General features: G+C 60.8%; 53 protein-coding genes and 1 pseudogene (2 of these 54 only partly in view). 25 read left to right on the top strand and 29 right to left on the bottom strand.

Features of this window, described 5'->3' with window-relative positions; all coding sequences use genetic code 11:
• Positions 1-668: the 5' portion of an MlaA family lipoprotein gene (locus tag ACXADQ_RS07875; protein ID WP_475318282.1), read on the bottom strand. Its footprint begins 52 nt before the window's first position; the window shows 668 of its 720 coding nt (coding positions 1-668); it begins with the start codon at positions 666-668; the stop codon falls past the left edge of the window.
• A gap of 247 nt (positions 669-915) precedes the next feature.
• Between ACXADQ_RS07875 and ACXADQ_RS07870 the strand changes: the two genes are divergently transcribed.
• The 7 genes from ACXADQ_RS07870 (at position 916) to ACXADQ_RS07840 (ending at position 7612) form a co-directional block, all read left to right on the top strand.
• Positions 916-2649, top strand: a complete 1734-nt coding sequence (locus ACXADQ_RS07870) for a type I secretion system permease/ATPase (RefSeq protein ID WP_475318277.1) — start codon at positions 916-918, stop codon at positions 2647-2649.
• A complete protein-coding gene (locus ACXADQ_RS07865) occupies positions 2646-3953 on the top strand; it encodes an HlyD family type I secretion periplasmic adaptor subunit (RefSeq protein ID WP_475318271.1) in 1308 nt (435 codons plus the stop codon). Before ACXADQ_RS07870 ends, ACXADQ_RS07865 begins: the two co-directional genes overlap by 4 nt.
• Positions 3954-4016: 63 nt before the next feature.
• Complete coding sequence (locus ACXADQ_RS07860) at positions 4017-4481, top strand: RidA family protein (RefSeq protein ID WP_475318268.1); 465 nt, start codon at positions 4017-4019, stop codon at positions 4479-4481.
• Positions 4478-5245, top strand: coding sequence for a glycerophosphodiester phosphodiesterase family protein (locus tag ACXADQ_RS07855; protein WP_475318262.1), 768 nt, complete (start codon positions 4478-4480; stop codon positions 5243-5245). The genes ACXADQ_RS07860 and ACXADQ_RS07855 overlap by 4 nt, the downstream gene beginning before the upstream one ends.
• A gap of 50 nt (positions 5246-5295) precedes the next feature.
• Positions 5296-6474, top strand: a complete 1179-nt coding sequence (locus tag ACXADQ_RS07850; protein WP_475318258.1) for a GNAT family N-acetyltransferase — start codon at positions 5296-5298, stop codon at positions 6472-6474.
• Positions 6471-6767 carry a 4a-hydroxytetrahydrobiopterin dehydratase gene (locus ACXADQ_RS07845; RefSeq protein WP_475318254.1) on the top strand — a complete coding sequence of 99 codons (297 nt, stop codon included), beginning with the start codon at positions 6471-6473 and terminating at the stop codon, positions 6765-6767. The genes ACXADQ_RS07850 and ACXADQ_RS07845 overlap by 4 nt, the downstream gene beginning before the upstream one ends.
• Entirely contained in the window at positions 6764-7612 is an 849-nt protein-coding gene (locus tag ACXADQ_RS07840; protein WP_475318250.1) for a mechanosensitive ion channel family protein, read from the top strand. The genes ACXADQ_RS07845 and ACXADQ_RS07840 overlap by 4 nt, the downstream gene beginning before the upstream one ends.
• A 97-nt stretch (positions 7613-7709) precedes the next feature.
• Here ACXADQ_RS07840 and ACXADQ_RS07835 read toward each other — a convergent pair whose 3' ends face one another.
• Entirely contained in the window at positions 7710-8195 is a 486-nt protein-coding gene (locus ACXADQ_RS07835) for a redoxin family protein (protein ID WP_475318244.1), read from the bottom strand.
• A 91-nt stretch (positions 8196-8286) separates the two neighbouring features.
• Here ACXADQ_RS07835 and ACXADQ_RS07830 point away from each other — a divergent pair, with 91 nt between their 5' ends.
• Positions 8287-9495 carry an NAD(P)/FAD-dependent oxidoreductase gene (locus tag ACXADQ_RS07830; RefSeq protein ID WP_475318239.1) on the top strand — a complete coding sequence of 403 codons (1209 nt, stop codon included), beginning with the start codon at positions 8287-8289 and terminating at the stop codon, positions 9493-9495.
• Complete coding sequence (gene rsmD, locus ACXADQ_RS07825; RefSeq protein ID WP_475318234.1) at positions 9492-10049, top strand: 16S rRNA (guanine(966)-N(2))-methyltransferase RsmD; 558 nt, start codon at positions 9492-9494, stop codon at positions 10047-10049. The genes ACXADQ_RS07830 and rsmD overlap by 4 nt, the downstream gene beginning before the upstream one ends.
• A 65-nt stretch (positions 10050-10114) precedes the next feature.
• On the opposite strand, the gene ACXADQ_RS07820 is transcribed toward rsmD, so the two are convergent.
• The 4 genes from ACXADQ_RS07820 to sfsA form a co-directional block, all read right to left on the bottom strand.
• Positions 10115-10966: a universal stress protein gene (locus ACXADQ_RS07820; protein ID WP_475318231.1), complete on the bottom strand. Its 852-nt coding sequence runs from the start codon at positions 10964-10966 to the stop codon at positions 10115-10117.
• A 10-nt stretch (positions 10967-10976) separates the two neighbouring features.
• Positions 10977-12461, bottom strand: a complete 1485-nt coding sequence (locus ACXADQ_RS07815) for a SulP family inorganic anion transporter (protein WP_475326050.1) — start codon at positions 12459-12461, stop codon at positions 10977-10979.
• Positions 12462-12677: 216 nt separating this feature from the next.
• Positions 12678-13493 carry a type I methionyl aminopeptidase gene (gene map, locus ACXADQ_RS07810; protein ID WP_475318226.1) on the bottom strand — a complete coding sequence of 272 codons (816 nt, stop codon included), beginning with the start codon at positions 13491-13493 and terminating at the stop codon, positions 12678-12680.
• A gap of 68 nt (positions 13494-13561) precedes the next feature.
• Positions 13562-14263 (bottom strand): DNA/RNA nuclease SfsA, encoded by a 702-nt coding sequence (sfsA, locus tag ACXADQ_RS07805; RefSeq protein WP_475318223.1) that lies wholly within the window; start codon positions 14261-14263, stop codon positions 13562-13564.
• Between the two features lie 52 nt (positions 14264-14315).
• On the opposite strand from sfsA, the gene ACXADQ_RS07800 reads away from it, so the two are divergent.
• Genes ACXADQ_RS07800 through ACXADQ_RS07785 form a run of 4 tightly spaced genes read left to right on the top strand, consistent with a single transcriptional unit; the run spans position 14316 to position 17272 of the window.
• Positions 14316-15035, top strand: coding sequence for a competence/damage-inducible protein A (locus ACXADQ_RS07800; protein WP_475318220.1), 720 nt, complete (start codon positions 14316-14318; stop codon positions 15033-15035).
• Entirely contained in the window at positions 15032-15763 is a 732-nt protein-coding gene (locus tag ACXADQ_RS07795) for a GNAT family N-acetyltransferase (protein WP_475318215.1), read from the top strand. Before ACXADQ_RS07800 ends, ACXADQ_RS07795 begins: the two co-directional genes overlap by 4 nt.
• 1 nt (position 15764) lies before the next feature.
• Positions 15765-16337 (top strand): peroxidase-related enzyme, encoded by a 573-nt coding sequence (locus ACXADQ_RS07790; RefSeq protein WP_475318210.1) that lies wholly within the window; start codon positions 15765-15767, stop codon positions 16335-16337.
• On the top strand, positions 16337-17272 hold the full coding sequence (locus ACXADQ_RS07785) for an OmpA family protein (protein WP_475318205.1): 936 nt from the start codon (positions 16337-16339) through the stop codon (positions 17270-17272). Before ACXADQ_RS07790 ends, ACXADQ_RS07785 begins: the two co-directional genes overlap by 1 nt.
• A 9-nt stretch (positions 17273-17281) precedes the next feature.
• Here ACXADQ_RS07785 and ACXADQ_RS07780 read toward each other — a convergent pair whose 3' ends face one another.
• Complete coding sequence (locus tag ACXADQ_RS07780; protein WP_475318202.1) at positions 17282-18550, bottom strand: glycerate kinase type-2 family protein; 1269 nt, start codon at positions 18548-18550, stop codon at positions 17282-17284.
• A 296-nt stretch (positions 18551-18846) separates the two neighbouring features.
• Here ACXADQ_RS07780 and ACXADQ_RS07775 point away from each other — a divergent pair, with 296 nt between their 5' ends.
• The gene (locus ACXADQ_RS07775) at positions 18847-20244 is read left to right on the top strand and encodes an aminotransferase family protein (protein WP_475326049.1); all 1398 of its coding nucleotides are present in this window, start codon (positions 18847-18849) and stop codon (positions 20242-20244) included.
• 56 nt (positions 20245-20300) lie between these two features.
• Here the strand turns inward: ACXADQ_RS07775 and ACXADQ_RS07770 are convergent, their stop codons facing one another.
• From ACXADQ_RS07770 to ACXADQ_RS07760, 3 genes are all read right to left on the bottom strand, one after another.
• Positions 20301-21335: a permease gene (locus ACXADQ_RS07770; protein ID WP_475318197.1), complete on the bottom strand. Its 1035-nt coding sequence runs from the start codon at positions 21333-21335 to the stop codon at positions 20301-20303.
• Positions 21328-21639 carry an ArsR/SmtB family transcription factor gene (locus ACXADQ_RS07765; protein WP_475318193.1) on the bottom strand — a complete coding sequence of 104 codons (312 nt, stop codon included), beginning with the start codon at positions 21637-21639 and terminating at the stop codon, positions 21328-21330. The genes ACXADQ_RS07770 and ACXADQ_RS07765 overlap by 8 nt, the downstream gene beginning before the upstream one ends.
• A 76-nt stretch (positions 21640-21715) precedes the next feature.
• Positions 21716-22603, bottom strand: coding sequence for a ketopantoate reductase family protein (locus ACXADQ_RS07760; RefSeq protein ID WP_475318188.1), 888 nt, complete (start codon positions 22601-22603; stop codon positions 21716-21718).
• 96 nt (positions 22604-22699) lie between these two features.
• On the opposite strand from ACXADQ_RS07760, the pseudogene pdxR reads away from it, so the two are divergent.
• The 3 genes and pseudogenes from pdxR to ACXADQ_RS07745 all read left to right on the top strand — a co-directional run bounded on the left by pdxR (position 22700) and on the right by ACXADQ_RS07745 (position 26270).
• A pseudogene (pdxR, locus tag ACXADQ_RS07755) lies at positions 22700-24159 on the top strand (MocR-like pyridoxine biosynthesis transcription factor PdxR).
• A 150-nt stretch (positions 24160-24309) separates the two neighbouring features.
• Positions 24310-25209 carry a phosphate acyltransferase gene (locus ACXADQ_RS07750; protein ID WP_475318183.1) on the top strand — a complete coding sequence of 300 codons (900 nt, stop codon included), beginning with the start codon at positions 24310-24312 and terminating at the stop codon, positions 25207-25209.
• Entirely contained in the window at positions 25206-26270 is a 1065-nt protein-coding gene (locus tag ACXADQ_RS07745) for an acetate/propionate family kinase (protein WP_475318180.1), read from the top strand. The genes ACXADQ_RS07750 and ACXADQ_RS07745 overlap by 4 nt, the downstream gene beginning before the upstream one ends.
• Positions 26271-26297: 27 nt before the next feature.
• On the opposite strand, the gene ACXADQ_RS07740 is transcribed toward ACXADQ_RS07745, so the two are convergent.
• The 8 genes from ACXADQ_RS07740 to ACXADQ_RS07705 form a co-directional block, all read right to left on the bottom strand.
• Positions 26298-26945: a DUF1523 family protein gene (locus tag ACXADQ_RS07740; protein ID WP_475318179.1), complete on the bottom strand. Its 648-nt coding sequence runs from the start codon at positions 26943-26945 to the stop codon at positions 26298-26300.
• A gap of 13 nt (positions 26946-26958) precedes the next feature.
• Positions 26959-27225, bottom strand: a complete 267-nt coding sequence (locus ACXADQ_RS07735; protein WP_475318176.1) for a hypothetical protein — start codon at positions 27223-27225, stop codon at positions 26959-26961.
• 18 nt (positions 27226-27243) lie between these two features.
• On the bottom strand, positions 27244-28671 hold the full coding sequence (locus ACXADQ_RS07730) for a DUF6638 family protein (protein ID WP_475318170.1): 1428 nt from the start codon (positions 28669-28671) through the stop codon (positions 27244-27246).
• Positions 28668-29294 (bottom strand): hypothetical protein, encoded by a 627-nt coding sequence (locus tag ACXADQ_RS07725; protein ID WP_475318165.1) that lies wholly within the window; start codon positions 29292-29294, stop codon positions 28668-28670. The genes ACXADQ_RS07730 and ACXADQ_RS07725 overlap by 4 nt, the downstream gene beginning before the upstream one ends.
• Positions 29295-29401: 107 nt before the next feature.
• On the bottom strand, positions 29402-31339 hold the full coding sequence (locus ACXADQ_RS07720; RefSeq protein ID WP_475318159.1) for an AAA family ATPase: 1938 nt from the start codon (positions 31337-31339) through the stop codon (positions 29402-29404).
• 88 nt (positions 31340-31427) lie between these two features.
• Entirely contained in the window at positions 31428-32555 is a 1128-nt protein-coding gene (locus ACXADQ_RS07715) for a hypothetical protein (protein ID WP_475318154.1), read from the bottom strand.
• Complete coding sequence (locus ACXADQ_RS07710) at positions 32555-33631, bottom strand: hypothetical protein (RefSeq protein WP_475318147.1); 1077 nt, start codon at positions 33629-33631, stop codon at positions 32555-32557. The genes ACXADQ_RS07715 and ACXADQ_RS07710 overlap by 1 nt, the downstream gene beginning before the upstream one ends.
• Before the next feature lie 240 nt (positions 33632-33871).
• The gene (locus ACXADQ_RS07705) at positions 33872-35080 is read right to left on the bottom strand and encodes an aminopeptidase P family protein (protein ID WP_475318142.1); all 1209 of its coding nucleotides are present in this window, start codon (positions 35078-35080) and stop codon (positions 33872-33874) included.
• A 172-nt stretch (positions 35081-35252) separates the two neighbouring features.
• Here ACXADQ_RS07705 and ACXADQ_RS07700 point away from each other — a divergent pair, with 172 nt between their 5' ends.
• From ACXADQ_RS07700 to ACXADQ_RS07690, 3 genes are read left to right on the top strand one after another with little or no spacing between them, the layout of a single operon-like run.
• Entirely contained in the window at positions 35253-36254 is a 1002-nt protein-coding gene (locus ACXADQ_RS07700; RefSeq protein ID WP_475318137.1) for a P1 family peptidase, read from the top strand.
• A 51-nt stretch (positions 36255-36305) separates the two neighbouring features.
• Entirely contained in the window at positions 36306-36770 is a 465-nt protein-coding gene (locus ACXADQ_RS07695; protein ID WP_475318131.1) for a thiol-disulfide oxidoreductase DCC family protein, read from the top strand.
• Positions 36767-37303 carry a DUF4166 domain-containing protein gene (locus ACXADQ_RS07690; protein WP_475318128.1) on the top strand — a complete coding sequence of 179 codons (537 nt, stop codon included), beginning with the start codon at positions 36767-36769 and terminating at the stop codon, positions 37301-37303. Before ACXADQ_RS07695 ends, ACXADQ_RS07690 begins: the two co-directional genes overlap by 4 nt.
• A gap of 164 nt (positions 37304-37467) precedes the next feature.
• Here ACXADQ_RS07690 and ACXADQ_RS07685 read toward each other — a convergent pair whose 3' ends face one another.
• The gene (locus ACXADQ_RS07685) at positions 37468-38166 is read right to left on the bottom strand and encodes an alpha/beta hydrolase (RefSeq protein WP_475318123.1); all 699 of its coding nucleotides are present in this window, start codon (positions 38164-38166) and stop codon (positions 37468-37470) included.
• A gap of 206 nt (positions 38167-38372) precedes the next feature.
• Here ACXADQ_RS07685 and ACXADQ_RS07680 point away from each other — a divergent pair, with 206 nt between their 5' ends.
• Positions 38373-39854 carry an NAD-dependent succinate-semialdehyde dehydrogenase gene (locus ACXADQ_RS07680; protein ID WP_475318119.1) on the top strand — a complete coding sequence of 494 codons (1482 nt, stop codon included), beginning with the start codon at positions 38373-38375 and terminating at the stop codon, positions 39852-39854.
• A gap of 9 nt (positions 39855-39863) precedes the next feature.
• On the opposite strand, the gene ACXADQ_RS07675 is transcribed toward ACXADQ_RS07680, so the two are convergent.
• A complete protein-coding gene (locus ACXADQ_RS07675) occupies positions 39864-40271 on the bottom strand; it encodes a globin domain-containing protein (protein WP_475318114.1) in 408 nt (135 codons plus the stop codon).
• Between the two features lie 155 nt (positions 40272-40426).
• Here ACXADQ_RS07675 and ACXADQ_RS07670 point away from each other — a divergent pair, with 155 nt between their 5' ends.
• A complete protein-coding gene (locus ACXADQ_RS07670) occupies positions 40427-42607 on the top strand; it encodes an esterase-like activity of phytase family protein (protein WP_475318112.1) in 2181 nt (726 codons plus the stop codon).
• 53 nt (positions 42608-42660) lie between these two features.
• On the opposite strand, the gene ACXADQ_RS07665 is transcribed toward ACXADQ_RS07670, so the two are convergent.
• The 6 genes from ACXADQ_RS07665 to ACXADQ_RS07640 form a co-directional block, all read right to left on the bottom strand.
• Complete coding sequence (locus ACXADQ_RS07665) at positions 42661-43872, bottom strand: aminotransferase-like domain-containing protein (RefSeq protein ID WP_475318109.1); 1212 nt, start codon at positions 43870-43872, stop codon at positions 42661-42663.
• Positions 43873-44012: 140 nt separating this feature from the next.
• On the bottom strand, positions 44013-44480 hold the full coding sequence (locus tag ACXADQ_RS07660; protein ID WP_475318107.1) for an Hsp20 family protein: 468 nt from the start codon (positions 44478-44480) through the stop codon (positions 44013-44015).
• 130 nt (positions 44481-44610) lie between these two features.
• Entirely contained in the window at positions 44611-45441 is an 831-nt protein-coding gene (locus ACXADQ_RS07655) for a trypsin-like serine peptidase (RefSeq protein ID WP_475318103.1), read from the bottom strand.
• Between the two features lie 66 nt (positions 45442-45507).
• The gene (glcF, locus tag ACXADQ_RS07650) at positions 45508-46830 is read right to left on the bottom strand and encodes a glycolate oxidase subunit GlcF (RefSeq protein ID WP_475318101.1); all 1323 of its coding nucleotides are present in this window, start codon (positions 46828-46830) and stop codon (positions 45508-45510) included.
• On the bottom strand, positions 46830-47966 hold the full coding sequence (gene glcE, locus ACXADQ_RS07645; RefSeq protein ID WP_475326048.1) for a glycolate oxidase subunit GlcE: 1137 nt from the start codon (positions 47964-47966) through the stop codon (positions 46830-46832). The genes glcF and glcE overlap by 1 nt, the downstream gene beginning before the upstream one ends.
• Before the next feature lie 64 nt (positions 47967-48030).
• Positions 48031-49464, bottom strand: a complete 1434-nt coding sequence (locus ACXADQ_RS07640) for an FAD-linked oxidase C-terminal domain-containing protein (protein WP_475318098.1) — start codon at positions 49462-49464, stop codon at positions 48031-48033.
• A 119-nt stretch (positions 49465-49583) separates the two neighbouring features.
• Between ACXADQ_RS07640 and ACXADQ_RS07635 the strand changes: the two genes are divergently transcribed.
• The 3 genes from ACXADQ_RS07635 to ACXADQ_RS07625 are packed head-to-tail and all read left to right on the top strand — an operon-like array spanning position 49584 to position 51128.
• Positions 49584-49994, top strand: a complete 411-nt coding sequence (locus ACXADQ_RS07635) for a CopD family protein (protein WP_475318094.1) — start codon at positions 49584-49586, stop codon at positions 49992-49994.
• An 18-nt stretch (positions 49995-50012) separates the two neighbouring features.
• On the top strand, positions 50013-50756 hold the full coding sequence (locus tag ACXADQ_RS07630) for a DUF599 domain-containing protein (protein WP_475318089.1): 744 nt from the start codon (positions 50013-50015) through the stop codon (positions 50754-50756).
• 12 nt (positions 50757-50768) lie between these two features.
• Entirely contained in the window at positions 50769-51128 is a 360-nt protein-coding gene (locus ACXADQ_RS07625; protein WP_475318083.1) for a hypothetical protein, read from the top strand.
• Here ACXADQ_RS07625 and ACXADQ_RS07620 read toward each other — a convergent pair.
• The 3 genes in view from ACXADQ_RS07620 to ACXADQ_RS07610 are tightly spaced (each overlapping or abutting the next) and all read right to left on the bottom strand, a layout consistent with a single transcriptional unit that may run on beyond the window.
• Positions 51125-53167 (bottom strand): hypothetical protein, encoded by a 2043-nt coding sequence (locus tag ACXADQ_RS07620; protein WP_475318079.1) that lies wholly within the window; start codon positions 53165-53167, stop codon positions 51125-51127. The two genes, ACXADQ_RS07625 and ACXADQ_RS07620, sit on opposite strands and share 4 nt — an antisense overlap.
• Positions 53164-55911, bottom strand: coding sequence for a DUF4159 domain-containing protein (locus ACXADQ_RS07615; RefSeq protein ID WP_475318073.1), 2748 nt, complete (start codon positions 55909-55911; stop codon positions 53164-53166). Before ACXADQ_RS07615 ends, ACXADQ_RS07620 begins: the two co-directional genes overlap by 4 nt.
• On the bottom strand, positions 55908-56279 hold the 3' end of the coding sequence (locus ACXADQ_RS07610) for a DUF58 domain-containing protein (protein ID WP_475318066.1). It continues 504 nt past the right edge of the window; 372 of the gene's 876 nt are visible here — the last part of the coding sequence; its start codon lies off the right edge, out of view — the gene reads right to left on this strand; its stop codon occupies positions 55908-55910. Before ACXADQ_RS07610 ends, ACXADQ_RS07615 begins: the two co-directional genes overlap by 4 nt.

Raw genomic sequence — 56279 nt, 5'->3', positions numbered from 1 at the left:
TGGATTCCCAGTTCGTGACGCCGGTTTTGCGTGCCCAGCAATCGGCCCTGGGCATAGCTGTCAGCACTGTCATACAATAGGGAATTGACCGTATCGGCATAGCGCCCGCGATTGCCGACCTGTTTCAACACCTTGGTCGAGCGGGCGACATTTTTCTGCCGGACCGTCAGCACCGAATCCAACGGATCGGTGAAGAAGCCGACGACTTTGCCGACGGTGTCGCGTTCGTTCGAAGGGCCCAGCAAGGGCAGCTCGACATAGGCGCCTTCTGGGGCGCCCCAGACATGCAGCGTTTCACCAAAATCAGACTCGTCCGGGTACACGCCCAGATCTGCGGCTGCATCGAACAGGCCGCCAAATCCAAGCGTCGAGTTCACCACGAACCGGGTCACGTTGCGGGTCACGCCGCGCAAATCGCCTTGCAGCAGGTGGTTCACGGCGCTGGACGGCTCCCCAAGGTTATCGGCGAAATTACCGACCGAGATCACCGCCTCTTCGGGCAGAACGGCGACATAGGCCTTGGACACCGGGCGCAGAACCGCCTTGTCGATGGCCTTGTTCAGGGCATGGGTGTTGCGGTTGGCCTCTTCATAGGGGTCGTATACCTCGGAGGCCGGAAAATCCGGGCCTGGTGTTGAACATGCCGATAGGGCGAAAATTGTCGCCAAGGTACACGCCGCCATTGAAGGCCGAATGAAAGACCTGTATCGCTCTATCATCACAACTTTGTTCCACAAAATTAATTTCGGTGTTTTATTTAGACGAAGACTGAGCGAAACCCAGTCACACATAGCGGCATGAACCCCATCTGTGGCAATATAGCGACAGATCATTCAGCCTCAAAGGTAACCAAGCGGATGAATGAGAAAATTTTCGCGCATCCGGGACGAGACGATTAATGGCAGCACGTTTCCCATGAAAAACCCCCGAGTAGAAGCAGGGTTGGACGAGCTTCGCTCTGTCCGCAAAGAAAGCCGCGCGTTGTTCTGGGCCGCCGGGGTCTTTAGCTTTTTCGTGAATATGCTGATGCTGACCGGGCCTCTCTATATGTTGCAGGTCTATGACAGGGTGCTTGGCAGCCGGTCCTTTGAAACCTTGTTCGGGCTGACGTTGATCGTGGCCTTTCTGTACGGAATGATGGGGCTTTTGGATTTTGTGCGCGCCCGGATCATGGCCCGCATCGGGTCGCGATTCCAGGCACGCCTGGACAAACGCGTGTTCGACGCCGTTATCCGCAAATCGGCCATCGCGCCCGATGACAACAGCGCGACGGGTCTGCGCGATCTGGAATCCATACAACGCTTGCTGATCTCGCCCGCGTTCATGGCGCTGTTTGATATTCCGTGGACTCCGTTCTTTCTGGCCGGGATTTTGCTGTTCCATCCCTGGCTTGGCTATCTGGCCCTGTCTGGTGGGCTGTTTCTGATCGTGCTGGCCATTCTGAACCAGATGACCACGCGACGCCCGACGGCCCATGCCAATATGGCCATTGTCCAATCCGAGCAGATCTCGGGTCAGATGCTGTCCGAGGCTGAAATGGTGCAGTCGATGGGGATGCGAGACGCCTCGTTCCAGCGCTGGCAAAAAGCCCGCAACACGGCACTGACGCAAGCGCTTGCTGCCTCGGACGCGGGTGGATTGTTCAGCACATTGACCAAGACCTTCCGTCTGTTCCTGCAATCCGCAATGCTGGGCCTTGGGGCCTATCTGGTTCTGATCGGCGAACTAACCCCCGGCGCGATGATTGCGGGTTCGATCCTGATGGGGCGCGCGCTGGCCCCGATTGAACTGGCCATCGGGCAATGGCCGGTTTTCCAGCGGGCGATGAAGGGTTGGGACAACCTGGCGCTGCTGCTTGGATCTGTCTCACAAGAGCCGCCGCGCACCGCCCTGCCCAAGCCACAGGCCAAGCTTGACGTGCAACAGCTGACCATTGTCCCACCCGGTCAATCTCAGGCAACGTTGCGAATGGTGAATTTTGCGCTGGCCCCCGGCCAGGCGGTTGGGGTCATTGGTGTTTCGGGGGCCGGGAAATCCACTCTGGCGCGCGCACTGACAGGTTTGTGGCGCCCGGCCGGAGGAAAAATCCGACTGGATGGCGCTGCTTTGGATCAATATGACCCCAATATTCTGGGCCAATTGATCGGGTATTTGCCTCAACGGGTCGAGCTGTTTGACGGTACGATCGCAGAAAATATTGCGCGTCTATCCCCTGAACCCGATGCGGAAAAGATCGTCGCGGCGGCAAAAAAGGCAGATGCCCACGCCATGATCCTGCAAATGCCAGAGGGCTATGATACCCAGGTCGCAGCCGCTGGCGGGCGGCTGTCGGGTGGACAGATTCAACGCATCGGCCTGGCCCGTGCCATGTACTCGGATCCGGTGATTTTGGTGCTGGACGAGCCGAACTCAAATCTCGACAACGAGGGTAGCCAAGCACTGAACCGCGCCATTCGCGCCATGAAATCCGAGGGCAAATCAGTGCTGATCATGGCGCACCGCCCCGCGGCCATTCAGGAATGTGATCTGCTGCTGATGCTGGAAAGCGGCCAGGTGAAAGCCTTTGGCCCCAAGGATGATGTGCTGAAAAAGATGGTTCAAAACCACCAACAGATCGCGCGCGAGCCCAACAAAGGAAGCGTCCAATGAGCAGCGAGGTCCAGAAACGCTTCCCTGTTTCACGCCATATGACGGTTGGCTTGGTGGCTTTGCTGCTGCTGGTGGGCGGCTTTGGCGGATGGGCCGCGTTCACGAATATTTCGGGCGCTGTTGTTGCCTCGGGGCAGGTCGAGGTCGACCAGAACCGGCAAGTCGTGCAACACCCGGATGGCGGCGTCATCTCTGATATTCTGGTGGACGAGGGCGATTTCGTCGACGCGGATCAAATGCTGGTCCGGCTGGACCCGTCCACGCTGGACTCTGAACTGAAGATCGTCGAGGGTCAGCTATTCGAATTGATGGCGCGCCGCGGGCGGCTGGAAGCAGAGCGTGACGGCCGTGCAACCGCTGAATTCGATCCCTTGCTGCTAGAAATCGCGGCAAAGGATCCGAACATCGCGGCACAGGTAGAAGGCCAAAGACAGCTGTTGGCGGCTCGGGGGGCTTCGATAGCAAAGGAAATAGAGCAGCTGCAAAAGCGCCGCGCACAGATTCTGAACCAAATTGAAGGTGTCGATGCACAGCGAACTGCCCTGCAAAATCAATTGGACTTGATCAGCCAGGAACTGGCCAGCCAGCAGGAACTGCTCGACAAGGGTCTGGCGCAGGCGTCTCGGGTTTTGGCGCTGCAACGCGAAAGCGCTCGGCTAAGCGGTCAGGTTGGTGAACTGACGGCCAGCCGCGCCCAAGCCGAAGGCCGCATCACCGAAATCGAAATCGAAATCCTAAAACTGGATACGCGCCGCCGCGAAGAAGCGATCTCGACGCTTCGGGACTTGGAATACCGCGAACTGGAATTGGCTGAGAAGCGTCGAGCCATTCTGCAACGACTGGACCGCCTGGATATCCGCGCGCCAGTTTCGGGTATCGTCTATGGGCTGCAATTCTATACCCCGCGCTCTGTGATCCGCCCGGCCGATCCGGTGTTGTTCCTTGTTCCCCAAGACCGCCCACTGGTGATCGCGGCGCAGGTTTCCCCGATCCACGTGGATCAGATTTTCGTGGGCCAAGAGGTCACTTTACGGTTTTCGACATTTGACCAACGCACCACACCGGAGTTGTTCGGCAAAGTCGCGCAGGTCTCACCCGATGCGTTCACGGACGAGGCTAGCCGCTCGAGCTTTTATCGCGTTGAAATCGACCTGAACGAAGGTGAGCTATCTCGCTTACCGGAAGGCAGCACCTTGTTGCCCGGCATGCCCGTTGAAACCTTTATTCGTACGCTGGACCGCACACCGCTAGCCTATCTTGTGAAACCGCTGACGGATTATTTCACCAAGGCCTTCCGGGAATAGCGCGCTTGCATTCAGCGGGGTGCGCGCTAGCCTGCCCGGTATATCAAACGCAAGGATACGGACATGACCGGAACCATTGAAACCCGCCTGGCCCAGCTGGGTGTTACTCTGCCCGACGCCCCGGCCCCGGCCGCCAATTATGTGCCCTATGTGATTGTCGGCGACATGGTTTATGTGTCCGGTCAGGTGTCTTCGGATGCAGATGGGTTCATCACCGGAAAATTGGGGGATGACCTGATGACCGAGGACGGCGCAGCCGCCGCAAAATCCTGTGCGATCAGCCTGTTGGCGCAGCTTAAGGCCGCCTGTGACGGGGATCTGGACCGACTGGAACGCGTGGTAAAACTGGTTGGTTTCGTGAACTCGACCCCGGACTATGTGGAGCAGCCCAAGGTGATCAACGGTGCCTCGGATTTCCTGGTCGAGGCATTGGGGGACAAGGGGCGCCACGCGCGTTCAGCCGTGTCCGCTGCTGCCCTGCCGCTGGGCGTGGCTGTGGAAATCGAAGCCATATTCCAGATCAAATGACCGCCCTGCCGCAGGGGTTTCTGAAGGCCCCGATCGCGCACCGCGCCTATCATGACATCTCAGCCGGTCGGGTGGAAAACTCGACCAGCGCCATTCAGGCCGCGATCGATGCCGGCTATGGGATCGAGATCGACCTGCAACTGTCCAAGGATGGGCAGGCCATGGTGTTTCACGACTATGATCTGGGGCGGTTGACCGGCGAAACAGGCCCGATCCGGGGGCGGACAGCCGCAGAGCTGGCCCAGATCGTCCTGACGGGCGGCTCCGACACCATCCGCACCTTCCCCGAGGTGCTGAGCCTGATCAACGGCCGCGTCCCCCTGCTGGTCGAGCTCAAGGATCAGGACGGCGCGATGGGCGCGAATGTCGGCATTCTGGAACGCGCCACGGCCGAGGCCCTGGAGCGCTATTCCGGCGATGTGGCGGTGATGTCGTTTAACCCCAACGCGATGCTGCAAATGCAAATTCATGCGCCGGACGTGCCGCGCGGTCTGACCACCAGCGCCTATACCCGCGAAGACTGGCAATTGCTGCCCGCCCGCACCCGTGATCGGCTGCGCGACATCCCCGATTACGACACGGTCGGCGCCTGTTTCATCAGCCACGAGGCCGCCGATTTGGCTCGCCCGCGTGTGTCCGAGCTGAAAAACCGGGGCGCGCATGTGCTGTGCTGGACCATCCGCTCGGCGCAAGCCGAGGCAGAAGCCCGCAAGATCGCCGAAAATGTGACCTTTGAAGGCTACGCCGCCGCGATCCCCGCTTGATCCGGGGCGCCATTGGCTCAGATACTGCCAAAAGGGACGCAAAGGACACTATGGCAGAACAGACCATTGAAATTCAGGTGCTTGGTAGCCTGAGCCAACTGGACCCGTCCGCATGGGACGCCTGTGCACGTGCGGGCGACGGCCGCGCCCCCGATCCCTTTACCACCTACAGGTTTCTGTCGGCGCTCGAAGACAGTGGCTCGGTCGGGGCGGGCACCGGCTGGCAACCGCAATACCTGGCTGCCAAACGCGGTGACGAGCTGATCGCCTGCGCGCCGCTCTATGCCAAATCCCACAGCCAGGGCGAATATGTCTTTGATCACTCCTGGGCCCACGCTTACGAGCGCGCGGGCGGGCGGTACTACCCCAAACTACAACTGGCCGTGCCCTTTACCCCGGTGACCGGCCCACGTTTCCTGACCTTGCCAGGCGAAGAAGTCACCGGCATGTCCGCGCTGATCCAAGGGGCCGTGCATCTGGCCAGCGAACACCAGGTCTCGTCGCTGCACGTCACGTTCTGCACCGAGGCGGAATTGCTGGCCGGTCAACAAATGGGCCTGATGCACCGCACCGGGCAGCAATTTCACTGGCTGAACGACAGCTACGCCGATTTTGAAGGCTTTCTGGCTGCGCTGTCCTCGCGCAAACGCAAAACCATCCGCAAGGAACGCCGCACGGCCCAGGGGTTTGGTGGCACGATCCGGCAATTGACCGGCGAAGACATCAAGGCCCACCACTGGGATGCCTTTTGGCAGTTCTATCAGGACACCGGCGCGCGCAAATGGGGCTCGCCCTACCTGACCCGCGAATTCTTCGAGATTGCCCATGCCACGATGCGCGATGACATCCTGCTGGTCATCGCCGAAGCCGACGGGCTCCCTATTGCGGGCGCGCTGAATTTCATCGGGCAGGACACGCTGTTCGGGCGCTATTGGGGCTGCGTTCAGGATCACCCCTGCCTGCACTTCGAACTGTGCTATTATCAGGCCATCGACTATGCCATCACGCACGGCCTGCAAAAGGTCGAGGCCGGGGCCCAGGGCGAACACAAGCTGGCGCGCGGCTATCTGCCAGTGGAAACGCATTCGCTGCACTGGATCGCCGATGCCGGTTTTGCCCGCGCCGTGGAACAATTCCTGGATGGCGAACGCCGCGCCGTGGCCGAAGAAATCGAAATCCTGACCGACTATGGCCCCTTCAAAAAGTCCCAGACGGAGGACCACCAATGACCGAGAAACTCAGCGACACCGGTCGCAAAACCATGCTGGACCCGCTGCTGGCCGCCGGTTGGAAACAGCTGGACGGGCGCGACGCGATCACCAAAACTTACGAGTTTGCTGACTTTACGGAAGCCTTTGCCTTCATGACCCGCGCGGCTATGTGGGCGGAAAAATGGAACCACCACCCCGAATGGACCAACGTCTGGAACCGCGTGACGGTGACGCTGACCACCCATGATGTCGGCGGCCTCAGCGCTCAGGACGTGAAACTGGCCCGAAAAATGGATCAACTGACACAATGACCTTCTCCGACTTGCTTGCCATCGAGATCACCAATGGCATCACCCTGGGCGACACGCTGACGGCCGAGTTTCTGACCACAATTCTGGGCAGCATACTGGGCGCCATCGTGATCCTGATCCTAGGCTTCCTGATCGCAGGATGGGCCCGGCGCCGCGTGATCAAGCTGGGCCTGAAATACGAAGCGCTGGATGATACGCTGTTCATTTTCCTGGGCAATATCACGCGATATGCGATCCTGATCTTCACCGCACTGTTCGTCCTGAACACATTCGGCGTCCAAACAACCTCGTTCGTGGCGGTGATCGGCGCGGCGGGCCTGGCCATCGGCCTGGCCCTGCAAGGCACCCTGTCCAACGTCGCCGCTGGCGTGATGATCATCGTTTTCCGCCCCATCAAGCTGGGCGATTTCGTCCAGGTCGGCGGGGAAACGGGCGCGGTCAAATCCATCTCGCTGAACTATACCGAGCTCGCCAGCGCCGCCAATGTCCAGATCATCATCCCGAACGCACAGGTTTGGGGCAACACGATCACCAATTTCTCGATCTACCCGACACGCCGCGCCGAATGGGTGTTTGGCGTAGGCTACGGCGCCGACCTGAAACTGGCCGAACAGGTCATCCGCGAAACGATCATGGCCGATCCGCGCGCCAAATCCGATCCCGCCCCCTTTGTGCAAGTCAACAATCTGGGCGACTTCTCGGTCGATTTCCTGGTTCGGGTCTGGGTCAACTCCAGCGATTTTTTTGCCTTCCAGGCCGATATGAAACGCGCCGTCAAAGAAGCCCTGGATAAGGCCCAGATCGATATCCCCTTCCCCACGCAAACGCTGATCCAGTCCAGCTAAACCCAACGCAAAGGGGCCAGGCAAAACCCGGCCCCTTCTTTGCTCTGAAAACACTCATTCCCCGGCCGGCAACTAAAACGCGCCCGGTGTGGGTCAATCAGATCTCGGCCAACAGCGCCTCTCCGCTGGAAATCTCGCAGCCGCCGGTCGTTTCAGGATGGAACACCTTCACCACACCGTCCTCGACATACATCGCATAGCGCTTCGAGCGGCCATAGAATCCCACAACTTCGGCGTCGAAATCCTGACCCAACGCCTTGGCATAGGCCCCGTCAGCATCAGACAGGCAGGTGATGCCCGCCTCATCCGCGCCGGTTGCCTCGGCCCACATCTTCATCACAAAAGGATCGTTCACCGCCACGCAGATGATTTCGTCCACGCCTTTTTCAGCAAAGGCATCCTTGGTGCGAATAAAGCTGGGCATATGAGCTACGTGACAGGTGGTCGAAAACGCGCCCGGCACCGCAAAAATAATCACTTTGCGCCCCTTCAGCTTGTCGCTCAGCGTCACGGTTTGCGGCCCTTCTGCCGTCATTTGCAGAAATTTTGCCTCTGGCAGCGGTTCACCCTGTGAAATTCCCATGATTGTCTCGTGTCCTTCGTTGCGTTTTCCTTTGGCAAGCATATAGGCTGCGCCGAACCAGAAACCAGTGGTTTCACCAAGGGAGAGAATAATGAAAAACATCGTGGTCGTCGGCGCCGGTCAGGCGGGCTCGGCAGCGGTCGCGCAGCTGCGCAAATCGGGCTTCGAGGGAACCATCACCCTCATAGGCGAGGAAAGCGCCCCACCCTACCAGCGTCCGCCCTTGTCCAAGAAATACCTGCTGGGCGAGATGGAGGTCGAACGGCTGTACCTGCGCCCCGAAAGCTTCTACGCCGAAAACGGCATCACCCTGACGCTGAACACCCGCGTTGAGGCGATCGACACTGCTGCGAAAACGGTCAGTGCGGGCGGTCAGCACCTGCCCTATGACGCGCTGATCCTGACGACAGGCTCCATCCCCAACCGCCTGCCTGCCAAGATCGGCGGAGCGCTGGATGGTGTTTTTGTGGTGCGCGGGCTGGATGATGTGGATGCCATGGCCCCCGAATTCAAAGACGGCGCCAAGGTACTGATCGTCGGCGGTGGCTATATCGGGCTCGAGGCCGCAGCGGTTGCCGCCTCCAAGGGGCTGAAAGTGACGCTGGTGGAGATGGCAGATCGCATCCTGCAACGCGTCGCCGCGCCGGAAACCAGCACCTATTTTCGCGACCTGCACACACAGAACGGCGTCGACATTCGCGAAGGTGTCGGGCTGGACACCCTGCTGGGCGAGGGCCGCGTGTCCGGTGCGCGCCTGACCGATGGCTCGGAACTCGACGTGGATTTCGTGATCGTCGGCGTCGGCATCACCCCCGCCACCACCCTGGCCGAAGCCGCGGGCCTCGACCTTGAAAACGGCATCAAGACCGATGAACAGGGCCGCACCAGCGACCCGTCGATCTGGGCGGCGGGCGATTGCGCCTCGTTCCCCTATCGCGGCGACCGCATCCGGCTGGAATCCGTCCCTAACGCCATCGATCAATCCGAATGCGTGGCCGAAAACATCCTGGGCGCCGAAAAAACCTATGTGCCCAAACCGTGGTTCTGGTCGGATCAATACGACGTCAAACTGCAAATCGCAGGCCTGAATACGGGCTACGACAAGGTGATCACCCGCACGGGTGACAAGCCCGGCTCTGTCTCCTTCTGGTACTACAAGGGCGACACGCTGCTGGCCGTTGATGCCGCCAACGATCCGCGCGCCTATATGATCGGCAAACGCCTGATCGACAGCGGCAAATCCCCCGACGCAGCGGCCGTGGCCAACCCAGAAACTGAACTGAAATCGCTGATGAAATGAGAATTGTCGCCGGAGCCTTCAAAGGGCGCGCCCTTGCCGCAGTCGGCAAGGGTGACCCGGGCGCGCATCTGCGCCCAACCACCGACCGTACGCGCGAAAGCCTGTTCAACATGCTGGGAGGCGGGCGCTTTGGCGATCCCATCACTGATGCCCGTGTGCTGGACCTGTTCGCCGGCACCGGTGCGCTGGGGCTCGAGGCGCTGTCGCGGGGCGCAGCGCACGTCACCTTTGTGGATGACGGCGCCAAATCCAACGCGCTTCTGCGCCAGAACATCCAGATCTGCGAGGCCAAGGCCCAAACGAAAATCATCCGCCGCGATGCCCGCAAACTGCCGCAAAACCCGGACGCGCCCTATAATCTGATCTTTCTCGATCCCCCCTATGGCAAAGGCTTGGGCGAACGCGCCCTCCAAACCGCTCTGGATCAGGGGTGGATTGGCGCAAACGCCCTGATCGTCTGGGAGGAAAACACCTCCATCACCCCACCCGCCACGCTGACCCAACTGGACGCGCGCCGGTATGGCGATACAACGATCACCCTGCTCGAAGCCTGATCGGCTTTTTCTTGGCCCAAATACCCCGGGGTGAATGCGCCGCAGGCGCAGAGGGGCAGCGCCCCTTATTTCACCAGCACCACCGGCACCTTGCAGGTCCGGATCATCTGCGTCGTGGTCGATCCGATGATCATCGAGCGGATGCGCGAATGCCCATAGGCCCCCATCACCAGCAGGTCATAGCCCTCGGCATCCACCAGCTCGCCCAACGCGGTTTCGGGTGCGCCGTCCACCACCTTCACCGCAGCCTCGTGCCCACCAGCCGACAGGGTTGCGCGCGCGTCTTCCAGCCCGCGTTTCACACTGTCATTCGGCTTGCCCACGGTCACCAGCGTACAGGCCAGCCCGGCAAACAACGGATCACGCGCCACGTAATCCACCGCCTTCATCGCCGAGACACCGCCGTCATAAGCGATCAGTACGGTCTCGATCGGCTTGAACGCACGGTTGGCGACGAAAACAGGGGCCTTGGTCGCCCGTGCTACGCGCTCCAGGTTGGATCCCAGGTGCATCTTGGCGAAATCCGCGGCCTCGCCACGTTTGCCGATCACGATCAACGACGCGCCTTCTTCCTGCTCGGCCACGGTTTCCACCATGTCTCCGTTGCGCAGGCGCAAAGCCACGTCTGAAACGCCATCGCCCTCGATGATTTCCTTCGCATCGTCAAGAATGGCACGTCCCTGAGCCTGCGCCAGCTTGGCACGTTGGGCGTCAAGCTCGGCCAGCTCGCCCATGATTTTCGTCCGAGCACCCAGCCGCAGGTTCCCGCTCAGATCGCCCGAGCCCCCTTCACGGCGGCCCAGAATGTGGAACAGTTCCACTGGCGCGCCAGTGCGACCCGCGATCCAGGATACGTGATGGCAAACGCTCTCGGAATAGGCCGAGCCGTCCACCAATGCGATGATCTTTCCGGTCATGGCTCTCTCCTTAATGTGCCAACAGCTTGTCCATCGCGCCGGGCTTGTCATGCTCGCCCAGACGATCAACGATGGTCTCGGATGCCTTGTTCATGCCGATGATCTCGACCTCGGCCCCTTCCCGGCGGAACTTGAGCACAGCCATGTCCAGCGCAGCAACCGAAGAAATGTCCCAGATATGCGCGCGGCTGACATCGATGGTGACTTTCTCCAGTGCTTCACGGAAATCAAAGGCCTTCATAAAGTCCTCGGACGAGGCAAAGAACAGCTGACCTTCGACGATATAGCGCCGTTCACGGCCGTCATCCGACAGCTCGGAGCGCACACCGAACAGCTGCGCAATTTTCCACGCAAAGAAGATCCCCGACAGCAGCACGCCCACCAGAACACCAATCGCCAGGTTATGGGTAAAGACCACGAAGACCACGGTCGCCACCATCACGATCGAGCTGCTGGGCGGATGATCCCGCAGCGATTTCAACGACGACCAGCTGAACGTGCCCACGGACACCATGATCATGATCGCCACCAGCGCGGCCATCGGAATACGCGCCACCAGATCGCCCAGGAATACCACCAGGATCAGCAGCACAGCCCCCGCGATAAAGGTCGACAAACGCCCGCGCCCGCCGGATTTCACGTTGATCATCGACTGGCCGATCATGGCACAGCCTGCCATCCCGCCAATAAACCCGGTGCAGAAGTTCGCAACACCCTGGCCCACACATTCCTGGTTCTTGCTGGAGGTCGTATCGGTCAGCTCGTCCACCAGGTTCTGGGTCATCAGGCTTTCCAGCAGGCCAACAGCCGCCACCGCCGCCGAGTATGGCAGAATGATCATCAGCGTCTCAAAGGTCAGCGGAATATCGGGCAGCAGGAAGATCGGCAAGGTATCGGGCAGCTCGCCCATGTCGCCAACGGTGCGCAGATCCAGCCCCAAAGACAGCGAAACCGTGGTCAGGATGATGATACACACCAACGGCGAGGGCACCGCCTTGGTCAGCAAAGGAAACAGGTAGATGATCCCCAGCCCGGCCGCGACCATCACATATGTCAAAGGCGGCACGTTGATCAGCTCGGGCAGCTGCGCCATGAAAATCAAGATCGCCAAAGCATTCACGAACCCCGTCATGACCGAGCGCGACACGAACCGCATCACATAGCCCAGCCGCAATATCCCGGCCACCACCTGCAAGACCCCGGCCAGAATGGTCGCCGCCAGCAGATATTGCAGCCCGTGCTCTTTCACCAGCGTCACCATCAGCACCGCCGTCGCCGCCGTCGCCGCCGAGATCATCCCCGGACGCCCACCGACAATCGCCGTAATCACCGCGATCGAGAACGAGGCATACAACCCCACCTTGGGGTCCACCCCCGCGATGATGGAAAACGCAATCGCCTCGGGGATCAGCGCCAGGGCCACAACCAGCCCTGACAGCAAGTCACCCTTCACGTTCCGGGTCCATTCCCGACCATAAGAAGAAACAGAAATCATCGGCCACCAGCCTCCGTCCACGGGCCCGAGCGCAACCTGTGCCGCAGGCCGGACCGCTTCATGCATTCAATCGACCTGGCCCAACAGCCAGCCCGCGCGTTTGCTCCGCGCTTATACGCCCACCCGGTTTTCCGCAACAGCTTGCACCCCAAGCACCACGCTTTAACCGCGATTGCGCTTTCTTTGCTCTGCAAATACTCAGGCGCGGCGGATCAATCAGACACCATAGGTCGGATGAAACGTCCCAGCCGGAGACAAGGTGAAAATCTCGAACCCATCCGCCGTGACGCCGATCGAGTGCTCGAACTGCGCGCTCAGGGATTTGTCGCGGGTTACCGCAGTCCAATCATCGGCCAGCACCTTGGTTTCCGGCCGGCCCAGATTCACCATGGGCTCGATGGTGAAGAACATGCCTTCTTCTAACACCGGCCCGGTGCCCGGACGGCCATAGTGCAGCACGTTCGGCGGCGCGTGGAACACCGTGCCCAGCCCGTGCCCGCAGAAATCCCGCACGACGCTCATCCGGTGCGCTTCGACATAGGCCTGGATCGCGTGGCCGATATCGCCGAAAGTGTTGCCCGGCTTGACCATCTCGATCCCTTTGAACAAAGCGTCATGGGTCACCTGGATCAAGCGCTCCGACTTGCGCGACAGTTTTCCCGCTACGAACATCCGCGAGGTATCGCCGTACCAGCCATCTGCAATCACGGTGACGTCGATATTCAGGATATCGCCATCTTTCAGCTTCTTGTCACCGGGGATGCCGTGACAGACCACATGGTTGATGCTGATACAGCTGGCATGTTTGTACCCTTTGTACCCAATCGTGGCCGAGGTCGTGCCTTTTGCGATCACCTTTTCTTCGATGATCTTGTCGATTGCAGCCGTTGTCTGGCCGGGAAAGACGTGTTCCGCGATCTCGTCCAGAATCTCGGCCGCGACCCGTCCAGCCTTGTGCATGCCTGCGAAATCAGCCTGTTCGTGGATGCGAATGCCTTCACGCGTTACGCGGCCGTCGTGCTTGGTTTGCAAAGGTCTTCTCCGTGGCGCAATAGGGTTTTGTCAGGTTCTAACGCGATTTTCTGGCAAGGGCCAGTGGGCTAGGGCGCGATCGGGATCGGCGCGCCCAATGTGATCTGCTCGGGGGTGATATCGGTCCCTAGGACCAGGACTTCGACACCGGCGTTGCGGGCCAGATCGAACGCCTTGGCATAGGTCGGGTCGATATCCGCAGCCAGTGCGAACCGGTCGGCATCGGTGCGCTGCACCAGGTACAGCATCACGGCGCGGTGCCCCTGCGCCACCATCGTGGACAGCTCGCCCAGATGCTTGGTCCCGCGGGCGGTGACACTGTCCGGGAATTCAGCCAAACCGGGCTGGCGCGACAAGGTCACGGATTTGACCTCGACATAGGTGTCCGGACCGTCCCCCGTCAGCAGGAAATCGATACGGCTTTTCTGGCCGTATTTCACCTCGGCGCGGACAGCGTCATAGCCTGTCAATCCGGGCACGTCGTGTGCCTCGAATGCGGCACGCAGGGCCCGGTTGGGCACCGAGGTATCCACTCCTGTGAAATGCCCGTCTGAATGCTCGACCAGACGCCAGCCGAATTTCAGCTTTTTCTTAGGGTCATCATTGGGTTCCAGCCAAATTCGCGTGCCTGGCTCTGCCAGTCCCATCATCGAGCCGGGATTGGCACAATGAGCGGTGACTTCTCGCCCATCCTCCAGCCGACAATCGGCCAGAAACCGCTTATATCGTTTGATCAGCGTGGCGGGCACAAGAGGGGTAGGAAAGCGCATATCCAGCGCCTATACCGATGGGGGTGATTTCGCAAGATAACGGAGGGATATCATGACCAATCCAAAGGCAGCCATGCTAGTGATCGGGGATGAAATCCTGTCCGGCCGCACCCGCGACAGCAACATGCATTACCTGGCCAAGGAACTGACGCGCGCGGGTATCGATCTGGCCGAAGCCCGGGTGGTTTCCGACGATGCCGAAGCGATCAAAAGCGCCGTCAAGGCGCTGTCTGAGGCCTATGACCATGTCTTTACCTCGGGGGGCATTGGCCCGACCCATGATGACATCACCGCCGAATGCGTGGCAGCGGCGTTCGACACGCCTATCAGCATCCGAGACGACGCCCGTGCCTTGCTGGAGGCGCATTACAAACGCTCGGGCAGCGAGCTGAACGAAGCCCGCCTGCGCATGGCGCGCATCCCCGATGGCGCGACCCTGATCGATAACCCCGTGTCCACCGCTCCGGGCTTTACCATTGGCAACGTGCATGTGATGGCCGGGGTGCCAGCCGTATTCGAAACCATGGTGGCCAGCGTTTTGCCCACCCTGTCGGGCGGCGATCCCTTGTTGTCGCAATCGATGCGGATCGAACGTGGCGAGGGCGAAATCGCCGGCCCCCTATCCGATCTGGCCGATGCGTTTCCGGACCTGTCCATTGGGTCTTATCCCTTTGTTCACAATGGCATTTATGGATCCAATATCGTCATTCGCGGTCATGATGGCGGCCAGGTTGACGCGGCCATGACTCGTTTGGCGGAACTGTTTGCATGACACTGCCAGACGACACCGCCCTGTACGAAGTGATTGATGCCACCTGGCCCGCCGCCGCGACCCGGGCTGTTGGCCCCTGGCTGATCCGAGAGGGCTTGGGCGGTGGTCAGCGGGTCTCGGCCACAATCGCGACCGAGCCTGTAACGCCCGCCGACCTGCCCCAGGCCGAGGCCGCGATGCAGGCCTTGGATCAGCCCCGTCTGTTTCAGGTGCGCAAAGGCGACGAGGCCCTGGATTCCCTGCTGGCCGAACGCGGGTATCAGATCGTTGATCCGGTCAATCTGTGGGTCGCTCCGGCCGATGTTCTGGCCACAGATTTCCCCCCGCCCGTGACCGCCTTTCACCTGTGGGAGCCCCTGGCCATCCAGATCGATATGTGGGCAGACGGGGATATCGGCCCCGGCCGGATCGCCGTGATGCACCGCGCGCCTTCGCCCAAAACTGCGTTGCTGGGGCGGCTTAAGGATTCGCCCGCTGGCACCGCCTTTGTTGGGGTTCACAAGGGCGTTGCCATGCTGCACGCCATCTATGTTCTGCCGCATCAGCGCAAACAGGGCATGGCGCGCTGGTTCATGCGTCTGGCGGCCTTTTGGGCCAAGGACAACGGCGCCGACCATGTCGCGGTGGTCTGCACGCAAGACAATGCAGCCGCGAATGGACTATATTCCGATATGGGAATGACGCTCGTTGGCCAATATCATTACCGAAAGCACAAAGAAGATTTGTAGAATGACGCAAAAAGAAAAGTTCACCGCCCTGGACCTGTATCCTGTTGATCCTCTGCCCGCGGAAACGGCGAAGTATTTTGCCATCTGCGAAGAAAAGCTGGGCCTGGTGCCGAACGTGCTGAAGGCAAATGCCTGCGACATTGAAATGCTGAACGCCTTCACTGCATTCTACAATAAAATCATGCTGGCCGACAGCGGACTGTCCAAGCTGGAACGCGAGATGATCGCCGTCACCGTGTCCTCGGAAAACAAGTGCTATTACTGCCTGACCGCCCATGGCGCCGCCGTGCGCCAACTGTCGGGCGATCCGATGCTGGGCGAGGCGCTGGTGATGAACTATCGCGTGGCCGACCTGACGCCGAAGCAACGTGCGATGCTGGATTTCTGTGTTCTGGTCACCAAGGCCAGCGCCACTGTTGTCGAAGCAGATCGCCAGGCGCTGCGTGATGTTGGCTGGACGGACAAAGATATCTGGGACATCGCCCATACCGCCGCGTTCTACAACATGACCAATCGGGTGTCCTCGGCCCTGGATATGCGTCCGAACGAAGAGTACCACGCCCAATCCCGTTGATGTTGCGCCTTGCTGTCATTCTGGCTGCTCTTGTGGCCGTCCCTGCCGGGGCCTCGCATGCGTTAACCCTGATTCTGCCTGATGCGTCCAAGCCTCTGGCGGATCAGATCAGCGGAGCGGACCATTATGTGCTGCCCACCGGCCCGTTCGCCGATGGTGTTTTGCCCGGCGAAATGCTGGAGGGCGCCGTTACCCGAAAATCGTGGCAGGTGATCAGTCAGGGCCTGACCTCTTTGCAGCTGTTCGCCCCCCTGCGCGACCAATTGCAAGCCGACGAATACGCGGTTTTGTTCGAATGCGGCGGCTCGGAATGTGGTGGGTTTGATTTCCGGTTCGCGACCGAGGTCCTGCCCGCCCCGGACATGCATGTCGACCTGACAGATTTCCGGTTTCTCTCGGCCAGCAAAGGCGCAGAGGACCATCTAAGCATTCTGGTCAGCCGATCGGAAAACGCTGGATTTGTGCAGATGATCCGCGTGACGCCTGTGGTCGCGCAGGCCAAGGTGGACACTCCAATCCAGATCGAGGCCTCTGCACAAGCGCCCGTCGCCCCGACGGGCACGCTCGAGGACAGCCTGTCTCAGAGCGGTCGCGCGGTGCTGGGGGACCTGACATTCGAAACGGGGTCGGCGGCTTTGGGGGCCGGTCCGTTCCGCTCGTTGCAAGCGCTGGCCGGGTTTCTGCTCGAGGATCCCGCCCGGCGTGTCGCTCTGGTGGGTCACACGGATGCTGTGGGGACCTTGGACAACAACGTCGCCCTGTCCAAACGCCGAGCGGCGGCGGTGCTGGAACGTCTTGCGGCGACCCACGACGTGCCGCGTTCGCAGTTGGAGGCCGAGGGGATGGGCTATTTGTCCCCAATCGCCCCGAACCTGACCGACGAGGGCCGCGAGGCCAATCGGCGGGTCGAAGTGGTGTTGCTGAACACCGAGTAGGCTCCAGCCCTAGCGGATCAGAATCGCCCGAAAATCGTTCACATTGGTACCTGTGGGGCCGGGCTCGAACAGATCGTCGACAGCTTGAAAGGCCGTATAGGCGTCGTTTCCAGCCAGGGCCGCTGCTGGATCGATATCCGCACGGCGCATCCGGGCAATTGACTGGCCATCGGCAAAGGCGCCGGCGTTATCCTCGGACCCGTCAATCCCGTCGGTATCCGCAGCAAGCGCCATGACATTCGCGATGCCGTCAATTTCAAGCGCCAGGGACAGCAGGAATTCACTATTGCGCCCTCCCTTGCCCGTGCCGCGCAAGGTAACAGTGGTTTCGCCCCCCGACAGCAGCACCACGGGCGGGACAAAGGGGCGTGATTTCGCGGCCACTTCGCGCGTGATCGCGGCATGCACCTTGGCCACCTCGCGTGCCTCGCCCTCGATGGTATCTGACAGGATCGCCGCACTGACCCCTGCCTTCTGAGCGCAAGTCGCCGCGGCCTCCAGCGATTTCGCAGCCGAGGCGATCACGCGGACCTCGTTGTCGGCGAAAATAGGATCGGTCGGGTCGGGGGCGTCCTCGGGCGCTTGTTCCAGAAAGGCAGCGATCTTCTGAGGTAGCGCAATCCCATAGTCGCGCACGGCCGCCAAAGCCTGAGCCCGGCCCACCGCATCGGGCACCGTCGGGCCCGAGGCCACCTGTGCCGGGTCATCGCCAGGCACATCGGACACGATCAGGCTGACCACACGCGCAGGATGGGCCGCCGCTGCCAGCCGCCCGCCCTTGATCGCGCTGACCTGCTTGCGCACCGCATTCATCGCCCCAATCGGGGCCCCGCTGGCCAACAGGGCTTGGTTTAATGCGATCTCGTCTTGCAGGTCCAAACCCGGTGCCGGCGCTGCCAACAAAGCCGATCCGCCCCCGCAAACCAGCGACACGACCAGATCCTCGTCACTTAATCCCTCGACCGCCTGGAACAACGCGCCAGAGGCCGCCAATCCGGCCTCGTCCGGCACGGGATGTGCGGCCTCCAGAACACGCACTGACTGACACTCACAGGCATAGCCATAGCGGGTCACGACCACACCTTCGATGGGTCCATCCCACAACTCTTCGAAGGCTTGCGCCAGTTGCGCCGCGCCCTTGCCCGCACCAATCACAACAACACGGCCCTTGGGTTTTTCGGGCAAATTCGCGGCCAAAGCGGCCTTGGGGTCGGCTGCCTCGATCGCTGCATCGAACATCTGAACCAACAGCTCTTTGTCAGTTATGGGGCCGGTCATGGGGTCTCCTGTCGAGGCTAGGGTGTTCAAACCAGCCTGCCAAGCTGAGCCAGAACCGCAAGCCCTGAATGTAGCGTGGCGGACGCCGATACGTTGAAAAACCGGGGGGAAGTGTGATGAATTCATAGGCTGTGCACCGCACAATCCACATCAGAACGCGCAAATTCCACGAACTGGACATATCAATCCATCCATCTGGACCTATTTTTCCAGCGCAGAGCGGTGTGTAATAGAGCCAATGATCGCGCCCTCAATGGTGCATTTTCTGAACATATCACATGAAGGAGGCGACCATGATGGATGGGACCCTTGAGAACGATATCCAAGCCGTGGTGGACGCAGACCGCGCCCATGTCTGGCACCATCTGACCCAGCACAAGCCGTTTGAAACCGCAGACCCGCGCATCATCATCGAAGGCAAGGGCATGCGCGTGTGGGACCAGAACGGCAAAGAGTATCTGGATGCCGTATCTGGTGGAGTCTGGACGGTGAATGTGGGCTATGGGCGCGAACAGATCGCCGATGCCGTGCGTGATCAGATCATGAAACTGTGCTATTTTGCGCAGTCCGCGGGCTCGATCCCCGGGTCGCAGTTTGCCGAAAAGCTGATCGAGAAAATGCCCGGCATGAGCCGCGTTTACTATACCAACTCGGGGTCCGAGGCGAATGAGAAGGCGTTCAAGATGATCCGCCAGATCGCGCACAAGAAATATGGCGGCAAGAAAACCAAGATCCTGTATCGCGACCGTGACTATCACGGCGGCACGCTGGCCACCATGTCGGCGGGCGGGCAGGACGAGCGCGGAATGCAGTACGGCCCCTTTGCCCCCGGTTTCATTCGCGTGCCCCACTGCATGGAATACCGCAAGGAAGAGCTGGGCCTGGGCCATCTGTCTGGCCGTGACTTCGGTATCGCCGCCGCCAACCTGATCGAGGATGTCATCCTGCGCGAAGGCCCCGACACCGTGGGCGGTCTGTGCCTGGAACCCGTGACCGCCGGTGGTGGCGTCATCACTCCGCCTGAAGGCTATTGGGAACGCGTGCAGGAGATCTGCACGAAATACGACGTTCTGCTGCATATTGACGAGGTCGTCTGCGGTATCGGCCGCACGGGTACGCATTGGTTCGGCTATCAGCACTATGGCATCAAGCCCGACTTCGTGACCATGGCCAAGGGTGTTGCCAGTGGCTATGCCGCGATCGCCATTTGTGTGACGACCGAAGAGGTCTTTGAGATGTTCAAATCCGATCCCTCGGACAAGCTGGACCATTTCCGTGATATCTCGACCTTTGGCGGCTGCACCGCTGGCCCCGCTGCCGCGCTGGAGAACATGAAGATCATCGAGGATGAAGGCCTGCTGGAAAACTGCACCAAGATGGGCGCGCGCCTGATGGCCAATTTCCGCGCGCTGCAGGAAAAGCACTCGATCATCGGTGACGTGCGCGGGCTGGGTCTGTTCCAGGGGCTGGAGCTGGTGAAGGATCGCGACACCAAGGAACCCGTGGCCGAGAAAGACATCGCCGCCGTGGTCGCTGAATGCGGAGCCAATGGGGTGATCATCGGGGCGGCCAACCGCTCGGTGCCCGAGCGCAACAACTCGTTGTATTTCTCGCCCGCGCTGATCATCACCCCCGAGGACGTCGATCTGCTGAGCAATACTGTCGACAAAGCGCTGACCAAGGTGTTTGGCTAACGAAAGGGGCCAGCTTCTCGGCTGGCCCCTTTGCTTTGGTGAGTGGTGGTGGAATTTCAGACAAGTTGGAACAAGGCACCGGCAAGAATGGCACCAGAGATACCCAGGCCCAGATATGCGGCGAACACTCGGGGTTTGACCAAGGACCAAACAGCCGCCATTGCCGGAACCGAACTGACCGCCCCTGCGATCATAAAGGCCATCGCCGCACCTGCGGTCATGCCTTGCTCCATCAGCCCTGCCAGCAAGGGCGGCGCAACGTAGGAGTTCAAATAGGCCGGCATCCCCACGAAAGCGGCGGTGATGATCGGCAACAGCCCCGTGCCGCCCACGACCTGAGCAATCAGATCAGCAGGCACATAAGTCACCAGCAGCGCCTCGAGCACATAGGCAAAGGCCAGCCATTTCAGCAGGAACAGGGCATTGCTGCGGAACTCTGCGACAAAGGTCGTGCGCCGGGCGGGCTCTTGCCAGAATTTCCACTGCGGTTTGCCGTCCAGCTTGGGGCCACCACAGCCGCAACAACCGCTGGATTGCTGTTTCTTCAACGGGTTGGCAAAGGCGCCTTGGCTCATCAGCGCTTTGATCGCGAAGCCACCGAACAGACCCAAAGCTACGGCAAACACAGCTTTGCCAATGGCGAATTCCCAGCCCAAAGCCCCGGCAGTGATCAGCAACGTGGGCGGGTCAATCAACGGCGAGCTGAGCCAGAACGCCATAACGGCAGACAGCGGCGCACCAAGCGCCAGAAGGCCTGCGATAAAGGGGATGACCTCGCAGGAACAGAACGGGGCAAGCCCCCCGAACAGCGCAGCCAGTAGGATCATACGGGTCTCGCGCCCCTCAAAGGCCCGCGCCACCATAACCTCGGCCCCCGTGGCCTTGAGATAGGCCAGCAACAAGACCGCAAACAGGATGTATTGCGCGGTATGGGCCAAAGCCTTGGCTGCGAACAAAATCACGGGGATCAGGTTTTCCCCGTCCAGCAGCGCCACCAGCGCCAAGATGACAACGATCAATGCCCATGGGGATTTCAGATGGGCCGCAATATCGCGCGGGGACAGGCGGGGGGAGTGCGTGGTATCAGACATCGTTTGCGGCCTCTCTGCACAGGTCGGCGCAGCATTCGCTGAGGATAAACGTCGCCAAATCTTGTAACGCGCTGAACTTAGCGCGGCAGATCGTGCTGCGCCCCAGCCGTTCTTGTTCAACAACGCCCCCAGCCACCAAGAATTTCAGATGATGCGCCAGGGTCGAGGGCGCGATCCCCGTGCGTTTTTGGATGTCCCCGACGCTAAGGCCCGGCTCACCAGCCCGGATCAGCGCCTTAAGCACCTGCAACCGGGCCTCAGAGCCCATAGCGGCAAATCCACCCGCTGCTGCTTCCCATTCCATGCCAAGCCTCGCATATCGATTCGATAAAACTAGTTTTTTAGTTATATCGAGGGCAGCGGTCTGGCAACAAGAAATTTCAGGGCTTGGGTTCAATCAGCTTGGTCAACAGGGTCAGCGTACGATTCAGCGGCACTTGAAGCCCGTGCTTGTCTGCGCGCCGGACGATCTCGGCATTCAGGAATTCGATCTCGGTGGGACGTCCGCGCAGGATGTCCTGCGCTGTCGACGAATACTGCCCAGGCATCCATTCCGGCACCTTGCGCACGGTTTCAAACGTTTCTGCGGGAACGGTTACGCCCTCGGCCTGCGCGACCAAGACACATTCCGCGACCACATCCTGAATAAGATCCCGAACCCCGGGCTGAGGCGCAAACTCGCCATATGTCTGTCGGGTAATAGCGGAAATGGCGTTATAGGCGCAGTTCACCACCAACTTGCCCCACAACAGGCTTAGGACATCCTTTGATACCTCGGTTGGAATCTGGGCGGCGTTCAGCACCTTGGCAACCGGGCCAGCTCCGACACCACCGATGGCCAGTTCGCCACGTCCTTCGTGGCGCACAACCCCCGGAGCGATCATCCCGCTGGCCATATAGACCACAGCCGCGATGACGGGATGGTTGGTGGCGCGTTGCAAGGCCTCGGGGTTTGAAATGCCGTTTTGCAGGCTAAGCAACGGCACCTCGGGGCGCAGATACGGGGCGATGGATGTCCCTGCGTCGATGGTGTCCCCGGATTTTACGCAAAACAGCACCAGCTCGGCCTCTTTCACGGCGGAAGGATCGGTCGAGGCCGTCGCCGCACAGACATGCCGCTGACCCGCCATTTCCAGGATCAATCCGTTGGCGATGACCGCCTCGACCAATGCAGGGCGCCCGATCAGCGTGACCTCGTGCCCCGACAGCGCCAATTTGGCCCCATAGTAACACCCCACAGCCCCTGCACCCATCACCGCAATTTTCATATCCGTCCTCCTGTTGCCGTCATTGTGGGGCATCTGCCCAGCGGTGTCACGGTCAGACCAGATTGCACAGGACATGAGTCCAGAATACCATGCGCCATGGCAATCTCGGTGGACATGTTTTTTCTGGATGCGCAGTCGCAGGGCACTCTGCAGACGCAGATCCAGCAGGTCGTGGCCCAGGGGATTTGTCAGGGCGATTCGCGCGGGGGGACAAGCTGCCCTCATCGCGCAAACTGGCCGCGCATTTGGGGGTCAGTCGGATCACGGTGACGCTGGCCTTTACCGAGCTTGTGGCGTCGGACTATCTGACCGCACGCGGGCGGTCGGGATACTACGTGTCAGACACCGCCCCCGAGCCCCCAACAGCCCCGCCAGATGTCCCCCGGGACGAGGCCGTGGATTGGTCCCGTGCGATTGGGCGCCGGTTTTCAGGGGGCGTCACGCCAACCCGCCCGCGCGATTGGACCCGGTACAAATACCCCTTTATCTACGGCCAGACCGACCCGGCACTGTTTGATCACGCCAACTGGCGAGCCTGCGCGATTCGGGCGCTAGGGCAAAAGGATTTCACAGCGCTGACAAGGGATTACTATGATCAGGACGACCCCCAGCTGATTGAATACATCCTGCGCCATTCGCTGCCCCGGCGCGGGATCGTTGCCCGCCCGTCCGAAGTGCTGCTGACCCTTGGGGCGCAGAACGCGCTTTGGTTAGCTGCCCAGGTTCTGCTAACGCAACGCCGTGTGGCCGTTGTGGAAAATCCCGGCTACCCGGCGCAGACCGATATCCTGAACCAGTCGCGTTGCCATCTGGTTCCAGTGGACGTGGATACGACGGGATTGCCGCCCGACAAGGTGCCCGATTGCGACGTGATTTTCACCACGCCTTCGCACCAATGCCCAACGGCCTCGACCATGCCACGGGACCGGCGGCACGCGCTGTTGCGACGGGCACGCCACATGGACGCTCTGATCGTCGAGGACGACTATGAATTCGAGATGTCCTTTCTGTCCGCACCCTCGCCCGCACTGAAAAGCTTGGACGAAGACGGGCGGGTCATCTACATCGGCAGCTTCTCGAAATCGCTGTTTCCCGGGCTGCGGTTGGGCTATCTGGTTGGGTCAGAAGCCTTTATCCAAGAGGCCCGCGCCCTGCGCGCCAGCGTGTTGCGCCACCCTCCCGGCCACATCCAGCGCACCGCCGCGTATTTCCTGTCTTTGGGCCATTACGATGCGCAGATCCGCAAGATGGGCACGGTGCTGGCGCAGCGCCGGCAGGTGGTCGAGGAGGCGCTACATAGGTTCGGGATGGATATTGCGGGCAGTGGCTCGTTCGGAGGATCATCCATCTGGTTGCGCGCCCCGGACAGCGTCGACACCGCGCTGCTGGCCACTGCTCTGATGGACCATAGCGTCCTGATCGAGGCCGGGCAGCATTTCTTTTCGGGGCCCGAGCCGCCGCAGAATTACTATCGCCTGGCCTATTCCTCGATTCCGTCTGCCCGGATTCCAGAAGGAATTGCGTTAATCGCCCAAACCATCGCCAAATTGCGTTAGAAAAATCTCTATGCCGCGACGATACGCCTGATCCCGGGCTACGGGTTTGTTACGTTCCCCGAATAACCATGGCCTGCGCGCTCATTCGAAAGACACATAATGCAAGTTTCTGTACGTGATCCTTTTCCATTTCTCTCGCCGGTGTCCGCCATGGCACCCGAGCGTCTGCTGGCCCAGGCCAAGGGGCTGCCAACGCCGCATGTGGCGCTGGTCAATGCAGGATCTGTCAACGCCTTGGGCGGCATCCGCGAGGCGGCCGAGGCCGGGCTGGCCAATCCGATCCTGATCGGGGACACGGACAAGATCAAAGCGGTGGCCGATGAGATCGAATGGGACATCTCGGATCTGCCCTTGATGCATGCTCCGCATTCAGACGCCGCGCCGATGGCCGCAGAACTGGCCCGGGCAGGCGATGCTCAGGCGGTTATGAAAGGCCAGATCCACACCTCGACCTTTCTGAAAGGATTGCTGCCCAGCTCGGCCGGGTTGCGCGCGCCTGGCACGCGCTGCGGGCATGTGTTCCACGTCACGGCACCGGGGTCCGACAGGCCGCTGCTGATGACCGACGGCGCGCTGAACGTGGATCCGGATGTGCAGACCCGCAAGGAATGCCTGCGCCATGCGGTGAAGCTGGCGCATCAGCTGGGCATCCCGAACCCCAAGGCCGGCATTTTGTCCGCAACCGAGGACCCGATCCCCTCTTTGCCCAACTCGATGGAGGCGCGCGAGATCGCCGATTGGGCCAAGACCGCCCTGCCCCATTGCACGGTCGACGGCCCCATGGCGATGGACCTGATCCTGTCGAAAGAGGCGGCGCGGATCAAAGGGTTCAATTCAGAAGTTTCGGGCGATGCGGACATCATCCTCAGCCCCAATATCACCGCTGCAAATGCCGTGTTCAAACTGTTGGTTCTGGGCATGGGATGCTGCGCGGCTGGGCTGGTGCTGGGCGCCAAGGTGCCGATCCTGCTGACCTCGCGCGCACAGGCGGCCCCGGCACGGATTGCCTCGGCGGCACTGGGCGTTATCGCCGCGGGGGCACCGGAATGATCCTTGTCGTCAATGCTGGGTCCAGCTCGATCAAGGTCGAGCTGTTCGCCCATGACCTGAGCTCGATCCTTGAGGGGAAAGTCACCGAAATCGGCGGCACTGCGCGAATTCAGCTGGGCACGCGCAACCAGCCGATCGACGCCCCCGATCACAAGGCCGGATTCGGCGCTATTTTGGACACTTTGGACGCTTTGGGCCACCCGATCGACAGCCTGACCGCGGCCGCGCACCGTATCGTGCATGGCGGGGCCGATCTGACCGATCCGGTGCATTTGAACGCCCAGACTCTGACCCAGATCGAGCAATTCAATACGCTGGCCCCGTTGCATAATCCGCACAACCTGTCGGCCATCCGCGCGCTGGCCGAACTGATGCCCAAGCTGCCGCAATATGCCAGTTTCGACACGGCCTTTCATGCGGGCAACGGGCCGCTGGCCACCACCTATGCCATTCCCGCGTCCGAGCGCGCCAAGGGCATCCGGCGCTATGGGTTTCATGGGCTAAGCTATGCCAGCCTGGTGGAAAATCTGGGCGCCAAGCTGCCCCACCGCCTGCTGGCGCTGCATCTGGGGAATGGTTCCAGCCTGTGCGCCATCGTGGATGGGAAATCGGTGGCAAACTCGATGGGGTATTCGCCGCTGGACGGTCTGGTCATGGGCACGCGCCCCGGCGAGGTGGACAGCATGGCCGTGCTGCGCATCGCCGAGGATTGCGGCTTCGACGAGGCCACGCGCCTGTTGAACAAGGAAAGCGGGCTGAAGGGCCTGGGCGGCACCAATGACATGGCGGCGTTGCTGGCTGCGGACACGCCCCAGACCCGCTTTGCCGTGGATCACTACTGCTATTGGGCCGCGCGTCAGGCCGGATCGGCCATCGTGGCCATGGGCGGTGTGGACGCCGTGGCCTTTACCGGCGGGATCGGGGAAAACGCTGCTCCTGTCCGCGACAAAATCCTGGCGCATCTGTCCTTTTTGGGAGACCTGCCGGTGCATGTGATCCCTGCCGACGAAGAACGCCAGATCGCGCGCGATGCTCTGAGCCTGATCAACGCCGGACAATGAAAAGGCCGGGTCCGACCCGGCCTTCGCTCATTTCTTGGATTTCCAGGTTCCCAACCACCGCGAGAACCGGCCCCGTTTTTCAGCAAGGTTATCACCAGCCGCATCCAGGCTGTCGCCGATATCCTCTATCACCGGGTCAATCCGCGCCGCGCGAAACCGGCGCCAGCGCACCCAGATCGCCCAACAGATGGCTGCGAAAACCAGTAGAATGATGATGTTCAGCCACGGAATGATGGTCACATCCGGACCGGCCACAGGCTTCACCCCGACAGCGTTGGGAAAGATCGACAGGAATTCGTTGCGCCAGCCATAGTGCTTGATCGCCACCCATTGCGGCGCGTCGGCACCCGATTTCAGGTCTGCGGCCTCGGCTTGCAGGTTCGAAGTGTCAAATTTGAAATAGGGCGGCCAGCCCCAGCCCGTGTCCTCGTTGCGATAGACCATGACCTGATCATTCGCCATCCGGGTCTGGATAAAGAACACGTCCCGGTTCGCCGTCGTCGCCGCGTTCCCCACATCGGGCGCCGCCCAGAAGATCGAGTTTTCCCCGAAATCGATCCGCTTTTCATAGGTATCCGTCACCCGCACGATATCGTGCTGCGGCAAGGTATAGTGAAAGAACGCCGCCACGATCACCCAGAAGGTGATCCAGAACGCCCATTTGACATAGACCATCACGCGGTCCTCCTTAGTGAAAATTCGTCAGGTAGATGATCAGGGCGATCACCACCACCGGCACGATATAGACCAACAAAATCAGCTTGGGGCGGAACGAGTCGTCATAGTCCTCCAACCCTTGGCGCAGATACTCATCGCGATCACCGGGTTTGCCCTCGGCCTCCCATGCGCGGATCAGTTTGCGCCGCCGGGTCAGGCGCGACCAGACCGAGATGATCACGTAAAGGATCGACAAGACCACAAAGCCCACAATGATTAGACGTGCGAGTGCCAGCATGTGCTCTTTCCTTTCCCGTTAACCGCCCCAAGGCCCTTTGACCTTGGTTTTCTTTTTCTTCGATTTATTCTTTTTTGGCTTGGGCGGCGCGGATGGTTTCGCCACCGCTGGCCTGCTGTGCCACAATGCCCCCCAGGGCCCAACCTGATCGATCAAATCCTCGTCGCGTTCCTCGGTCAGTGGTGCGTCATGGCCAAACAAGGCCTCGCGCGCCCCAGCTTTATCAGCTTGGTATTCCCGTTCCAGGAAATCCGCGACAAAGGACTTCTTGGTCTCGGACCAGCCCGCATATTGGGCATAGAACAGCTCTTTATGGCAGATGAACAGCTGGCGCACGTCTTTGGGGGCCAGTTCCGCCAGCAGCATGTTCACCAGGTCCCGATCCGGGTGATTGGCCGCCCTCAGCGTATAGAAATAGGCCGGATGATCGCTGGTGATGCGCGGCCAGGGGCCCTCGTCCTCGGCCCAGCGGACCAACGATTGAAGCCCATGAAATTCCTCCGGCAAGGCTCCAGCATGTGCCCGCGCCAGCGCCCGGATTTCGCGCCGCGTGGCGCCCGTCAGATCAATCCCCCGATCCTGCGCCACATCGACAACGATGAAGTCCATCTTCTGCCGCAGGATCGCACCTGCATCAATGCCGCGCGCTTTGACGATCGGCTCGACCAGCCCGTTGCGATCCAGGAATTGCGCAATCCGGTTGCGGTCTTCAAAGCCCAGAACATTCTGCATCCCCAGCCCGTCCAGCGCAGCCTTGTCCCGCGCGATCACGGCCGGCTGCGCGACATCGCGAAACAGATAAGCCCCACCAAAATGCGCGGTCCAGAAGTTTTCCTGCCGGAATTCCATCTGCTTCAGCCGCACCGGATTGCGCGTCACATCCCCGGTTTTCTGCGCCAGCCCGATCATGTCAGCGATCAACACGTCATCGAACCAGGCGTCCTCTTCGCCCATGAACCGATCCACCATCTGGCCCAGCTTTTCCGCGTCGCGCACGGTGCCCGAGGTCGTGTCGGCCTCGATCTCGATCTTGCGGATGTCCAGCAGACGCGCAGGATTGGCGACCGAATAGACCGAGTTCAACAGCTCGCCCGCCACCGCGTCCTGCGTGGTCAGGGCGAACAGCTGTGCCTCATTTTCGGTGATGAACTGGCGCAGAATGCTGCGCGACATCGAGAACTTCGCATTCAGCAAAGGCGCTGATTTCTGAGCGGTCGTCAGCAGGATGAACTGCCGATTACAGCCGCCCTGATTGAGGTACTGCATATCCCCCAGCTCGTCCCCGACCTCGGGGGAATAGCCGCTGATGTCGATATGAAAATCGCTCAGGCTGGTCTGTTTGCCGTTCAGATGAGTGAGCGCGCGATTGTACCGCTCGACCAAAGCGGGCGAGGACACATGGATCAGATTGCCAAACATCAGGCCTTTTTCGATGAGGCGTTTCATATTCGGTCTTGCTCCAGTTTTTCTCGCAAATAAACTTCCAAATCTTGGACCAGATTTGTGTACTCAGGACCAAACTGATCTCTACTGCCGCCAGCGCGCACCACATCGCGGTTTTGATTTGCTTCTTCTTGGGACCCAAAATATTCGCTTCTCGAAAATCCAGGCTCCTGGCTTTCAATGTACTCCTGAATTGCGATCAGAAGATCCGTTTCCTTCTGCTTCAACAATTTGCAATGTGCATCAAATACATCGCCCCAGTACGCAAGTCCCTCCAATTCGAGTGGATAAAATTCCTGTCGAACTTCAACAAGTTTATCCCACCGTTTTTGATACTTCAGCTCCGTTCCCTTCCATTTTTTTTGATGTTCCGGAACGGAATTCTCAGGCAGCTCATATTCATCTGACCAACCAAAAGGGTTGCGAATGTGTTTAATCGCTTCATGCCTTTTTCGAAGTGCTACAAAAAGGCTCTTCGCTACAGTTCTTTCTTCTTGCCACTTTATTTGTCGTTTCCAAGTCGTAAGCCCCACTCCGGCAATGAAAACACCTACACAAGCTGCCACACCTGCCAACAACGTGCCAAATGAAGTCACTACTTCAGGAGCTTCCCAAACCTCCCACATTCAAACCTCCCGCCCGGCATCGCCGGGCAGCGCCCGACCGCCCCCATGGGCGGGCGCTTTGCTTCCGCCCGCGGTCCGGCGCGGCCCTGTGTGGTGCGGCACGTCCATCACCCCTTCCCCTCCAGATACCTGCGTTTGGCCTCTTCTGTGCGGGCGAAGTCGCGGACCATGGTGTCGATGGCGACCTCGTCGGATTTGTCGGCATAGCGGAATTCGCTGTCGGCGTAGCGGTTGATCTCCTGGATCACCATGTCCACCGTGATGGGCTTGCGCAGGTCCTCGATCATCGCCGATTTGCGCTCGTAGGGTTGGAACAGGAACAGGTCGGGCTGCTCCATCCATTCATCCGGCAATTCGAAATCCATCGCGCGGACCTTCACGGCATCGGTGATGTTCTTGATCGCACGGCCGGTAAAGCGCGGGTCGGCCTGCTGGATCGCCTTCAGATAGGTGCCCAGCTTGGCGATCGTGTCCAGCGCGCCAATCTGACCATGCACGCGGTCATAGACCTCCAGCAGCCCCGCCTCTTGCGGCTTCTCATGCGCCTCGAAACTGCGGGCGACGGCGCGTTTGATTTCCTGCGCGGCATATAGGTCGTGATCCCCCAGCGGGATGTCATGTTTCTTGCCCATCAACAGCGCCAGGATGTCGATGTAATCCTCTTGCGTTTGCGGCCCATCCACCAGAAACCGCGCCCCGGCCCGCTGACGCAGGGCGTCATCTACGTTCTCTGGATAATTGCTGAACATCCCAAAGGTGCAGTTCCCACGCACGACGGTGTTGGCGCCGGCAAAGGCCTCCATGAACACGGCCGTCACCTCTTGTTGACCCGCGCTGGATTGTCGGTCGCCGCGCTTGCCCGCAATCTGGTCGATGTCATCAATCGTGCCAAAGCCGATCACGCCGGGGTCCAGCACATTGTTGATGAAAGCCTTGGCGTTCTGACCGGATTTACCCTGATAGCTGTCGATATTGTCGATGCCAAAGTTCTGATAGCGAAAAGGATAGCCCGCGATCTGGCAGTACTCATTCACCATCCCGGCCATCATCTGGATCAGGGTGGTTTTCCCGGTGCCCGGCGCGCCATCGCCCATGAAGGTAAAGATGAACCCGCCCAGCTCGGCAAAGGGGTTCAGCTTGCGATCGAAATCATAGGCCATCAGCATCTTGGCCAGCCGCATCGCCTGATATTTGGCGATATGGTTGCCGACGACCTGATGCGGCTTCTTGAATTGCATGGTCAGGGTCGTGCCAGCCGCCTTGCGCGCGGGGCTGAAGCCTTGGATCGTCAGATCATCCGCCTCAATCCGCCAACTGGCGTTGTGGAACGGGTCCAAACGCGGCGCCTCTTGCGCACGCAAGGCCACCCGCTCCATCAACTGCTCGGCAAAGGCGGCGATCGTGGCCACCAGATGCGGCTCGTCACTGGCATGAGCAGCGATATCCTGATCCAGCTCCCACAGCACGCCATGCAGCCCCAGCTGGGCGTTATCCGTCAACACCTCGTCCGGCTGGCCGACCTCGACCGAGATTTCCCCCTGATGCGGAGCAAGTAAATAAGCCGTCGCATTCGCAAACACATGCATCACCACCAGCGCCTCGGCCGCCAACAGCTCGGCAAAATCCTGTTTCTGTGTGGCCGCCAACGACCCCTGCAAATTGGCCCGTTTCAGCCCGTCCAGACCTGTACGCTCGGAAAAACTCTGCCCCATGGCCAGGGCAATCGCCAGACTACGGCGCAAACTGTTCATCACTGTCGCCTGCAAGGGCGAGATCAACGCATCGCCACCATCCGCCGCCTCGATCCGCTCCAGCAAACGCACCCCTTCGGGCCGCTGCGTGGACCGTGTCACCATCCCCGGCGTGGTCGACCGAAACCGCCGCGTCCGCGCGATCCCGGGCGAGCGTTCAGGCTGCGCCGAAACTGCCCGCGCCTGACCAATCCGGGGCGTGTGGTCAAACCCTTCCAACAGAGTCAGCGCGGCCTCGTAATGAGCCTGAATTTCCTCTTCGCGCAGTTCCATCAAATCACTTGTCAGGCTCATCCCAATCTCTCCTCATCGGCACCAAGGTCGGCCAATACCTGCGCGCCGCCCCTTCTTTGCTCTTCAAATACTCTCGCCGAAGGCGCCCTCAAAAACTCAGTACCCGGCCCGCGTTGCTCACAACATATTTCCGAACGCTGGCGAAACCCGCAGGGTTCTTTTCCGCCAACACCTGATAGGGGCGTTCGGGCATGATGATGCTACGCTCGGTCCGGGTGGCCCCCGTGTCCACACCACGCCCGCCAAACGGATCCAGTGCAAAAACCTCGCGTTCAGCTGTCGAAAACCAGCCCACGCGCTCTTCGGTGACGCGCTCGCTTTCCAGCTCTTCCATGGTCCAGGCCAACGCCCAATCCTGCCCCTCGGGGCTGCCCGCCTCGGCCAAAACCTCGCGCAAGGGGCCCGATTGCTGCGTGTAGGTATGCGAATACATCGGCCCCAGATGAATGCGCCGCAGCCGCTTGGGATGCAGATCGTTGAACTGCTCGTCAAAGCCCTTGGCGATGGTCACCAGCTTCAACCCGCCTAAGGATTGCCCCATCAGATGCGCCTGCACTTCGGGCCAGCGGCGCTCATCCTTGGGCAGCGCCTCGCGGCCCGTGTCCTCCAGATCCATCACATAGATCACCGGCAGGTTAAGCTGGCTGTCATAGACCGCCCAATGCACCAAGTAGCTGCGCCGATCATCCACGCCCGACTGCCACAACACCCGCGGATCATTGCGCGCCCAGAACAGATGGCCCTTGGCCAGTTCCTCGTAGTACAAACGCTGAGACAGCGCAAATTGCAGCTTCGTGGGGATCTCGCGCTCGCCCACGATCTTTTCAACCATCTGCTTTTTCAGCGCCTCGGTCGAGGGCATCCCGTCCAGGTGCCGCCCCGCCTGCATCGCATCATTGGCCATCACCAGCAGCTCGTTGAACGTCGGGAAACCGCTGTCCACCGTATCGATCGACAGTGACCCAAAGAACTGCCCCGTATCGCGCCCGACCAGCAGGTATTTCATGCTGAGCGCGCGAAAGCTGTAGCCGATCTCGGCAAGATAGCGCGCCAGAATATCCGCCTCGTCCGCGCTCATTTTGCCCTGAGCATGCATCTGCCCAATCACCCCGCTGACATGCCGAGTGATCGCGCTAAACTTGGCGAAATACCGACGACTGGCCCGCGTTTCCATCAGCGCGGCGTGATCGGCCTGAATTTCGACCTTCTCTGACATTACTGGCCGTACAGGTTCTTATCGTGCTTCTCGACAATCGCCTGGAATCGACGGGCAAAGCGTTCGTCAGCCTTGGCCTTGGCCTCCAGCACCTCGCGGGCGAAGACCATGTGTTCCTCGTGTTTTTCCATCATGTCGGCCATGCGCTGGTTGGTCGCCGTGCCGATCGCGGCCATCGCAGCCTGAGCCTCTTTGTCCGTCTGCACCCCAATCTCGTTGATCCGGTGCGCCACGTCCTGCTGTTGCGCGGTTTTCAACGACTTCGTCAGCGCATCATACAGCACAACCCGCTGCTTGGTGTCTGTCTGCAACTTGTTGATCAGCACCATCTGCGTGGCCGCCTGGTTCTGCAAGCTGTCCACCCAGGTTTTGCCCTTCTCGATATAGCGCTCCAGCGTCTGAGACTTGGCCAGCTTGACCTGCTCGTCCTGCACAAGCGCGTTATAGGCCTTGTTCAGATCGGCCAGTTCGGTTTCCAGCTTGGTGCGCTCGGCCGCATCCGTGGTGACGGCGATCTTGCCTTCCAGCTCGATAATCTTGGGGTCCATCGCCAGGATTTCAGCGCGCACATTCTCCAGGTCCTGCACGGTGAATTCACGCTCGTCCAGGGTTTCAGTCAGGTTGACCTCGACCTTGTTCTTCTGGTCATTCAGCGTATTCAGCTGCGCCTCCAGCAGGTTGGTGATCACGTCCGACTTGCTGATCAAGTCCTGCAACTTGTCGTCAATATTTGCGGTGCGCAGACGCTCCTGGCGCAGGGATTCAGATTTGCCACGGCTGAAGATGCCAACAAAGCTTTCCCAGCCGGTTTTGGTCCGCATCTCGTCAAAATCCTTCGAGAACGCAGCCGTCACGTCATCCAGCCCCATGATCAGTTCGGCGATGTTGGCGTTCATCACCTCGGTATGGGCGTGCACATCATCCAGCGTCGCGTTCTCGATATCGATCATCGCGTCGTCGCCCGACTTGATTTTTTCACGCGCGGTATCGATCCGGCCGGTCAGCTCGGCGATTTTCGCCTGCGCCTCGGCCACCTGTTTTTGCGATTCCAATACCTGCGCCTCGAAATTGGCCATAGCACTCTCCCTGTAAAAGTTCTTTGCACTCATATGGGGAATGTGAATGCAATTTACATCCCCCAGCTTCCGAAAATTCGACGAAAGTTTCGCAAACCCGCGCGCCAAAGGAAAGGGGAAACCCAACCATTCCGCCCCCCTTTCGAAAAACATCAAGGGCCCGCTATTCCGCGCGCCCTTGCAGCTTTTTCTTGGCAAAAATACCCAAATCCCTCGGCCTAAACAGGCGAGTCGATCCCGTCAGCCCACCACGTTGAACTCAGGACCATAGGGATAGCCGGTGATGTTCTCGTTGCCGTCCTCGGTGATGACCAGAATATCATGCTCGCGGTAACCACCGGCCCCCGGCTGACCGTCGGCGATGGTCAGCATCGGCTCCATGCTGATGACCATGCCCGGTTCCAGTACCGTGTCGATATCTTCGCGCAGCTCCAGCCCGGCCTCGCGCCCATAATAGTGCGACAGCACCCCAAACGAGTGGCCATAGCCGAAGGTGCGGTATTGCAGCAGGTCGCGCTCCTCAAAGAAGTCGTTGATCTTGTGCGTGACCTCGGCGCAGGTGGCACCAGGTTTCAGCAGGCTCATGCCGTATTCATGCGCGGCCACGTTGGCCTCCCAGATTTTCAGGCTGTCCGGGTCGACCTCTTGCACGAACATGGTGCGTTCCAGCGCAGTGTAATAGCCGCTAATCATCGGAAAGGTGTTCAGGCTCAGGATATCTCCGCGCTCCAGCACGCGGCCCGTCACCGGGTTATGCGCGCCATCGGTGTTGATGCCAGACTGGAACCAGACCCAGGTGTCGCGATATTCGGCATCAGGGAAGGACTTGGCGATCTCAGCCTCCATCGCGTCCCGGCCCGCCATGACCACGTCAATCTCGCGCACCCCGGCTTTCACAGCGTCACGGATGGCATAGCCGCCCACATCGGCCACACGGGCCCCTTCGCGGATCAGGGCAATCTCGGCCGCAGATTTATGCATGCGCTGTTGCATCGTCGGCACGTGGATATCCACCAGCTTGGACGGGGAAAGAAACGCCTCCAGCTTGGCGCGCTGAACCAGAGTCAGGTGATCGCCCTCGTACCCGATCACCGCGCCCTCACCACTGACCGAGCGCACGGCCCGCCAGTAATTGTCCCGCTGCCAATCGGTATAGGTGATGTTGTCGCCATAACAGCGCCGCCACGGCTGACCCGCGTCAATGCCCGCACTGATGGTCACGTTTTCGGTCTGCGTCACCACCAACCCATAGGGCCGCCCGAACGCGCAATACAAAAAGCCGCTGTAATAGGCGATCGAGTGCATCGAGGTGAAGACAACAGCCTCCACTCCGGCCTCGGCCATGATGGCGCGCAGGCCCGACAGGCGCGCAGCATATTCGGTGTCGGCAAATTGCAGCTTGGCCTTTTCGCCATTGTGATAACGGTACATTTCAGGACGTGAAGTCATTCGACCCTCCTAGTGAAAGAAAGGTCCCGGCGTTCAGGACGGTTCGCGGGCCATGCTGTGCGGTGACGCGCAGTCATGTGGCGACGCCATCGCCTTGCCTTATCCCTGACCTTGCCCATCGTGTGCGATCTGGCAAGATGTTTCGCGACGCAACCCAAGGAATTTCGACACAATGAGCAGCACCCCGACGCCCGGCGCCCGCAATCTGATCACCGATGTGGCGGGGCTGCGGGTCGGCAACGCGCAGGATGACCACGTGAAAACCGGGGCCACGGTACTGGTTGCCGATGCGCCCTTTACTGCGGGTGTGCATGTAATGGGCGGCGCGCCCGGCACGCGCGAAACCGATCTGCTGGGGCCCGACAAAACGGTCGAGCAGGTGGACGCGCTGGTCCTGTCGGGTGGGTCTGCCTTTGGGCTGGATGCTGCCTCGGGGGTGGCGGATGCCTTGCGGGCGCAAGGGCGTGGTTTTGCCGTGGGCGACCAGCTGGTGCCCATCGTGCCGGGGGCGATTCTGTTCGACCTGATCAACGGCGGAGACAAGAATTGGCCCGAGAATCCCTATAAGCGTTTGGGGGCCGAGGCCCTGGCGGATGCCGGTACGGATTTCAGCCTTGGCAGCGTGGGCGCGGGCACAGGCGCAACCACCGCGAATTTCAAAGGTGGGTTGGGCTCGGCCTCGATCGTGTTGCCGTCGGGGCACACAGTGGGGGCGCTGGTCGCGGTGAACGCATTGGGCTCGGCCACCGTCGGAGAGGGGCCGGAATTCTGGGCCGCCCCGTTTGAAATTGACGGCGAGTTCGGCGCCAAAGGGGTCGCCCAAACCTATCCAGAGACGCATATCCCCCCGACCAAGCTGGCCGCCCATGCGAATACGACCATCGGGATCGTGGCCACAGATGCGCAACTGACCCAAGCGCAATGTACCCGCATGGCCACCGCCGCGCATGACGGATTTGCCCGCGGACTGTTCCCCTCGCACACCCCCATGGACGGAGACCTGATCTTTGCCGCTGCAACCGGGGCAGTTCCGCTGGGGTTTGCACCGGCGGACACGCTGTACCTGGGGCACGCCGCCGCCACTGTGATGGCCCGCGCCATAGCCCGCGCGGTGTTCCACGCCACCGCTCACCCCGGTGACACTGTCCCTTGCTGGAGCAATAAACACGGCTAAGGGATGAATTGCCACATTCCCCTACCCGGCTGGCTTTGCTTTCATTCCGGCATGAGACCCCAGCAAAGCGCCCTATATTCCTGGCGCGACGATCCGACCATTCCCGCGTTCGATGACACCCGAATCCTGGTGGTGATGGATGCAGAATGCGCGCTGTGCTCGGCTGCGGCGCGACGGATTGCCAGTCTGGATCAGCGGGATCAGGTGCGGATCGCGACCAGTCAATCACCTGTGGGCAAAGCGTTGCTGCGGCACTTCGATTTGGCCCCAACGAACCCCGAAACCTGGCTGATGCTGTCCGCTGGACGTGCTTTTGGGTCTTTGGATGCGATGACGCGCCTGTTTCCGAGTCTCAGCCGACGATATGCACCGATCAAGGCGCTGCGACTTCTTCCGGTCGCGCTTCAGGATTGGGTCTATGCCCGAATTGCCCGCAACCGCTATGCACTCTGGGGGCATGGCGACATGTGTGCGCTGCCCGACTCTGAACTGCAACGGCGTCTTGTGTCCCGATGACCTTGGTGCGACAGCTTTCCGGTGCTGGTTGGGATCGCTTGCCCAGTGCCTGCCGTGCCTTTCACCAGGATCATGGCGAGTTCGCGGGGCAGATTGACATTGTCCTGACCACGAACCCCATCCTGCGCGCGTGTCTGCGACTGGCTGGCATTCCATCTGCGCAGACGGGCGCTCCACTTGTGCTCACGACCTCCCAAAACGGCGGGATCGAAATGTGGCACCGTCAAATTGGACAACAGACATTGGTGTCCAAGCGCTGGATCACCAAGAACAACCTCTTGGCCGAGACCATGGGGCCCGCGACGGTGCTGTCTCGGATCGAAGCGGGCTCAGACGGAATACAGCAGGTGGCAACAAGCTGGCGTTTTCTGGGGATACCAATGCCACGCGCGTTCATGCCTGTGATCAGAGCGCGGGATTTCATGTCTGACGGGGTCTATTGCTTCGATATTCAGGTCTTACTCCCGTGGATCAAGCTCGTGCTGTTTTCCTATTACGGATCACTGGCGCCGCCACGGTCGCCCGGACAATGAACCGCCTGCCGCGACGACACCCTGTTCTTTCGGACAGGGTTGGTTTACCGGCCTGCGATCAGCATGAGACAATATGAAAAACACAGGACAGGCCACCGTACTCACGGACGCTGTGTCTGAAACCGCCGACAGCCTTGGGGACAATTGGGCTGTCGGCGGTCTTTTCACGAAATGGATAGCAACTGCTGCGTCATTCGGCTGTCTGCCTGCCGCAGGCCGTCAATCACATCGAAATGATGCTTGCCCGGATCAATGACACAAGGACAGTCCCAGGCCTCGGCCAGGGCCGTCGCCTGTTCCAGAAACACCGGACGTTCCTCGGCCCCGACCCAAACGGTCACGTCAATATGCGGCCAAGGTTGCATCAACACCGGGCTCTCGGCCTCGGCGGCGGCCAGATCCAGCTTGAAGTCCTGATTCATCGAGGTCTGTAAAAGCGGCCGCAAATCCGCAACCGGAGAGATCGGCATGACGCGCGTGATCCGCTGCGCGACCGATTCAGGCAAGACTCCGGGCACGCACATTCGGGCGACCAGATGCCCTCCTGCTGAATGCCCCGCCAGAATGATCGGCCCCGCCACCATGTCAGCAGCAATCGGAATCATATGCGCGATCTGCCGGGTGATATCGGCGATCTCGACATCCGGGCACAAATCATACGAGGGCATGACAACCGCCCAGCCCGCGCTGACCGCCCCCGCTGCAAAGCCGGACCAAACGGATTTATCCGTGCGCAGCCAGTATCCCCCGTGCACAAAGACCAACAGCCCGTTGGCCTTGTTTTCGGGCTGATACAGGTCGAACCGCTGGCGCGCAGTATCACCATAGGGCAGATCCAGCTGGGCAAGGCCCCGCTCGGTCATGCCTTCACGAAACCCCGCCGCTTGCGCCACCCATTTCGGCCCGAAACTATCTGCATCGGGAATATGCGCGGCATTGGCATAGGCGTCGTCCAGGTTCTCTTGACTTATTTTGCTTAACTTGTTAAGTTGTTTCTGTTCAATGATCCTCTGGACAAGCTTAGCGGCAAGTGATTTGCCTGTGCCAGAGGAAAAGGAGGGGGACCCCAATGCTGGACACCAAAACCGATTTGCGCGCGCTGCTCAACGACCCCAGTCTGCTGTCCGAGCAGGCCTATACTGGCGGGGCCTGGGTCGACGGCGAAGACGGCGCAACCTTTGCCGTCACCAACCCGGCCCGCGGCGACGTGATCGCCAATGTCGCGGACCTGTCCCGCGCGCAGGTCGCTGACGCCATTGCCCAGGCCGAAAAAGCCCAAAAGGAATGGGCCAGCTGGACCGGGAAAGAGCGCGCCACCGTGATGCGCCGCTGGTTCGATCTGATGATGGAAAACCAGGACGATCTGGGCACCATCCTGACCGCTGAACAGGGCAAACCCCTGGCCGAGGCCAAAGGTGAAATCGCCTATGGGGCCAGCTTTATTGAGTTTTTCGGGGAAGAGGCCAAGCGCATCTATGGCGAAACCATCCCCGGCCATCAGCGCGACAAACGCATCACCGTGATCAAGCAGCCCATCGGAGTTGCCGCCTCGATCACACCGTGGAACTTCCCCAACGCGATGATCACCCGCAAGGCGGGCCCGGCCCTGGCCGCTGGCTGCGCCTTCGTTGCGCGCCCGGCCGCGGAAACGCCCCTGTCCGCCATCGTTCTGGCCGTTCTGGCCGAACGCGCCGGTATTCCTAAAGGTGTGTTTTCGGTGGTGACCTCGTCGCGCTCGTCCGAGATTGGCAAAGAGTTCTGCGAAAACCCGATCGTGCGCAAAATCACCTTCACCGGTTCGACCGAGGTCGGTCGCATCCTGCTGCGCCAAGCCGCCGATCAGGTGATGAAATGCTCGATGGAACTGGGTGGCAACGCACCCTTCATCGTGTTTGACGACGCCGATCTGGACGCCGCTGTCGAGGGCGCGATCCTGTGCAAATTCCGCAACAATGGCCAGACCTGCGTTTGCGCCAACCGGATCTATGTGCAGGAAGGCGTGTATGATGCCTTTGCCGCCAAGCTGAAGGACGCGGTGGCCAAGATGAAGGTTGGCGACGGCCTGGAAGAGGGCACCGATCTGGGCCCGTTGATCACACCCGACGCCATCGCCAAGGTCCAGGAACACGTGGCCGACGCGACCTCGAAAGGCGCCGAGGTGATCCTGGGCGGGGGCGATCCCATTCAGGGCGCCGGGTATTTCCTGCCGCCGACCATCGTCACCGGCGCCACCCAGGACATGGCCGTCGCGACCGAGGAAACCTTCGGCCCGCTGGCTCCGCTGTTCAAGTTCAAGGACGAAGACGACGTGATCCAGATGGCCAATGACACGATTTTCGGGCTGGCCTCGTATTTCTATGCCAACGATCTAAGCCGCGTCTACAAGGTGGCCGAGGCGCTGGAATATGGCATTGTGGGGGTCAACACCGGCATCATCTCGACCGAAGTTGCGCCGTTTGGCGGCGTCAAACAGTCCGGCCTGGGCCGCGAAGGCAGCCACCACGGGATCGACGACTATCTGGAGATGAAATACATCTGCATGTCGGTGTAAACCGCCTGCTCAGTCGTCCGGCGGGTTCTGCATCGCTTCGATCACGCGCCGGACGGCTGTTTGCCACGCCTTAAGAACATCATCGTCCACTTTGTCAGCCATAGTCGAGGTGATGGCGTTGTGCAGCGCGGCCTCTCCGACTTGGAACTGCCTTTCCGTCAGTCCCAGCCCAGCGTGACTGCGGGCCAATCGAAATAGGATCTGCTGCACGGTTTCCGGCTTGAAGCTTGCCTTGGCAAGTGTCGTCAGAACGGTCGCCAGCATCTCGCGCTGTGCGCCCATGCTGTCCCCAAACATCTCGCGCGTCTCGGGCGCATCACGAAACAGGTCTTGGTAGAACTTCTGCGAAATCTCGGCCTTGTGCTGAAACATCACAGGAAAGCTCTGGCGCATATGCTCTAGGTTCTGCAGATCCACGTATTGCTCCTGTATTTTCAGCACCAAACATCCAAAGAAACATCAAATACCGACAAATCTCTTGGGGTTACAAAACTGCAGCACAAACGTCACATAAGCGTTAACGATTTTGGTCATTGGCACTTTGGACACTGATGTCACCAAAGGACCTCATCATGATCACTCGTTTTCTGGGTGTGTCGTCGGCCCTTGCGCTTAGCGCTGGCCTGGCTCACGCCGACATGAACTTTAACCGCATCGCTTCTTTCCCGGTCGTGTCGAACATGGCGAAAGGCGAGGACACCAAACGCGAAACCAGCCCCGAGATCATCGACGTCACCGCCGACGGCCTGACGCTGGTGTACACGGACAGCCCGCTGGAAGTCATCGGCTTTGTCGACGTCACCGATGCGCGCGCTCCCAAGCCGCTGGGCAACATGGATGTGGGCGGCGAGCCGACCTCGGTTGCGATCGTGGGCAGCACCGCCTTTGTGGGCGTGAACACCTCGGAAAGCTATGTGGCCCCCTCGGGCAAGCTGATCTCGGTCGATGTGGCCAGCCAGACCGAAACCGGCGCCTGTGATCTGGGCGGTCAGCCTGACAGCGTCGCCAAGGCCCCCGATGGTTCGTTCATCGCCGTTGCCATCGAAAACGAGCGTGACGAAGACCTGAACGACGGCATCATCCCGCAGATGCCCGCCGGCACCCTGGCCCTGGTCGACCTGAAGGACGGCGCGCTGGCCTGTGACACGCTGCGTTTCGCCGATCTGACCGGTCTGGCCGATGTTGCCGGGTCCGACCCCGAGCCCGAGTATGTCTCGATCAACGGCTTGGGCGAGATCGTGGTGACCATGCAGGAAAACAACCACCTGGCCATCGTGTCCAAGGACGGCAAGGTGCTGAACCACTTCTCGGCCGGTTCGGTTGATCTGGAAGGCATCGACGCCACCGACGAACGTGGCGCTCTGATCTTTACGGAATCGCAAAAGGGCCGTCTGCGCGAACCCGACGCGGTGACCTGGATCAGCGATGACATGTTCGCCACCGCGAACGAAGGCGATTACAACGGCGGCTCGCGCGGCTGGACCATCTTCAACAAAGACGGCACCGTTGTGTATGAAAACGGCACCGATTTTGAAAAGGCGATCATTCAGATCGGCCACTACCCGGACAAGCGCTCGGACAGCAAAGGTGTAGAACCCGAGAGCGTGACCTTCGGTGTTTTCAACGACACACCCTATGTTTTTGTAGGTGCCGAGCGCGCCTCGGTCGTGGGTGTCTATGACGTCACCAACCCTGCCGCGCCGGTACTGAAACAGCTGCTGCCCTCGGGCGTTGGTCCCGAAGGCTATGCGGTGATCCCCAGCCGTAACCTGCTGGTCTCGGCCAACGAAAAAGACCTGATCGAAGACAAAGGTGCCCGCGCCCACGTCATGCTGTTTGAAATGCAGGACGCGCCCGCCGCCTATCCGCATCTGACCTCTGCCGGTGCGGATGAACTGATCGGTTGGGGTGCGATCTCGGGTATGGTCGCGGACAAAGACGGGATCGTCTGGGCCGTGAACGACAGCTTCTACAGCTTCCAGCCCTCGATCTTCAAGATCGACACCAAGACCCAGCCCGCCACCATCGTGGACGTCATCCGCGTCCACCGCGAAGGCCGCCCGGCCCAGAAACTGGACATGGAAGGCATCACCCTGGACGGTAAGGGCGGCTTCTACGTCGCCTCGGAAGGACGCACCGACCGCGTTGTTCCCCACGCCATCTATCACGTGAAAGCCGACGGTTCGATCAAAGCCAAAAAGGGCGAGATCGGCCTGCCGGCAGAACTGATGGCCGTCGAAAAACGCTTTGGCTTCGAAGGCATCACCAAGGTGGGCGACACCCTGTGGATGGCCGTTCAGCGCGAATGGAAGGACGATCCGAAAAACCACGTGAAGCTGGTGGCTTACAACCTGGAAACCAAGGAATGGGGCGCCGTTCTGTATGAGAAAGCGCAGCCTGAAACCGGTTGGGTTGGCCTGTCGGAAATCACCGCGCATGGCGATCATGTCTATGTCATCGAGCGGGACAACCAGCATGACCACCGCGCCGTGACCAAGAAGGTTTACCGCATTCCCGCCGCCGAAATGATCCCCGCCCCGCTGGGTGGTGAGCTGCCGGTTGTGTCCAAAGAGCTGGTCCGCGACCTGCTGCCCGATCTGAAATCGACCGGCGGCTACGTGCTGGACAAGGTCGAAGGCCTGGCGATCCTGGAAGACGGCACCGCCTATGTGTCCACCGACAATGACGGTGTGGATGACCACTCGGGCGAGACCATGTTCTTCTCGATCGGCAAGGTCGACGCAGCGTTCTAAGCGCCCCCTCAGAAAACGCAAGCCGCGCGACCCCACCGGGCCGCGCGGTTTTTTTATGCGACCAGCGCGCCCGCCAGCACCCGCCCCAACCGCGCGATGCCTTCGTCGATCTGCTGCTGCGAGGGGCTGGAGAAGTTCAGCCGCAGCGAATTTTGCCCCGATCCATCCGCGAAAAACGCGCCACCAGGGACAAAGGCCACTTTCTCGGATTTCAGCGCATCGGCCAACAGGCGCGCGCCATCCATTCCCTTGGGCAAGGTCAGCCAAACGAACATGCCACCCTCGGGCCGGGTCCAGTCGACGCCGTCCGGCATGTGCCGATCCAGGGCCGCCAGCATCCGATCCCGACGGGCCCGGTACGAGGCACGGATCTGCGTCAAGTGCCCCTCGAAATCACCCATGGCGACCTCGGCGATGGCGATCTGGTTCAGGGTCGGCGTATGCAAATCTCCGGCCTGTTTCAACAAGACCATCTGATCAATCACCGGCTTGGCTGCACAGACCCACCCGATGCGCAGCCCCGGCGACAGGGTTTTAGAAAACGACCCGCAATAGATCGTCCGACAGGCGTTGATATCCCCCGTCCGCGCGTATTCCAGCGCCAGGATCGGCGGGATCGCGGCCCCGTCATAGCGCAGCGATTGATAGGCCGCGTCCTCGATCACCGCGCAATCCAATTCAGTGGCCATATCCAACACGTTTTCGCGCTGTGCCTGCGTCAGCGTCACCCCGGTGGGATTGGCGAAATCGACGGACAGATAGGCGAATTTTACGCGCCCCGGCGCTGCGGCCTCGGCGTAGTCCTGGGCCGAGCGGTTCCCTCCGGGCTGCAACCTGTCAAACCGGGGCTCGTAGGCATTAAACGCCCCAAGCGCGCCCAGATAGGTGGGCCAGCCGACCAGCGCCGTATCCCCGGGCGACAGGAACAACTTGCCCAGATAGTCCAGCGCCTGCTGCGATCCGCTGGTGATCAGGATATTCTCGGGGCCGCAGGGCACGCCCAACCGCGCCATTTCCCCGGCAATCCATTCGCGCAGCGGCGGATGCCCCTCGGAGGTGGAATATTGCAGGCTGGCCGCGTGGTTTCCATCAGCCAGCGCCTTGGTCATGGCAGTCTGAAACGCCTCGACCGGGAACAAGGCCGGATCGGGGATTCCCCCTGCAAAGGAAATGATATCGGGCTGATCCAACAGCTTCAGCAGCTCGCGGATTTCCGAGGCCTTCATCCCCTGAATACGACTGGCGAAAATATCTGGCAAATTCATAACCGACTCCTGCAACTTTGTTGCGCAACATCCCTGAGTCGGGAAACTAAGTCAATATAGCTGACATAATTTGTGAACAGCACGAAAAAGCCCGTCTTGCACAGGGCAAGACGGGCCGCATGATCAGAATATCGCGGGGGTTAGTTCACCGCTTTGGCATCCACCACGTCTTTTGGGGCCGAGCTGCCGGTGGCAATCTCGATCTGGCGGGGTTTCAGCGCCTCGGGCATTTCGCGCACCAGGTCGATATGCAGCATACCGTCGGTATGGGCGGCGCCGGTGACTTTCACATGATCCGCCAGGGTAAAGCGGCGTTCAAAGGCACGGGTCGCGATACCGCGATGCAGATAGGTGCGGGCCTCGGGCTCATCCGCTTTGCGGGCCGACACGATCAACGCGTTTTCCTTAACTTCGACCGACAGATCATCGGCCGAGAAACCGGCCACGGCAATCGAGATGCGATAGGCGTTCTCGTCCGTTTTTTCAATGTTGTAAGGGGGATAGCTGGGTTGCGCCACATCGTTGGTGAACACGCGGTCCATCATATCAGCCAGTTGGTCAAAGCCAACGGTCGCACGGTGCAGGGGGGCAAGGTCAAAGCTACGCATGGGGGATCCTCTCTTGAGCAATACCAGAATGTCGCCTTCCGAAACTGGACAGGCAGGGTTTCAGAGGCCCGACACTCGGCGCCCCTGTGCATTTCATCTGGGGATGCAGAAAAGAGGTTTCAAGGCCCCGCTATGGTTTGACGAATTTCGCCCCACCAATCGTGCGTTGCGTCTGGATTCGGCTGGTGACCGAGGTCGCCCCGCGAATGCGCGGCATGAAGTCCTGCGTCACCCCCACACCGCTGGACAGCTGGGTTTTCAGCAACTCGACTGCGCCGTCCAACTGGGCCCCAAGCGCCACCTTTGTGCCGTCCAACTGCGCCTTGGCGGAAATGATCGAAACGATCTCGGCCACGCCATTCTGGATTCGGAACACGGGCGCCCCCGACGACCCGAAATTCACGTCGCAGCTGAGCACAACAATCCCTTGCTGGCGATGCATGACCCCGCAGGCCTCTTGGAACGAGGGTGCTTCGGCCCGTTCCTGGGCATAACTGACCACGCCCACCGCATCACCGCGCCGCAGGGCCCCGCCCGTTTCAAAAGGGATCACCGAGGTCGTCTGAACGGGCCGCAGCAGTTCCAGCAAGGCCAGATCATTGCGCACGCGGTCTGACGTGACATCGCCATCAAAACGGTACGAGGGATGGATCACCACGCGACGCACCCGGCGATAGGCCTCGGCACGACCATCGCGCAGACCCGCCAGGAACTCGATCTCGCCAAAGTCGATCCGCTGTCCGCTTGCCGGGTCAAACAGGCAGTGCGCTGCCGTCAGCACCAAATTGGGCGCAATCAACGATCCTGTGCAAAATCCCGCGCCACCCAGCTCCAGCCGCCCGACGGCCTCCCAGCCGCGGTTGTCATCCATGGTGTTCAACCGGCGCAGGGGCGCATCTTGGGCCCAAGCCGTTGTCACCATTGCGCAAAACGCAACTATCGCCAGAATCATTCGCCCCATCACGGACCTCTGCTCGTTACTCAGGGTCTGTTGATATCCCGGCGGTTTGGCGAAATTTGGGCAGATTTAGCGCAGAATTGGCACGCCATCCGCCCGGCTGGCCCGACCGTTCAACGCAGGCGGCACCGGCCCTCCAGTGGCCCAATCCAACAGTTCGACCGTATGCACGACCGGCACGTCTGTGCCTGATCCGATCTGCACCATGCACCCGATATTCCCTGCCGCGATGATATCGGGCTGAATGGCCTCGAGCGTGCGAACCTTGCGCTCTTTCAGCTGCGCCGAGATCTGGGGCTGCATCAGGTTATACGTCCCCGCGCTGCCACAACACAGATGGCTGTCGGCGGGTTCGGCCACCTTGAAACCCGCCCGTTTCAGCAAGTCCTTAGGGAAGGTTTTCACCTTCTGCCCATGTTGCAGCGAACAGGCCGCATGATAACCGATCGTCAGCTTCTGATCCGGCCCCTCGGGCAGATCCAGCTGCATCAGCAATTCCGAGACATCCATGGCGATGCCTGAGACACGCGCGGCTTCCTCGGCCAATGGGTGATTGCGGAACATATGCCCGTAATCCTTGACCGTCGTCCCACAGCCACTGGTGTTGATCACGATCGCATCCAGCCCCTTGTGGTCCATCTCGGCCACCCAGGCACGGATATTCTTGGCGGCAGTGGCATGGGATTCCTCTTCACGCCCCATGTGGTGGGTCAACGCCCCGCAACAGCCTGCACCCTCGGCGATCACCACCTCGCACCCCAACCGGCGCAGCAGACGGATCGTGGCATCGTTGATATCCGTATTCAGCGCCTTTTGCGCACATCCCGTCATCAGCGCCACCCGCTTTTTGCGCGTGGCCTGAGGCGCAAACACCTGCGGATCATCGTTGCGACTGACCGGCGGGATGCTCGTCGGAGCCATCTGCAACATCGCTTTCAGCCGCGCATCCGGCATCAAGAACGCAAACGGCCGACCGATCTTGGCCCCCAGCAACGCCAAGCGGAACCGCCCCGGATACGGCAGAATACGCGACAGGATCCACCGCAACGCCCGATCACTGAACGGACGCTTATAGGTCTGCTCAATATAGGCCCGCGCGTGATCGACCAGATGCATGTAATGCACCCCCGAGGGGCAGGTCGTCATACACGCCAGACAGGACAGGCAGCGATCGATATGCTGTACTGTTTTGGCATCCAGAACCCGTTCATTTTCCAACATATCCTTGATCAGATAAATGCGCCCCCGAGGGCTGTCCAACTCGTCCCCCAACACCTGATAAGTTGGACAGGTCGCCGTGCAAAATCCGCAATGCACACAGGATCGCAAAATCTCGTTGGCCCGCTTGATCCCCGGATCCAAAAGCTGCTGTTCGGTGAAATGTGTCTGCATCAGCCCATCAACCCCGGGTTCAGGATCCCCTTGGGATCAAATTTCGCACGCAGTCCAACCTCGATTGCCGCCAAGGCTGCGGGCTGAGGATGGAAAACCGGAACCGCGTTTCGCACCTGTTCCGAGGCCCGGTACAAGGTCGCGTGACCGCCCACAGTGGCAACCACGTGTCGGATCTTCTCGGCCGGGGCCCCTTCGGGAACGCGCACCCAAATCAGCCCGCCTCCCCAGTCATACACGGCCTCACCACCGTCAATCTGCGCCACAATGCCAGGCGCATCCGAGGGTTTCACCGAAATGCGCCAGACCTCCCCCTCGCGATCGTGAAAGGGCTCCACATCGCGAACATAGCGCCACCCCGCAGACGTTCGCGCCGGATCGGTCTCTGTCGTGAACACGCCAAATCCAGCCAATCGCTCTTGCAGCGCGTTCAACCGGTACGCCACCGAGTTTTCCAACCCCTCCAGCCGGATCATCGTGACAGGCACCCCATCCAGGCCTTTTTGCAAATGCGCCGCCCCCGTGACCTCAAAGGGCGAGCCCAGCGCCATACTCAGCGCTTCAACAGCCTCGGCGTCACCCAGCCCCTCACACAGCAAAACACCAGTCACAGCGCTTTTGGGCATCACCTTCAGGCTCAGTTCGCTCATTACGCCCAGCGTGCCCCAACTGCCCGCCATCAGCTTGACCAGATCATAGCCAGTGACATTCTTCATCACCCGCCCACCATTCTTCAACACCTGGCCCGAACCATCCACAAACCGGACCCCCAACAGGAAATCGCGACAAGCCCCCACCTGAATGCGACGCGGCCCGCTGGCATTTGCCGCCACCATTCCCCCCATGGTCGGCACACCCTCAGTGCCCAACAGCCCCCGGTGGTCCATTGGCTCAAACACCAACCGCTGCCCCTCAGCAGCCAGCACCTCAGTAACCTCAGCCACAGGCGTGCCCGCCTTCACCACCAAGGTCATCGCACCGGGTTCATACTCAACGATCCCGCGCAAACCAGACAGCTGTAATACCTCGCCAACGACCGGCTTTCCCAAATCCCGAGTCCCACCACCTTGCACCCGCAACGGACCCGCCGCCCCGGCCACCATCTCGGCCAGTTCGGCCTCTGTCTCAGGTTTCATCATCTTCTTTGCTTCCTAAATACTCTGGGGGTGAATGCGCACCGCGCAGAGGGGGCAACGCCCCCTACCCCGCCCGCCGTGCCCGCGACGCGTCCAGCGGAAACACCTTCGCCGGGTTCAGCAACCAGGCCGGATCGAACACGTCTTTCACCGCCATCTGAATCTCCAGATCCTGAGGCGCGAACTGATCCACCATCAGATCGCGCTTTTCGATCCCCACGCCGTGCTCGCCGGTCAGGCACCCGCCCACCTCGACACACAAACGCAGAATGTCGGCCCCGAACCGCTCGCACAGTTCCAGATCGCCCGGCTTATTGGCGTCAAACAGGATCAGAGGATGCATATTCCCATCCCCCGCATGGAACACATTGCCCACGTCCAACCCATAGTCCTTGGACATCTCCCCAATCCGGCGCAGCACATAGGGCAGCCGACTGACCGGAATCGTTCCATCCAGGCACATGTAGTCGTTGATCTGCCCCATCGCGCCAAACGCCGACTTGCGGCCCAGCCAAATCGCCGCGCTCTCCTCGGCGCTGGTGCTTTCCCGCAGTTCCACCGGATTGTGCGAGCGCGCGATGTCCAGGATCAGGTCCAGCTGCTCGGTGATCTCGGCCTCGCTGCCCTCAACCTCGACAATCAGCAGCGCCTCACAATCTGGATAGCCCGCGCCAGCGAAGGCTTCGGTAGCGCGGATACAAGGGCGGTCCATGAATTCGATCGCGACGGGCAGAACGCCTGCCTTGATGATGTCGGCCACGCATTCGCCGGCCACCACGATATCGTCAAAGCCCATCAGCACGGGCCGCGCGCCCTCGGGTTTATGCAAAATCCGCAAGGTTGCCTCGGTTACCACACCCAGTTGCCCCTCGGACCCACAAATCACGCCCAGCAGGTCCAGTCCCCCAGCATCCAGATGCGCCCCGCCGATCTCGACCACGGTTCCATCCATCATCACCATGGTGACGCCCATCAGGTTGTTCGTCGTCACCCCGTATTTCAGGCAATGCGCCCCGCCCGAGTTCATCGCGATATTTCCGGCAATCGCACAGGCCAGCTGACTGGACGGATCGGGCGCATAGAAATAGCCCTCTTCCTCGACCGCGCCGGTGACGCTCAGATTGGTGCGGCCCGACTGCACCCGGACAAAGCGATTGTCATAGTCGGTTTCCAAAACCGCGTTCATCCGCGCAACACCCAGGATCACGCAATCGGCCGTCGGCAGCGCCCCACCCGCCAGCGAGGTCCCCGCCCCCCGCGGCACAACGGGCACACCCATTTCATGACAAATCCGCAGCACATCCGATACTTCTTGGGTCGAGGACGGCAACACCGCGCACAAAGGCGGGCATTTATAGGCCGTCAGCGCGTCACACTCATAGGCGCGCGTTTCAGACTCGTCGTGGATTACGGCGCCTTCGGGCAGCACTTGGCGCAGTCGATTGACCAATTGCACCTTGTTTTTCAACACCAGCGGGTCTGGCTTCGGCATTTCCATGGCGGGACCTCCTGAATTGGTAAAAATATATAACCAATATTGCCCGGCCACGCAATTCTTTTTACAAAGCCCTTCTGCGGCATCTTGCACTAGGCCCGTCCGCAGGCCATCAAGGGTGCATGGAATGGGTGAAAATCATACATATTCTCTGCGTGATGGGGTGGATGACCTCGATCTTCGCAGTGCCGCGCGCGTTGATCTATTGGAAACGCGAATACGACCGTCTGGGCGAGTTCGGCCCGCTGGGCGACCTGACCATCCGGCTTTATCAATTCTCGGCCGGGTTGGCGGTGATCGCACTGGCGACAGGCCTGTGGCTGGCGCATGATCTGGGCTGGCCCGCCTGGGCGCACCTGAAACTGACCTTGGTCGCGGCGCTGGCGCTACACTACATCTGGACCGGCCGTCTGGTCATGCGCGCCAAAGCGGGCGTGTTCAAAGAATCCGACCTGTTCCTGCGGATTTTCAACGAGGTCAGCGTCTTCGGAGCCATCGCCATCCTGTGGGTCGTCGTGGTCAAACCGTTCTAAGCATGGCATAGTCCAACCATGAACTGGGCCGAGCGTCTTTCCCTTTTTTCCTTGCTGGACCTGATCGCGGTCGGCCTGCTGTTTGGGGCCTGGCTGGGGATTGGCTGGCTGATTGATCATCCGAACTCGAAACGGCCGTCGGTTTCGATGCTGATGGGCGAATACCGGCGCGAATGGATGCGCCAGATGGTGACGCGCCAGCCCCGGATTTTCGACGCGCAGACGCTTTCAACCCTGCGCCAGGGAACCTCGTTCTTTGCCTCGGCGGCAATGCTGGCCATCGGAGGCGTGCTGGCCGCCATCGCCAACGCAGAACAACTGGTCGGGCTGGCCCAGGATCTGTCTATCTCACGCGATCCCAAGTTCGTGTGGGAGGTCAAGCTGATGGTGGCGATGGTTTTCCTGACCAACGCCTTTTTGAAATTTGTCTGGTCGCACCGTCTGTTTGGCTATTGCGCCGTGCTGATGGGGGCGGTGCCCAATGATCCTTCTGATCCCGTCGCCCTGCCCCGTGCCGCCAAAGCGGGCGAGATCAACATCACCGGGGCGCGCAGCTATAATCAAGGGCTGCGCTCGGTCTATTTCGCGCTGGGTTCCACCGCCTGGCTGCTCGGAGAAATCCCGCTGATCGCTGCTGTGGTCATCACCTGTGCGGTCCTGTGGCGGCGCGAATTCGCATCCCGCTCGCGCTCGGTACTGATTTCCACCACAGATGTGAGGGAACACACGCGATCGTCAAAGGACAGGCCTGACACCAATTGATAGGATAGCCGCATGAAATGCCTGCTTGCCATTCCCCTGATCTGGAGCCTGTGCACCCCCGCCCTGGCTGACGAACCTATCGTGGAGAAGGTCAAGACCGAGCGCGCGGGCATGGGCTGGCGGATCACGGTGACGCTGTCGCATCCTGACAGTGGCTGGGATCATTACGCGGACGGCTGGGAAATCCTGGACAGGCAGGGCAATCGGCTGGGCTATCGCGAATTGATGCACCCGCATGTGCAGGAACAGCCCTTTACCAGGTCGCTGTTCAACGTGATGGTCCCGGACGGAGAGCGCGTGATCTTTGTCCGCCCGCGCTGTTCAATCGAAGGCTGGTCCAAAACGATGACCCGGGTCGAGCTGCGCCCCTAGCGCCGGCCCTCGCGCAGCCAAGCCCCAACCGTCAGCGCCATCACCAGCAGCATCACCAGCCACGCCGGCATCAGCGGCACGTGCACCACATTCAGCGTCTCGAAGGCCTCGCGCGGGGTCAACCCGATCCAGCCACGCCCCGAGGCAGGCCGACCCGCACGCACATCGCGCACGCTGGGCAGCCCGTCGCTGATCCTGAGCGCACCACCACGCATGGGCTCGATCACTGGGGCCAAGGCTTCGGCGCTGGCAATCGTTGCCTCGAATTCCTTGGGGGCCGAGGGACCAAGACCGATCACCGCCTCTTGGTCGCCATTCACCAACCGATACAGACCGATTTCCGGCCCTTCATAGTCCAATTCAAACCGCCCGGGCGACACCTCGACCAACGGCGCGCGGGTCACATCGCCCGACGGAGTGGTGATCTCGACCTCGCCCACATCTGGGGTCAACGAGCGGCGGATGATCTTCATCGACTGGCCGACCGGTTCGGCCCACAGGGCCTCTTCTTCCAACTCGGGTTCCTTCATCATCCAATGAGCCAGACGGCGCAGCAGTTCCAACTGCGGACCACCACCTTCGAACCCGCGATCCCACAGCCAGGCCTGATCTGACGCCAACAGCGCCACGCGCCCCTCGCCCACACGATCCAGCACCAGCAGGGGCTTATCCTCGAACCCGGCCATCACCACGTTCCCTGCACTTGGAACCACTTCGACCTGCCGCATCCAACGGCCCCACGCCGCCCCCTCTTCTGGGGACAAGCCCGCTGTTACTGGGTGACGTTCACCCAGTTCGGTGACACGTGGCAGGTATCCCTGCTCGATCACCCGGGCCGAGGGCGCTGCGGGCACAATCGCGGACAGGGGCGAGCGGAAGATCGAATCTGCGCTGGCGAAATCGGGGCCAGCCGCGACCAGTACCGCCCCCCCTTTTTCGACATAGCTGCGCACATTATCCAGATAGATAGACGGCAAAATCCCCCGCCGTTTATAGCGGTCAAAGATGATCAGGTCGAAATCATCGATCTTTTCCAGAAACAGCTCGCGCGTGGGGAAGGCGATCAGCGATAGCTCATCCACCGGCACGCCATCCTGTTTTTCAAGGGGGCGCAAAATGGTGAAATGCACCAGATCAACCGAGCTGTCGGACTTCAGAAGGTTCCGCCAGGTCCGTCCGCCCGGATGCGGCTCGCCGCTGACCAAAAGAACACGCAACCGGTCGCGCACCCCGTTGATCTGCACGATGGCGCTGTTGTTGCGGTCGGTCAGTTCGCCTTGGGCCTTGGGCAAAGTGAACTGGATCACATTGCGCCCGCCATGATCCAACGTCAGGGGCAGCTCGATCGGGCGATCAATCGGAACCTCATATACGCCGGCGTCCTCACCATCAATCGACAGCTCGATATTCGTGGTCACATCGCCAGGCGCCGCACCCATATCCTGTATCCGAACGCGCAAGGTGATCTGTTCGCCCAGGATCGCATAAGCCGGGGCGTTTTCGACGATCAGGCGGCGGTCCCAATCCTGCGGCTGACCGGACAAAAGCACATGAAACGGCGCGGGCAAATCGGGCGCGCGGTCCATGTCATGCACCTGCCCGTCCGTCAGCGCGACAATCCCTGCGATGCGGCCATTGGGCTCTTGTGCCAGCACCTCGGCCAGACGCGACATCAGCAACGTGCCCGCGTTATCCTGACCGTCCGAAACCGAGATCCGTCGCACTTCGGTATTCGGGCGCGCGGCCAGACGAGCCTCCATCACATCTGCGGCGGTGCTCACCTGCGCGGGGCGGTCCGACAAGCGTTGGCTGGCGGACTGGTCTTCCAGCAACAGAACGATATCCGTCAGGGCGCCGCGATCCTCTTGGCGCAGGCTGGGGCCTGACAAAGCAGCCAAGACAACCATACCTGCCAAGGCCCGCATCGCCCATCCAGCCAAGCCGCGCCACAGCGCCAGCCCTATCCCCAGCGCGACCAATACAGCCAGCGCAGTCAGCGCCGACCAAGGCAGAAGAGGATCAAATACAACCGAGCTCATTGCCCCAACCTATCCAACAATGCGGGCACATGGACCTGATCGGACTTATAGTTCCCCGTCAGCACATGCATCACCAGATTGACCCCGAACCGATAGGCCAGCTCGCGTTGCCGCTCGCCCGCATAGCCGCGCCCGACCGGGTACAGAGGATTTCCTTGCTGGTCAGTCGCCCAGGCCGCAGCCCAGTCATTGCCACCAATCACCACCGGTGTCACCCCATCGTTCAGATTGCGAAACGGCATGCCCTCGACCAGTTCGGCATCTGGGGGCGCGGCCTCGACCCAGACATCGCGACCGTTGAACCGCCCGGGGAAATCCTGCAGCAAATAGAACGCGCGCGTGACCACATGGTCCTGGGGCACCTGTTCCAGCGCCGGAATATCCAGCGGCCCGGCAAGCTCTCGCAGTTTGCGCCCATTGGGGCTGGCGGCCGAGCCATTGCGCGCAATATCCGCGTCGCGCGTGTCAAACAGGATCATTCCCCCCGCGCGCAAATAGCGGTTCAGCTTGGCATATGTGTCGTCTGACGGGATCGGTTGCGCCGGCGTGATCGGCCAATAGATCATCGGGAAAAAGGCCAGTTCGTCGCGTTCCAGATCCACGCCGATGGGTGGTCCGGGCTCAACAGAGGTTCGGAAAAACAACACATCCGACAGGCCCAGCATCCCGGCTGCGGACAGCTCATCCTGACGGGTATCCCCTGTTTTCACATAGGCCAGGATGACCTCTGAGGTGGCCGTCACCGCGCGCATATCGTCGGCCTTGGCGTCCAGCGGCATCACCGCCAGCACCAAAACCGTCGCGACCCCGCGCGCGCCGATCAGGCGGCCGGACAGCGCCAGAGAGGCGACGATATCCGCCATCAACAACGCGATCGCTGCCGCCAGAACAAAGCCTGCCAGGGGTCTTTCATCTGACAGCGCCATACCGGCAACAGGAATACGCGCCGGCCAGTCAAACGGCTGCAACACGCGCGCGCCCGTCATTGCGTTCAGCGCGATCCGGCGATCCTCGTGCTGATAGATACCGGGGCGCAGATCAGGACCCAGCGGCGCGCTGACCAACATCGGACCATCCACACCCGGCAGATTTCCCGCATCATCGACCCGGCCAAAGCCATCCATCACCTGAACGGGCTTCCATACGGTGCCGTCCAATTCTGCGGCTTCGGGCTGGGTCACCGACGAGGAAACCGCCAGCCGCTCCAGCATCTGCACGAACAGGCCGGACAAAGGCAGCGTGCTCCACTCCGCATTGGCGGTGACGTGGAACAGCACCACCTGCCCAGTCCCGATAGGTTTGCGCGTCACCAGCGGGGACCCATCGCTGAGTTGCGCGATCACCCGGTCCGCCAACGTCGGATCGGGCTGCGCCAGAACTTGCGAGGACACGCGCACATCGCCGGGAATTTCCAATCCGTTGAAGGGGCTATCCTCGGCGAAGGGGGCCAGTGCCTTGGGTTCGCCCCAGCTCATCGCGCCCCCCACACTGCGCCCGCCCGAGCGCAGACGCACCGGCATCAGCGGATGTTCTTCGCTGCGGCTGACATCGCTGGCGGCCAGCTTGGGCCCGGCAAAGCGCAAGAGCAACCCGCCCTTGTCCGTCCACTCCAGCAATGCGGCCTCTTCCGCGTCGGACAGGGTCGCGACATCTGCCAACACAATCACGTCCGGATTGGCCGGGATCACCTCCATCAGCGGATACTCCAGCAACTCGACCGTGGGATTCAAGGCCTGGGTCAGATAGTGTAGCGGGGCCAGCAGCTCCAGCCCTTCGCGGTCATCCCGGCCAGCAATCAGCGCAACCTCGCGGCGGCGCAGGCTGTCATCGGTCAGGGCCACCGCCCCGGCCGAACGCAGGCCCTCGATCTCGAACCGGGTGACTCGCGCGCGCAGTTCCGCAGGCAAAACCAAGACGCCCTCGGCCCTGGTTTCCGTGTCCTCGAACTGCAGGGGCATACGGGCCAGCACACGCTGAACACCGTTGGGATCCCGCCCATGGGCCGCGATCTGCACCTCACGCGCAGGTCCAGGCACCGAGCGACTGGCGGCCAGCGCGATCCCTTCCTCGGCAAATACCGCAGGATGCAGGGCCACCACTGCGCGGCCGCTTTCGAAAACCCGTACGGGACCGTAGCTTTCAAGGCTGTCCATCACCGCAGCCTGTCCGTCCCACGCCACCCCGTCGCTTAGCCAATACGTTTCGAACGCATTGGTTTGCAGGTCTTGTAGTTGAGTCAGAACAGCGGGCGCCGAGGGCTCCCATGGCTGAGGATCAAACCCTGGCAAGCGCCCACGCCAGGCCTCGGCCGGTTGGAAATTCGGTGTCTGCGGATCACTGAGTTGCAGGACCGCCACGGGGCGCCCTTCGCGACCAGCCTCGACCAGGAATTGCGCGGCCTGTTCCCGACGTGCGCTCCAGTCTTGCGCGCCGGTCCAGCCCCCGTCCATGGCGATCAGCAGCGGCAAATCCGAGCCAGACCGATCCGGTTCGGGGTTCAACACTGGCCCTGCCAACCCGATAATCACCGCCGCCGCCGCCAACATCCGCAACAGCAGCAACCACCAGGGCGTACGATCCGTGACCGTATCGTCATCGCTGAGCCCCAACAGCAACGCCACGCCGGGGAAGCGCCGCCGGATCGGTGCTGGTGGTACGGCGCGCAGGATCAGCCACAGCACTGGCAGCAGTGCCAGCGCCCACAGCAACCACGGGGTTGCGAAACCTATGGGGCCAAGGATCATGCTGTCCCCCTGTTCAACGCTTGCCACAGCCACAACAGCGCGGCCTGTGCGCTGTCACCTGTATGATGTGTGTGAAACTGCCAACCGGTGGCGCGACACAGCTGCAACAGCTCGTCCTTGCGGCCCGCCAGTCGTGTCAGATAGCGGTCACGCAGATCGCCAGCCTTCAGCGTCTCGTGCCTGAGCGACCCACCCATGCTTTCGAACACGGTGCGCCCGGTAAAGGGAAACGCCTCTTCTGACGGGTCCAAAACCTGAAACAGCACCCCCCGCACACCGCGATCTGCGGCTTTGGTCAGCGCTTGGCGCACAGCCGTCACATCGCCCATGAAATCCGACATGAAGACGGCACGGGCATGCGGGATCAT

This window comes from Thalassovita sp. ABM4_323, from assembly GCF_056158665.1.
Note: the sequence above shows the minus strand (reverse complement) of the source record. Positions and strands in the feature narration are given on the sequence as shown.

Excerpts from the sequence above, each read along its gene's own strand:
- ACXADQ_RS07670 (WP_475318112.1), top strand. The coding sequence starts at position 40,427 with ATGATCACTCGTTTTCTGGGTGTGTCGTCGGCCCTTGCGCTTAGCGCT.
- ACXADQ_RS07855 (WP_475318262.1), top strand. The coding sequence starts at position 4,478 with ATGACCGCCCTGCCGCAGGGGTTTCTGAAGGCCCCGATCGCGCACCGC.
- ACXADQ_RS07745 (WP_475318180.1), top strand. The coding sequence starts at position 25,206 with ATGATCCTTGTCGTCAATGCTGGGTCCAGCTCGATCAAGGTCGAGCTG.
- ACXADQ_RS07815 (WP_475326050.1), bottom strand. The coding sequence starts at position 12,461 with ATGATTTCTGTTTCTTCTTATGGTCGGGAATGGACCCGGAACGTGAAG.
- ACXADQ_RS07715 (WP_475318154.1), bottom strand. The coding sequence starts at position 32,555 with ATGTCAGAGAAGGTCGAAATTCAGGCCGATCACGCCGCGCTGATGGAA.
- ACXADQ_RS07840 (WP_475318250.1), top strand. The coding sequence starts at position 6,764 with ATGACCTTCTCCGACTTGCTTGCCATCGAGATCACCAATGGCATCACC.
- ACXADQ_RS07750 (WP_475318183.1), top strand. The coding sequence starts at position 24,310 with ATGGCACCCGAGCGTCTGCTGGCCCAGGCCAAGGGGCTGCCAACGCCG.
- ACXADQ_RS07720 (WP_475318159.1), bottom strand. The coding sequence starts at position 31,339 with ATGAGCCTGACAAGTGATTTGATGGAACTGCGCGAAGAGGAAATTCAG.
- ACXADQ_RS07705 (WP_475318142.1), bottom strand. The coding sequence starts at position 35,080 with ATGACTTCACGTCCTGAAATGTACCGTTATCACAATGGCGAAAAGGCC.
- ACXADQ_RS07770 (WP_475318197.1), bottom strand. The coding sequence starts at position 21,335 with ATGTCTGATACCACGCACTCCCCCCGCCTGTCCCCGCGCGATATTGCG.
- ACXADQ_RS07615 (WP_475318073.1), bottom strand. The coding sequence starts at position 55,911 with ATGATCCTTGGCCCCATAGGTTTCGCAACCCCGTGGTTGCTGTGGGCG.
- ACXADQ_RS07785 (WP_475318205.1), top strand. The coding sequence starts at position 16,337 with ATGTTGCGCCTTGCTGTCATTCTGGCTGCTCTTGTGGCCGTCCCTGCC.
- ACXADQ_RS07780 (WP_475318202.1), bottom strand. The coding sequence starts at position 18,550 with ATGACCGGCCCCATAACTGACAAAGAGCTGTTGGTTCAGATGTTCGAT.
- ACXADQ_RS07700 (WP_475318137.1), top strand. The coding sequence starts at position 35,253 with ATGAGCAGCACCCCGACGCCCGGCGCCCGCAATCTGATCACCGATGTG.
- ACXADQ_RS07690 (WP_475318128.1), top strand. The coding sequence starts at position 36,767 with ATGACCTTGGTGCGACAGCTTTCCGGTGCTGGTTGGGATCGCTTGCCC.
- ACXADQ_RS07660 (WP_475318107.1), bottom strand. The coding sequence starts at position 44,480 with ATGCGTAGCTTTGACCTTGCCCCCCTGCACCGTGCGACCGTTGGCTTT.
- ACXADQ_RS07790 (WP_475318210.1), top strand. The coding sequence starts at position 15,765 with ATGACGCAAAAAGAAAAGTTCACCGCCCTGGACCTGTATCCTGTTGAT.
- ACXADQ_RS07630 (WP_475318089.1), top strand. The coding sequence starts at position 50,013 with ATGAACTGGGCCGAGCGTCTTTCCCTTTTTTCCTTGCTGGACCTGATC.
- glcF (WP_475318101.1), bottom strand. The coding sequence starts at position 46,830 with ATGCAGACACATTTCACCGAACAGCAGCTTTTGGATCCGGGGATCAAG.
- ACXADQ_RS07655 (WP_475318103.1), bottom strand. The coding sequence starts at position 45,441 with ATGGGGCGAATGATTCTGGCGATAGTTGCGTTTTGCGCAATGGTGACA.
- ACXADQ_RS07845 (WP_475318254.1), top strand. The coding sequence starts at position 6,471 with ATGACCGAGAAACTCAGCGACACCGGTCGCAAAACCATGCTGGACCCG.
- ACXADQ_RS07775 (WP_475326049.1), top strand. The coding sequence starts at position 18,847 with ATGGATGGGACCCTTGAGAACGATATCCAAGCCGTGGTGGACGCAGAC.
- ACXADQ_RS07870 (WP_475318277.1), top strand. The coding sequence starts at position 916 with ATGAAAAACCCCCGAGTAGAAGCAGGGTTGGACGAGCTTCGCTCTGTC.
- ACXADQ_RS07850 (WP_475318258.1), top strand. The coding sequence starts at position 5,296 with ATGGCAGAACAGACCATTGAAATTCAGGTGCTTGGTAGCCTGAGCCAA.
- ACXADQ_RS07725 (WP_475318165.1), bottom strand. The coding sequence starts at position 29,294 with ATGTGGGAGGTTTGGGAAGCTCCTGAAGTAGTGACTTCATTTGGCACG.
- ACXADQ_RS07695 (WP_475318131.1), top strand. The coding sequence starts at position 36,306 with ATGAGACCCCAGCAAAGCGCCCTATATTCCTGGCGCGACGATCCGACC.
- ACXADQ_RS07730 (WP_475318170.1), bottom strand. The coding sequence starts at position 28,671 with ATGAAACGCCTCATCGAAAAAGGCCTGATGTTTGGCAATCTGATCCAT.
- ACXADQ_RS07625 (WP_475318083.1), top strand. The coding sequence starts at position 50,769 with ATGAAATGCCTGCTTGCCATTCCCCTGATCTGGAGCCTGTGCACCCCC.
- ACXADQ_RS07795 (WP_475318215.1), top strand. The coding sequence starts at position 15,032 with ATGACACTGCCAGACGACACCGCCCTGTACGAAGTGATTGATGCCACC.
- ACXADQ_RS07830 (WP_475318239.1), top strand. The coding sequence starts at position 8,287 with ATGAAAAACATCGTGGTCGTCGGCGCCGGTCAGGCGGGCTCGGCAGCG.
- ACXADQ_RS07800 (WP_475318220.1), top strand. The coding sequence starts at position 14,316 with ATGACCAATCCAAAGGCAGCCATGCTAGTGATCGGGGATGAAATCCTG.
- ACXADQ_RS07620 (WP_475318079.1), bottom strand. The coding sequence starts at position 53,167 with ATGAGCTCGGTTGTATTTGATCCTCTTCTGCCTTGGTCGGCGCTGACT.
- ACXADQ_RS07635 (WP_475318094.1), top strand. The coding sequence starts at position 49,584 with ATGGAATGGGTGAAAATCATACATATTCTCTGCGTGATGGGGTGGATG.
- ACXADQ_RS07860 (WP_475318268.1), top strand. The coding sequence starts at position 4,017 with ATGACCGGAACCATTGAAACCCGCCTGGCCCAGCTGGGTGTTACTCTG.
- ACXADQ_RS07735 (WP_475318176.1), bottom strand. The coding sequence starts at position 27,225 with ATGCTGGCACTCGCACGTCTAATCATTGTGGGCTTTGTGGTCTTGTCG.
- ACXADQ_RS07665 (WP_475318109.1), bottom strand. The coding sequence starts at position 43,872 with ATGAATTTGCCAGATATTTTCGCCAGTCGTATTCAGGGGATGAAGGCC.
- ACXADQ_RS07685 (WP_475318123.1), bottom strand. The coding sequence starts at position 38,166 with ATGACCGAGCGGGGCCTTGCCCAGCTGGATCTGCCCTATGGTGATACT.
- sfsA (WP_475318223.1), bottom strand. The coding sequence starts at position 14,263 with ATGCGCTTTCCTACCCCTCTTGTGCCCGCCACGCTGATCAAACGATAT.
- ACXADQ_RS07865 (WP_475318271.1), top strand. The coding sequence starts at position 2,646 with ATGAGCAGCGAGGTCCAGAAACGCTTCCCTGTTTCACGCCATATGACG.
- ACXADQ_RS07740 (WP_475318179.1), bottom strand. The coding sequence starts at position 26,945 with ATGGTCTATGTCAAATGGGCGTTCTGGATCACCTTCTGGGTGATCGTG.
- ACXADQ_RS07835 (WP_475318244.1), bottom strand. The coding sequence starts at position 8,195 with ATGGGAATTTCACAGGGTGAACCGCTGCCAGAGGCAAAATTTCTGCAA.
- rsmD (WP_475318234.1), top strand. The coding sequence starts at position 9,492 with ATGAGAATTGTCGCCGGAGCCTTCAAAGGGCGCGCCCTTGCCGCAGTC.
- ACXADQ_RS07680 (WP_475318119.1), top strand. The coding sequence starts at position 38,373 with ATGCTGGACACCAAAACCGATTTGCGCGCGCTGCTCAACGACCCCAGT.
- glcE (WP_475326048.1), bottom strand. The coding sequence starts at position 47,966 with ATGAAACCTGAGACAGAGGCCGAACTGGCCGAGATGGTGGCCGGGGCG.
- ACXADQ_RS07640 (WP_475318098.1), bottom strand. The coding sequence starts at position 49,464 with ATGGAAATGCCGAAGCCAGACCCGCTGGTGTTGAAAAACAAGGTGCAA.
- ACXADQ_RS07765 (WP_475318193.1), bottom strand. The coding sequence starts at position 21,639 with ATGGAATGGGAAGCAGCAGCGGGTGGATTTGCCGCTATGGGCTCTGAG.
- ACXADQ_RS07820 (WP_475318231.1), bottom strand. The coding sequence starts at position 10,966 with ATGACCGGAAAGATCATCGCATTGGTGGACGGCTCGGCCTATTCCGAG.
- ACXADQ_RS07760 (WP_475318188.1), bottom strand. The coding sequence starts at position 22,603 with ATGAAAATTGCGGTGATGGGTGCAGGGGCTGTGGGGTGTTACTATGGG.
- ACXADQ_RS07710 (WP_475318147.1), bottom strand. The coding sequence starts at position 33,631 with ATGGCCAATTTCGAGGCGCAGGTATTGGAATCGCAAAAACAGGTGGCC.